Origin of the sequence: Actinoplanes sp. NPDC051470, assembly GCF_040682035.1 — a bacterium.
In the GTDB taxonomy this organism is placed as follows: Bacteria; Actinomycetota; Actinomycetes; order Mycobacteriales; family Micromonosporaceae; genus Actinoplanes.
Genome location: NZ_JBFBAA010000006.1, coordinates 1 through 57,671, shown reverse-complemented (window position 1 = coordinate 57,671; position 57,671 = coordinate 1). Strand labels below are relative to the sequence as shown.

43 protein-coding genes and 2 pseudogenes (1 of these 45 running past the window's edge) are annotated in these 57,671 nt (G+C 72.4%); 29 read left to right on the top strand and 16 right to left on the bottom strand.

Translation table 11 applies throughout. The annotated features are described in order from the left end of the window. Together AB0M54_RS13200 and AB0M54_RS13195 are read right to left on the bottom strand one after the other, a co-directional pair. A protein-coding gene (locus tag AB0M54_RS13200; protein WP_364470900.1) for an ExeM/NucH family extracellular endonuclease crosses the window boundary here: on the bottom strand, positions 1–136 show its start. Its footprint begins 2,660 nt before the window's first position; only the first 136 of its 2,796 coding nucleotides appear in the window; the start codon lies at positions 134–136; its stop codon lies off the left edge, out of view. 114 nt (positions 137–250) lie between these two features. Beyond that, positions 251–472 carry a hypothetical protein gene (locus AB0M54_RS13195; RefSeq protein ID WP_364470898.1) on the bottom strand — a complete coding sequence of 74 codons (222 nt, stop codon included), beginning with the start codon at positions 470–472 and terminating at the stop codon, positions 251–253. Between the two features lie 81 nt (positions 473–553). On the opposite strand from AB0M54_RS13195, the gene AB0M54_RS13190 reads away from it, so the two are divergent. From AB0M54_RS13190 to AB0M54_RS13145, 10 genes are all read left to right on the top strand, one after another. Next, positions 554–892 carry a hypothetical protein gene (locus tag AB0M54_RS13190; protein ID WP_364470896.1) on the top strand — a complete coding sequence of 113 codons (339 nt, stop codon included), beginning with the start codon at positions 554–556 and terminating at the stop codon, positions 890–892. A 1-nt stretch (position 893) separates the two neighbouring features. Beyond that, positions 894–2,297 (top strand): NAD(P)/FAD-dependent oxidoreductase, encoded by a 1,404-nt coding sequence (locus AB0M54_RS13185; RefSeq protein WP_364470894.1) that lies wholly within the window; start codon positions 894–896, stop codon positions 2,295–2,297. 113 nt (positions 2,298–2,410) lie between these two features. After that, positions 2,411–3,886, top strand: coding sequence for a hypothetical protein (locus AB0M54_RS13180; protein ID WP_364470892.1), 1,476 nt, complete (start codon positions 2,411–2,413; stop codon positions 3,884–3,886). A 64-nt stretch (positions 3,887–3,950) separates the two neighbouring features. Continuing rightward, complete coding sequence (locus tag AB0M54_RS13175) at positions 3,951–4,319, top strand: hypothetical protein (protein ID WP_364317571.1); 369 nt, start codon at positions 3,951–3,953, stop codon at positions 4,317–4,319. Continuing rightward, positions 4,319–6,625 (top strand): DUF4132 domain-containing protein, encoded by a 2,307-nt coding sequence (locus AB0M54_RS13170; protein WP_364470890.1) that lies wholly within the window; start codon positions 4,319–4,321, stop codon positions 6,623–6,625. The genes AB0M54_RS13175 and AB0M54_RS13170 overlap by 1 nt, the downstream gene beginning before the upstream one ends. A 38-nt stretch (positions 6,626–6,663) precedes the next feature. Further along, the gene (locus AB0M54_RS13165; protein ID WP_364470888.1) at positions 6,664–6,918 is read left to right on the top strand and encodes a hypothetical protein; all 255 of its coding nucleotides are present in this window, start codon (positions 6,664–6,666) and stop codon (positions 6,916–6,918) included. Between the two features lie 95 nt (positions 6,919–7,013). Next, positions 7,014–7,679 carry a YbaB/EbfC family nucleoid-associated protein gene (locus AB0M54_RS13160; protein WP_364317576.1) on the top strand — a complete coding sequence of 222 codons (666 nt, stop codon included), beginning with the start codon at positions 7,014–7,016 and terminating at the stop codon, positions 7,677–7,679. A 20-nt stretch (positions 7,680–7,699) separates the two neighbouring features. Next, positions 7,700–8,029 carry a hypothetical protein gene (locus tag AB0M54_RS13155; RefSeq protein WP_364317578.1) on the top strand — a complete coding sequence of 110 codons (330 nt, stop codon included), beginning with the start codon at positions 7,700–7,702 and terminating at the stop codon, positions 8,027–8,029. A 14-nt stretch (positions 8,030–8,043) separates the two neighbouring features. Continuing rightward, complete coding sequence (locus AB0M54_RS13150) at positions 8,044–8,829, top strand: hypothetical protein (protein WP_364470886.1); 786 nt, start codon at positions 8,044–8,046, stop codon at positions 8,827–8,829. A 2-nt stretch (positions 8,830–8,831) separates the two neighbouring features. Further along, positions 8,832–9,956 (top strand): S8 family serine peptidase, encoded by a 1,125-nt coding sequence (locus AB0M54_RS13145; protein WP_364317582.1) that lies wholly within the window; start codon positions 8,832–8,834, stop codon positions 9,954–9,956. 74 nt (positions 9,957–10,030) lie between these two features. Here the strand turns inward: AB0M54_RS13145 and AB0M54_RS13140 are convergent, their stop codons facing one another. Continuing rightward, positions 10,031–12,394, bottom strand: a complete 2,364-nt coding sequence (locus AB0M54_RS13140) for a glycosyl hydrolase family 65 protein (protein ID WP_364470884.1) — start codon at positions 12,392–12,394, stop codon at positions 10,031–10,033. Positions 12,395–12,439: 45 nt separating this feature from the next. Continuing rightward, a complete protein-coding gene (locus AB0M54_RS13135) occupies positions 12,440–13,099 on the bottom strand; it encodes a (2Fe-2S)-binding protein (protein ID WP_364317585.1) in 660 nt (219 codons plus the stop codon). Positions 13,100–13,216: 117 nt separating this feature from the next. Between AB0M54_RS13135 and AB0M54_RS13130 the strand changes: the two genes are divergently transcribed. The 3 genes from AB0M54_RS13130 to AB0M54_RS13120 are packed head-to-tail and all read left to right on the top strand — an operon-like array spanning position 13,217 to position 18,229. Beyond that, positions 13,217–14,197 carry a methyltransferase dimerization domain-containing protein gene (locus AB0M54_RS13130; protein WP_364470882.1) on the top strand — a complete coding sequence of 327 codons (981 nt, stop codon included), beginning with the start codon at positions 13,217–13,219 and terminating at the stop codon, positions 14,195–14,197. Continuing rightward, a complete protein-coding gene (locus AB0M54_RS13125; RefSeq protein WP_364470880.1) occupies positions 14,194–16,986 on the top strand; it encodes a BTAD domain-containing putative transcriptional regulator in 2,793 nt (930 codons plus the stop codon). The genes AB0M54_RS13130 and AB0M54_RS13125 overlap by 4 nt, the downstream gene beginning before the upstream one ends. Positions 16,987–17,017: 31 nt before the next feature. Next, on the top strand, positions 17,018–18,229 hold the full coding sequence (locus AB0M54_RS13120) for a hypothetical protein (protein ID WP_364470878.1): 1,212 nt from the start codon (positions 17,018–17,020) through the stop codon (positions 18,227–18,229). 101 nt (positions 18,230–18,330) lie between these two features. Here the strand turns inward: AB0M54_RS13120 and AB0M54_RS13115 are convergent, their stop codons facing one another. Both AB0M54_RS13115 and AB0M54_RS13110 read right to left on the bottom strand, forming a co-directional pair. Beyond that, on the bottom strand, positions 18,331–18,855 hold the full coding sequence (locus AB0M54_RS13115) for a sigma-70 family RNA polymerase sigma factor (protein WP_364317591.1): 525 nt from the start codon (positions 18,853–18,855) through the stop codon (positions 18,331–18,333). 91 nt (positions 18,856–18,946) lie between these two features. Further along, positions 18,947–19,324: a VOC family protein gene (locus tag AB0M54_RS13110; protein ID WP_364470876.1), complete on the bottom strand. Its 378-nt coding sequence runs from the start codon at positions 19,322–19,324 to the stop codon at positions 18,947–18,949. Between the two features lie 117 nt (positions 19,325–19,441). On the opposite strand from AB0M54_RS13110, the gene AB0M54_RS13105 reads away from it, so the two are divergent. From AB0M54_RS13105 to AB0M54_RS13090, 4 genes are read left to right on the top strand one after another with little or no spacing between them, the layout of a single operon-like run. Next, positions 19,442–19,972 carry a SigE family RNA polymerase sigma factor gene (locus AB0M54_RS13105; RefSeq protein WP_364317594.1) on the top strand — a complete coding sequence of 177 codons (531 nt, stop codon included), beginning with the start codon at positions 19,442–19,444 and terminating at the stop codon, positions 19,970–19,972. After that, on the top strand, positions 19,944–21,137 hold the full coding sequence (locus AB0M54_RS13100) for a hypothetical protein (protein ID WP_364470874.1): 1,194 nt from the start codon (positions 19,944–19,946) through the stop codon (positions 21,135–21,137). The genes AB0M54_RS13105 and AB0M54_RS13100 overlap by 29 nt, the downstream gene beginning before the upstream one ends. Positions 21,138–21,147: 10 nt before the next feature. Continuing rightward, on the top strand, positions 21,148–22,185 hold the full coding sequence (locus AB0M54_RS13095) for a beta-eliminating lyase-related protein (protein WP_364470872.1): 1,038 nt from the start codon (positions 21,148–21,150) through the stop codon (positions 22,183–22,185). Between the two features lie 30 nt (positions 22,186–22,215). Then, entirely contained in the window at positions 22,216–22,968 is a 753-nt protein-coding gene (locus AB0M54_RS13090; RefSeq protein ID WP_364470870.1) for an alpha/beta fold hydrolase, read from the top strand. 10 nt (positions 22,969–22,978) lie between these two features. On the opposite strand, the gene AB0M54_RS13085 is transcribed toward AB0M54_RS13090, so the two are convergent. The 5 genes from AB0M54_RS13085 to AB0M54_RS13065 all read right to left on the bottom strand — a co-directional run bounded on the left by AB0M54_RS13085 (position 22,979) and on the right by AB0M54_RS13065 (position 39,593). After that, the gene (locus AB0M54_RS13085; RefSeq protein ID WP_364470868.1) at positions 22,979–26,332 is read right to left on the bottom strand and encodes a family 16 glycoside hydrolase; all 3,354 of its coding nucleotides are present in this window, start codon (positions 26,330–26,332) and stop codon (positions 22,979–22,981) included. Between the two features lie 170 nt (positions 26,333–26,502). Further along, a complete protein-coding gene (locus AB0M54_RS13080; RefSeq protein WP_364470866.1) occupies positions 26,503–27,054 on the bottom strand; it encodes a helix-turn-helix transcriptional regulator in 552 nt (183 codons plus the stop codon). A 98-nt stretch (positions 27,055–27,152) separates the two neighbouring features. Continuing rightward, positions 27,153–29,126 carry a tachylectin-related carbohydrate-binding protein gene (locus AB0M54_RS13075; protein WP_364470864.1) on the bottom strand — a complete coding sequence of 658 codons (1,974 nt, stop codon included), beginning with the start codon at positions 29,124–29,126 and terminating at the stop codon, positions 27,153–27,155. A 166-nt stretch (positions 29,127–29,292) separates the two neighbouring features. Then, a complete protein-coding gene (locus tag AB0M54_RS13070; RefSeq protein WP_364317605.1) occupies positions 29,293–29,712 on the bottom strand; it encodes a hypothetical protein in 420 nt (139 codons plus the stop codon). 23 nt (positions 29,713–29,735) lie between these two features. Beyond that, the gene (locus tag AB0M54_RS13065; RefSeq protein WP_364470862.1) at positions 29,736–39,593 is read right to left on the bottom strand and encodes a polymorphic toxin-type HINT domain-containing protein; all 9,858 of its coding nucleotides are present in this window, start codon (positions 39,591–39,593) and stop codon (positions 29,736–29,738) included. Positions 39,594–39,723: 130 nt separating this feature from the next. On the opposite strand from AB0M54_RS13065, the gene AB0M54_RS13060 reads away from it, so the two are divergent. From AB0M54_RS13060 to AB0M54_RS13025, 8 genes are all read left to right on the top strand, one after another. Continuing rightward, entirely contained in the window at positions 39,724–41,244 is a 1,521-nt protein-coding gene (locus AB0M54_RS13060) for a serine/threonine-protein kinase (protein WP_364470860.1), read from the top strand. A 244-nt stretch (positions 41,245–41,488) separates the two neighbouring features. After that, complete coding sequence (locus AB0M54_RS13055; RefSeq protein WP_364318126.1) at positions 41,489–42,343, top strand: ABC transporter ATP-binding protein; 855 nt, start codon at positions 41,489–41,491, stop codon at positions 42,341–42,343. Positions 42,344–42,366: 23 nt separating this feature from the next. Next, entirely contained in the window at positions 42,367–43,014 is a 648-nt protein-coding gene (locus AB0M54_RS13050; protein WP_364317611.1) for an ABC transporter ATP-binding protein, read from the top strand. Next, positions 43,008–46,148 (top strand): FtsX-like permease family protein, encoded by a 3,141-nt coding sequence (locus AB0M54_RS13045; RefSeq protein WP_364470858.1) that lies wholly within the window; start codon positions 43,008–43,010, stop codon positions 46,146–46,148. Before AB0M54_RS13050 ends, AB0M54_RS13045 begins: the two co-directional genes overlap by 7 nt. Continuing rightward, positions 46,145–48,871: an ABC transporter permease gene (locus tag AB0M54_RS13040; RefSeq protein WP_364470856.1), complete on the top strand. Its 2,727-nt coding sequence runs from the start codon at positions 46,145–46,147 to the stop codon at positions 48,869–48,871. The genes AB0M54_RS13045 and AB0M54_RS13040 overlap by 4 nt, the downstream gene beginning before the upstream one ends. Positions 48,872–49,105: 234 nt before the next feature. Then, a complete protein-coding gene (locus AB0M54_RS13035) occupies positions 49,106–50,227 on the top strand; it encodes an AAA family ATPase (protein ID WP_364470854.1) in 1,122 nt (373 codons plus the stop codon). 193 nt (positions 50,228–50,420) lie between these two features. Continuing rightward, entirely contained in the window at positions 50,421–50,831 is a 411-nt protein-coding gene (locus tag AB0M54_RS13030) for an RpiB/LacA/LacB family sugar-phosphate isomerase (protein ID WP_364317616.1), read from the top strand. 83 nt (positions 50,832–50,914) lie between these two features. Beyond that, a complete protein-coding gene (locus tag AB0M54_RS13025; RefSeq protein ID WP_364470852.1) occupies positions 50,915–51,850 on the top strand; it encodes a phosphotransferase in 936 nt (311 codons plus the stop codon). Between the two features lie 105 nt (positions 51,851–51,955). On the opposite strand, the gene AB0M54_RS13020 is transcribed toward AB0M54_RS13025, so the two are convergent. The 3 genes from AB0M54_RS13020 to AB0M54_RS13010 are packed head-to-tail and all read right to left on the bottom strand — an operon-like array spanning position 51,956 to position 54,192. Next, positions 51,956–53,188, bottom strand: a complete 1,233-nt coding sequence (locus tag AB0M54_RS13020) for an MFS transporter (RefSeq protein WP_364470850.1) — start codon at positions 53,186–53,188, stop codon at positions 51,956–51,958. 6 nt (positions 53,189–53,194) lie between these two features. After that, complete coding sequence (locus tag AB0M54_RS13015; protein ID WP_364470848.1) at positions 53,195–53,782, bottom strand: TetR/AcrR family transcriptional regulator; 588 nt, start codon at positions 53,780–53,782, stop codon at positions 53,195–53,197. Further along, positions 53,779–54,192, bottom strand: coding sequence for a Dabb family protein (locus AB0M54_RS13010; RefSeq protein ID WP_364317621.1), 414 nt, complete (start codon positions 54,190–54,192; stop codon positions 53,779–53,781). The genes AB0M54_RS13015 and AB0M54_RS13010 overlap by 4 nt, the downstream gene beginning before the upstream one ends. Before the next feature lie 119 nt (positions 54,193–54,311). Here AB0M54_RS13010 and AB0M54_RS13005 point away from each other — a divergent pair, with 119 nt between their 5' ends. Genes AB0M54_RS13005 through AB0M54_RS12990 form a run of 4 tightly spaced genes read left to right on the top strand, consistent with a single transcriptional unit; the run spans position 54,312 to position 56,996 of the window. After that, positions 54,312–55,376: an acyl-CoA dehydrogenase gene (locus AB0M54_RS13005; protein ID WP_364471356.1), complete on the top strand. Its 1,065-nt coding sequence runs from the start codon at positions 54,312–54,314 to the stop codon at positions 55,374–55,376. Further along, complete coding sequence (locus AB0M54_RS13000; RefSeq protein WP_364470846.1) at positions 55,370–56,092, top strand: PIG-L family deacetylase; 723 nt, start codon at positions 55,370–55,372, stop codon at positions 56,090–56,092. The genes AB0M54_RS13005 and AB0M54_RS13000 overlap by 7 nt, the downstream gene beginning before the upstream one ends. Then, on the top strand, positions 56,089–56,697 hold the full coding sequence (locus AB0M54_RS12995) for a class I SAM-dependent methyltransferase (protein WP_364470844.1): 609 nt from the start codon (positions 56,089–56,091) through the stop codon (positions 56,695–56,697). Before AB0M54_RS13000 ends, AB0M54_RS12995 begins: the two co-directional genes overlap by 4 nt. Further along, on the top strand, positions 56,694–56,996 hold the full coding sequence (locus AB0M54_RS12990) for a hypothetical protein (protein WP_364470842.1): 303 nt from the start codon (positions 56,694–56,696) through the stop codon (positions 56,994–56,996). The genes AB0M54_RS12995 and AB0M54_RS12990 overlap by 4 nt, the downstream gene beginning before the upstream one ends. Here the strand turns inward: AB0M54_RS12990 and AB0M54_RS12985 are convergent. Beyond that, positions 56,960–57,216: pseudogene (locus tag AB0M54_RS12985) on the bottom strand (transposase); the annotation flags it as partial. The gene AB0M54_RS12990 and the pseudogene AB0M54_RS12985 overlap by 37 nt on opposite strands. 69 nt (positions 57,217–57,285) lie before the next feature. Continuing rightward, a pseudogene (locus AB0M54_RS12980) lies at positions 57,286–57,671 on the bottom strand (NADP oxidoreductase); the annotation flags it as partial.

Here is a 57,671-nt window from a genome sequence, read left to right as displayed (position 1 = left end):
CCGAACCGCCGTTGACGTACGCCTCACTGATGACAAGGCCGGTGCCGCCCGGGTTCGCGGCGGCCGGGGTGGCGGACAGCAGACCGGCGGCACCGGCGAGAGACAGCGACAAGGCCGCGGCGGCTAATCGGGACACGAACCCTCCAGGGGTGGGAGCGAGCAGCTCAGGGCACGATAGGGCGTCCAGCGTGGATCCACGGCGGACGCGAGCTGAACGCTATCTGAAGGCGCCTCGCGTGGCTGTCGTCCTTCAGCCATCCGTCCTGGACGATGCGCCGATGGCATGCGACCGCAGAATGCCCTCGACGGCGGCGAGGAAGGTCTCGCCGACCTCCGCCTTGTCCGAGATGCAACCAGCGGTCATCGCGCCGTCCCGCAGCATGACGAACTGCCGCGCGGTGGGCTCGTCGCCGAACAGACCCGTGAGGACCCCCAGGAACCAGTCACGATGCTGGACGACGATCTGGTGCACGGATGGGCGGGGTCGGGGTACTCGGCCACCGCGTTGAGGAACGCGCAGCCGCGGAACCCCGGCCCGCTGATCTGACCGACGATGGAGGCGGCGATCGCCCGGACCGCGTCGACGGCGGGCAGATCGGCCGGTCGGCCCGTCGACGTGCCCGCGGATCTGCTGGTCTGGGGCGTCTGGGCGGTCGTGGCCGGCGTGATCCAGCTCGCCGTCGGGCTGAGCCGCCGCAGGCTCGGCGGCCAATGGGCGATGATCGTGAGTGGCGCGGGTTCGGTCCTCGCCGGTTCGGGCTTCGCCATCATGTCCGGGCAGAACGGGGCCGGCCTCACCAACCTCGCCGGGTACGCCGTGGTCGGCGGGGTGTTCTTCCTCATCTCCGCCCTGCGTCTCGGCCGGGCGGCCCGCACCGCGAAGGCAGTCTGACATGACAGAGAGCAACACCTATGACGTCGTGGTCATCGGCGCCGGCCCGGTCGGCGAGAACGTCGCCGACCGGGCGGTCAAGGGCGGCCTCACCGCCGTCATCGTCGAGAAGGAGCTGGTCGGCGGCGAATGCTCGTACTGGGCCTGCATGCCGACCAAGGCACTGCTGCGCAGCAACTCGGCTCTGCGCGCGGCCCGGGCGGTGGGCGGCGCGCGCGAGGCGGTGACCGGCCGGCTCGACGTGGCGGCCGTGCTGCGCCGGCGGGACGGGTTCGCGTCCGACTGGAAGGACGACGGGCAGGTCGAGTGGCTCGGCAGCGCCGGCATCGACCTGGTCCGCGGGCACGGGCGGCTCGCCGGGCCACGCCGGGTCGACGTCGGCGGCACCGTGCTCACCGCCCGGCACGCCGTGGTCGTCGCGACCGGCAGCGACGCGCTGCTGCCGGACATCCCGGGGCTGGCCGGCAGCGATCCGTGGACCAGCCGGGACGCCGCGTCGGCCAAGGAGGTGCCGGAGCGGCTGGCGATCATCGGCGGCGGGGTGGTCGCGACCGAGATGGCCACCGCGTACGCCTCGCTCGGGGCGCGGGTCACGCTGCTGGCCCGGAGCGGGCTGCTGGCCGGGAACGAACCCTTCGCCGGCGAGCTGGTGGCCAAGGCCCTGACCGAGGCCGGCGCCGACGTGCGGACGGGCACGAGCGCCACCGAGGTGCGCCGCGACGACGACGGTGTCGTGCACCTGACGATGCCGGGCGGCGAGGAGATCCTGGCCGACGAGGTTCTGGTGGCGGTCGGGCGTACGCCTCGCACCGATGATCTTGGTCTGGAGACCGTGGGGCTGAAGCCGGGTGCGTGGCTGGAGGCCGACGACACGATGCTGGTCCACGAGGACTGGCTGTACGCGGCGGGCGACGTCAACCACCGGGCGCTGCTCACCCACCAGGGCAAGTACCAGGCGCGGGCGTGCGGGGACGTGATCGCGGCCCGGGCCGGCGGCAAGCCCGTCGACGACCAGCCGTGGGGCAAGCATGTCGCGACCGCCGACCATCAGGCCGTACCCCAGGTGACCTTCACCGAGCCGGAGGTCGCCTCGGTCGGCCTGACCGCCGCGGCCGCCGAGAAGGCCGGCTACCGCACCCGCGTGGTCGACTACGAGATCGGCAACGTGGCCGGCGCGAGCCTGTACGCGGACGGCTACCTGGGCAAGGCGCGGATGGTGGTCGACGAGGAGCGCAAGGTGCTGCTCGGGGTGACCTTCGTCGGGCCGGACGTCGCCGAGCTGCTGCACTCGGCCACGATCGCCGTGGTCGGCGAGGTCCCGCTGGACCGCTTGTGGCACGCGGTTCCCTCCTACCCCACCGTCAGCGAGGTCTGGCTGCGCCTGCTCGAAACATACGGGAGGTAGGTGTTTTGTAACTCGCTGCGGGATCTCGGTCCGGCTGCCGATCTTTCCAGCAGACGGACCTGGATCGCGAGCCGACCAGGCATCCATTTATCCCGATCTGCGACACTTGACCAGTGGAACGCAGTGTGTCCGCTCCTCGCCTCACCGTCCGTCCTCGACCGGGCTTCTGGACCCACCGCCTGCGAATCTGGTTCGCGGTGGCCGCCTCGGTCGGCACCCTCGGGCTCGTCGTGCTCCTCGTCACCGGCAACGCGCTGCTCCCGTTCCGCGAGCCGGTCCTGTTGCGCGGCAAGAGCGGCTCCGCGGGCGACCTCTTCCTCGACCCGACGATGCAGCAGATCCTGCTGAAGCGGCACTTCCGGGTGGAGGTCACCCAGACTGGTTCCGGCGAAACCGCGACCGGCTCGTTCGACGGGTACAACTTTCTGTTCCCGTCCGGCCGACCCACGGCGTCCACCATCAGGAGCCGGCTCGCCGAGCGGAACATCTCGCCGAAGGTCACCCATCCGTTCGCCAGCCCGCTGGTGCTCGCGTCCTTCCGGCAGTACGCCGAGACCCTGGTCGCGGCCGGTGTCGCCCGGCCACAGGCCAACCGGCTCGGCGGCCCGCCGATGTATTACACCCTCGACACCGCGAAGTTCCTGGGCCTGACGGAGGCCGGGACGACCTGGGACGACCTCGACCTCGGAAGCCAGAAGGACGCGGACGGAGGGACCGTCACCAACGGGAACCGGGTGCTCGCCCACACCCCGAACATGTGCTTCGCCAACTCGGGTCAGACGTATCTCGCCCTGGCCGCATGGGTGATCGGCGGCCGCAACGAGCCGCCCAGGGAACAGGACGCGCTCCGGATCGCCGCCCGGATCAAGCCGATGCTCACCCTCGAAGGGCTGCAAGACGCCGACCTGTTCAACTCCTACCGATCGCCGGAGGGCAAGGGCAAGGCGCCGATCGTGGTGGTCTACGAACACCAGTACTTCGCCTACCAGTTGGACATCGTGCGGGACCGGGCCGTGCCGGACACTGACCGGGTCCCGCTCTATCCGGCCCAGCAGATGCTCGCCGACCCGGAGTTCATCCCGACCAACGCGAAGCTGGCCGCCGACCTGTACGGCTTCGTCGCGGAGGCGGAACGGGGCGTGAACCAGCAGGTCGCCACCAAGTACGTGGACAACGCCGACCCGGTCGCCGTCATCAAGATCGTGATGGACGTGCTGGAGGACAAGGGCGACGTCATCTACGTCGACCTGCTGGACGGCGTCGTCGAACCGGACCGCACCCTGCGCGAGCGGGTGTCGTCCCGGGGTGGCGGCTCGCTGCCGTTCGCCGAGCTCGCCCGGCCCGGCGCCTACGTCTCGGTCTGGGGCAGCTTCGACCTGTTCGAGCGGACCGGCGAGCACGTGCTCTTCGCGGCCTCCCCACCCGGGGGCGACAAGGCGGCGCGGGTTGTTTTCCGCTGCCCGATCGGCGAGATCAGCACCGAGGACATGCTCGCCGGCCCCTTCATGGCCCGGTGCCTGGGCCGCGTCCGGTCCTGGGACTCCACGGACCGGGAGCTGTCGATCCGCCCGGTCGCCGTCTTCAACTGACCGAGGCGGAATCTGTCGTACCCGTCCGGCATGATCCCGCCGTACACGGAGGACGGGGGTTTTCATGGCCGAGGTGATCGTGCGCGACGAGACGATGGCGGGCCGGGCCATCGACGAGTGGGTGCTGCCAGATCTGCCCGACCAGATCACCGCGCGCGAGCTGGTGCGTCTGCGGGTGCGCGAAGAGGTGGCGCGGTTCAACGCCACGCCGGCGGGGCACGACACGTTCCGGGGGCTGGTCCGACCGGCCGATCCCCGGCGGCCCAAGGTCGACTGGGAGAAGCAGGCCGACGCCGCGTGTGCCGGCTTCGGGCACAACGCGTTCGTGATGATCGCGGGCGACCGGCAGGTGGACGATCTCGACGAGGTCATCGACCTGGGCCGGGCCCACGCGGTGGCCTTCATCCGGCTGATGCCGCTGGTCGGTGGCTGATGGCCGAGGTCTTCCGCGAGTTCATCGGCAGCGGCGATCCCCGTCTGCTGGCGGCGCTGTCCCCGGCCGAGCGTCGCGACGCCGTTCTGCACGCACACGCCTACCTCACCGCCGAGGACAGCACGGCGCGGGCCTGGCTGTCGCCCGCGATGGCCGCGCTCCAGGAGATGCCGACGCCCTACTCCCGCAATGACCTCGAGTGGGCGCTCCAGGTCCTGCTCGACGACCTGCCGAGCCACACCGAGACGCCGTTCTGGGTGCCCGTGCTGATCGCCCTCTCGCTGGACCCGGCCGACCTGTCCGGCCTCGGCGACCGGCTGTCCGCGGCCCTGGCCGCGCTGCACACCGGCTGGGAGTTCTCGACCGAGGGGATGCGCCTGCTCACGCCCCTCTACGGCCGGGCCATCGCCCGCGTGAGTGGCATCCCGGGTGACCTGCTGATGGCCGTCAGCCAGGCGCGGCGGCCCTCGGCCGAGCTCGAGACGCTCCTCACCGACCCACAGGTCCACGAGGCGTTCTGGTTCGCCGCCGAACTGCCCAAGCTCGCACCGACCAAGGCGTGGCTGCGCGAGGCCGACGCCCGGCTGGCCGCGTCACCCCGGGTCAAGGAGGCCGTCGCGGCGATGCTCGGCGCCTACCGCGCCGGGGCCGGTGAGGTGTGGGACTACATCGACGGGTTGCTTCGCGGGCTGGTCTGGTTCCAGTCGCGGACGCCGGGGGAAGAGAGCACCAAGCTGATCAGCGACCTCGCGGTCGTGGCCGGGTCGCCGCAGCGCCGGGGTGGTGCCCGGGTGGTCGCTCCGAAGGCCGCGACGGCGGCGATCGAGGTGCTGGGCGACCGGCCGGGCGACGCGCCGGTGCGCGCCCTCGCGGTGCTGAGCCTGACCACGCGCAGCCGCACGCTGCTGCCCCGCGTGCAGGCCGCGCTGGAACGCATCGGCCGGGCGCGCGGCTGGGCGCCGGGTGAGGCGCTGGAACTGTCGGTCGACGACCACGGGCTCGACGCGTCCGGCCGGCGCACCTGGTCGCTGGGCGACGACGAGGCCGGCGTCGTCGAGATCATCGGCGGCAAGGCGCGGCTGCGGGCCTACCGGGGCGGTGAGGTGCTGCGGGCGGTGCCGCCGGCCTGGAAGGACGCGCTGGCCGAGGCCCGGGCCGCGGTCACCGACCTCAACAAGGCGCTGGGCGTGGAGCGCCGGCGGGTGGAAGACCTGCTGAGCCAGGAACGGGTCTGGGAGTGGGACACCTGGGTCGCCCGCTACCTCGACCATCCGGTGACCGGCGCCTTCGCGCGGCCGCTGATCTGGCAGGCGTCGGCCGACGGCACGAGCTGGGTCTCCGGCCTGCCCGTGCCGACCGGCGACGGGTGGACCCTGTCCGATCAGGACGCCGCGCCCGGTCCCGGCCGGCGGGTGCGGCTCTGGCACCCTGCGCTGGCCGGACCGGCCGAGGTCGCCCGGTGGCGCGACCGGATGGTCGAGGCCGGCCTGCGGCAGCCGATCAAGCAGGCGTTCCGCGAGGTCTATCTGCTGACCCCGGCCGAGGCCGAGACCCGGCTCTACTCCAACCGGTTCGCCGCCCACGTCCTGCACTACCGGCAGGCCAACGCTCTGATGCGCGAGCGCGGGTGGGCCGCCAACTATCTCGGCGGCTGGAGCGACGGCTACCACGGCGAGGCGAAGAAAGAGGTCGCGGCCGGCCAGTGGCAGGCCGTGTTCTACCACGACTGGGTCGACGGCAGCACCTGGGAGCAGGCGTTCTGTACCACCGATCAGGTGCGGTTCGAGCGGCGCGACGGGCGGGGCTGGGAAGCGGCGCCGCTGACCGAGGTGCCGCCGCTGGTCCTCAGCGAGGCGATGCGCGACGTCGACCTCTTCGTCGGCGTGACCTCGATCGCGGCCGACGACACCTGGCGTGACCGCGGCGAGGACCGGTTCCAGGCCTACTGGAGCGGCACGGCGTTCGGCGAGCTGACCCCGCGTGCCGAGATCCGCCGCGACGTGCTGGCGCGCCTGCTCCCCCGGCTCACCGTGGGCAAGCACTGCGAGCTGAGCGAACGGTTCCTGCGGGTGCGGGGCAAGCTCGGGGCGTACCGCATCCACCTGGGCTCCGGGAACATCCGGATGGAGCCCGACGACGCCTACCTCTGCATCGTCCCCAACCGCGCCCCGGCCGGCCGGTTCAGCCTGCCGTTCGACGACGACGTGGTGCTGTCGGTGATCCTCTCCAAGGCGATCATGCTGGCCGCCGACGACCGGATCACCGACGAGACGATCGTCAGCCAGATCCGCCGGGGCCGCCCCTGAACCAGGGGCTGGACCGCCGATGCGATATTGGTGCGATGATGCCGCGCCCGCCTCGCGTCTTCGAGGCCGATGACATTCTCTCCGGCCGCGTCGCGCTGGATCAGTACCCCTTCAACCTGATCTACCTGGTGATCGCGTTCTCATCGTTCTACGCCGACGTGAAGATCCACCCGAGCGACCTGCCCCGGGTCGACGTCCTGCTCTCGGCGGCCGAGATGCTCGAGGACCAGGGCTGGGAGATCGTCGCCGTCGACGCCGGCGGCAAGCTGGTCTGCCTGCGCCGCAAGCGCTGACCCGGCCGCGCTGACCCAGCTGACACCGGGGCAGCGCGGTCCGCCGATACGTCGTATTCTCCGTGTCTGTTGGACACGGGGGCGGGTGACAGATCGTGACATATTCGCTGAACGGGTACGGGTCGGCCACACAGGACGACGACGACCCGCTCGTCCGGTTGCGCCGGATCAGCGCCGAGCTCGACGCCGTAAGCCGGGCCGCCCGGGCGGCGAGCCGGCCCGACGCGCACTACGAGGGCAGCGACCCGACCGGCACGATCACGGTCGTGCTCGACGGCCGCCAACAGGTCCGCGACATCCGGATCGACATGCGGTGGGACCAGCGGCTGGCCCGCACCGAGCTGGGCGAGGCGCTGTCCTCGGCCTACTCGCAGGCGATCATCGAGCTCTTCGACGCCGACAGCGCCGCCTACGACGAGGCCGAGGCCGTGGCCCGCGCCGAGCCGGCCCGGGTGGAACCGCCGGCCCGCCGGCCCGCCGCCGACGACGTGGACATGGACGAGCTGCGCTACCGGCTGTCCCGCCAGCTCGAACAGAACGAGATGCTGCTGCGCTACGCCGACGACCCGCGGGCCACGCCCCGGCCGGCGGGCGAGCACGAGGTGGCCGGCCCGGGCGAGTTCGTGCTGATCACCGTGCGGAACGGACGGATCGCCGACATCCGAGTGATGGCCAGCCGGCTTCCGGCCGACAGCACCAACGGCATGATCGCCCGCGAGGCCATGGCCGCGTTCGACGCGGCCGCCGGCCTGATCGGCTGAGCGAGAACAGGGGAGATTTCGTGGCTGGGAACGACGAGGTCAAGATCGTCAGGGATGCCCTGCTCGACGAGGCCGAGAAGTGGCGCAAGCTGTCGCTGGACATGGCCGAGGTGAAGAACGGCATCAGCGACCTCGCGCTGTACGTGACCGCGTTCTTCTGCGGCCCGATCGCCACCGCGCAGATGGCCAAGAACGCCTACGACCCGACCCTGGCGCTGGTGCAGAAGCACGCGACCGAGGCCGAGCAGGAGTTCCTGCAGATCAACGAGGCCCTGAAGCGCGCACACGACGACTACGACGCCGTGGAGGGCAAGAACGCCACGGACCTGTCCAAGATCTACGGCAACTGACGGGAGGGACTCCGATGCCACCGCCCGACGGTTCCGGCCAGGTCAACGAGTCGGAAGCACAGCTCAAGAAGGCAACCCAGCAGGTCGGCGAGCAGAAGGGCAAGGTGCACGACGAGCTCAACCGGCTCATCGACGCGGTCAACGGCGCGATGAGCAGCCTGAGCGACTGGTCGTGGATCGGCGGCCTGGGCGGCATGTACGCCGCCCACAAGTACGCCGGCAAGGTGCACGACCTGATGGAGAAGATCAAGAAATCGGTCGAGGACATCCTCAAGGTCGTCCAGGAGATCCTGGACAAGGGCGTGCCGGTGATCTCCCTGATCAACAAGGCGTTCGCCTGGCTGAACACGGTGCAGGCGCCGGTCGGCGCGATGTCCGACACCGCGGCCCAGTTCACGTCCAACCTCAACAACTGGGACGGCCCGGCCCAGCGCGCGTACGCGCAGCGGGTGCCGATCCAGGTCAAGGCGATCGACGGGCTGGCCGGCGCGGGCGGTGAGCTGGCGACGTGGCTGTCCGACATGGCCGCGACCAACGCCGCGTACATCGTGTCGCTGTTCAAGCCGCTGTTCGACATGGCCGGCGTGATCGCCGCCGCGGTTGTCGACGCGGGGACGATCGCGGGCGCGCTGGAGGCCCTGGGCAAGTGCGGCGAGCTGGTGCAGACGGCGATCAACTCGATCTACGAGGGTCTGGAGAACGGCGTCAACCAGATGACCGCCACGATCAACAAGATGGTCGACGCCAAGAAGGTCCGCGGCGAGCTGGGCGACGGCTGGCCCCAGATGGTCACGCTGTGACGATGCCGCTCCGCCGCGGGTGGGCCGCCCTGGCGGCGGTCGCCACGGTCACGTCCGCGGCGCTCGCGCCCGCCTCACCGGCCCTGGCCGGACCCCGCGACCAGCAGTGGTACCTGGACGCGATGCACGTGCCCGCCGCCCAGCAGGTCGCCCGCGGCGACGGCGTGACGATCGGCCTGATCACCAACGCCATGCCCACCGAGCATCCGGACATCGCCGGCACCGTGCTGCCGGTCAAGCGGCTCAAGGTCGGTGTCAAGGACAGCGTCGTCGACGCGCCCAAGGACTATCCGCTGGCCGACGAGGTGGCGACCGCCCGCATCGGACTGATGGTGGCCAAGGGCGGCGACGGCCTGCTCGGCGTGGCGCCGGGCGCGAAGGTGCAGCCGATCATCTGCTCCGGGCTGGCCGACTCGACCGCGACCTGCCTGCGCTGGCTGGTCGACCAGGGCGCCAAGGTGATCAACCTGTCGCAGGCGATCTTCACCGACTTCGACCCCGACTTCGACGGCTTCCGGTACGCCCTGTCCAAGAACGTCGTGGTGGTCGTGCCCCTGGAGTACGGCAAGGACCTGCCGCAGGAGCTGCGTACCGGCATCCTCCTGGTCGGCGGCACCAACAAGGATCATCAACCGGCCGGGTACGGCCCGCCGGACAGCCGCGTCACCGTGCGCGCCCCCGGCGGCGACGTCGTCTACAGCAAACCGGCCGACCAGATCATCACCATCGACCCGAAATCCACCAGCGGGTACGGCCACCCGATCATCCTCAACGGCGACAGCTCGGCCACCGCCCTGGTCGCCGGCGTGGTCGCCCTGGTCCAGTCCAAGGACCCGGCCGCCACCGCCCCGACGGTGATCGACCGCGTCCTGAAGGGCGCCACCGACCTGGGCGACCCGGGCCGCGACAACGTCTACGGCTACGGCGAGGTCGACGCCGAGAAGGCGGTCACCGCGACCACTCCCCCGGCCGCCGTGAACCCGCTCGGCGACCCGGGCGAGCCGCGGTCGACCTGGCTCAGCTGGTGGCTGATCGCCCTGGTCGGCGTGATCGTCCTGATCCTGGCGGCCGTCCTGCTGGCCATCGTGATGATCCGCACCCGCCGGCGCCGCTCAGTTCCGGCCTGACTTCTTCGCCGCCGGCCCGTGTCCGGCGGCGAGGAAGGCAGCGAACGCGGTCCGCTTCCCGGCGGTCGTCCCGGTCAGACCTGATGGCCCTTGACCCGGCGGGCCAGCGGCTCGCGGCCGGCCGGCTGGTGGACCGGCTCGACCTCGGGACGGGGCGGGATCGGGTGGGCCGTGGAGCCGTCCTTGGGGACGGTGATCAGCTCGCCGTGATGGCGTAGCTCCAGCTCCTCGCCCTCGACCAGCCGGTAGGTCGCCTCGCGGGGCGCGATCGTCACCTGCAGGCGGCGGCCGCGCCAGCGGAGCCGGAACGCGATCCTGGTCAGCGCCTCGGGCAGCCGCGGCGCGAGGGCCAGCCCGGTGGACAGGTGGCGCAGCCCGCCGAACCCGCCGACCACCCCGCTCCAGGCACCGGCCAGCGCGGCGATGTGCAGGCCGTGCTCAGTGTTGCCGGCCAGGTCGCCCAGGTCGAGCAGGGCGGTCTCGCAGAGATAGTCGTACGCCAGCTCCAGATGTCCGGTCTCGGCCGCGAGCACCGCCTGCGTGGCGGCCGACAGCGACGAGTCCCGCACCGTGATCCGCTCGTAGTAGGCGAAGTTGCGGGCCTTCTGCTCGGCCGTGAACGCCTCGGGGCAGAGCTGCATCGCCAGCACCAGGTCGGCCTGCTTGACCACCTGCTTGCGGTAGATGTCGAAGTACGGGAAGTGCAGCATCAGCGGGTACTTGTCGGCCGCGGTGCCGGCGAAGTCCCACGGCGCGTGGCTGGTGAAACCCTCGGACTGCGCGTGTACGCCGAGCTTCAGGTCGAACGGGATCACCATCTCGTCGGCCGCGTCCCGCCAGTCGGCCAGCTCCTCCTGGTCGACGCCGAGCTCCTCGGCCTGGCCGGGGTGCCGGTCGGCGGCCGCGACGGCGCCGCGCAGGTTCCGCTGGGCCAGCAGGTTGGTGTAGAGGTTGTTGTCGGCGACCGCGCTGTACTCGTCGGGGCCGGTCACGCCGTCGATGCGGAACGAGCCGCCGGGGCCGTGCTGGCCGACCGACATCCACAGCCGGGCCGTCTCGACCAGCAGCTCCAGCCCGACCTCACGCTCGAAGTCGTCGTCGCCGGTGGCCTGGATGTGCCGGATCACCGCGTCGGCGATGTCGGCGTTGATGTGGAACGCGGCCGTGCCGGCCGGCCAGTAGCCGGAACACTCCTGGCCGCGGACCGTACGCCAGGGGAACGCCGCGCCCTTCAGGCCGAGCTGTTCCGCGCGTTCCCGGGCCAGCGGGAGGATGCTCTGCCGCCAGCGCAGCGCGTCGGCCGCGGCGTCCGGGACGGTGTGGCTGAGCATCGGCAGCACGAAGGTCTCGGTGTCCCAGAACGTGTGCCCGTCGTACCCGGGCCCGCTGAGGCCCTTGGCCGCGATCGCGCGCCGTTCCGCCCGGGCGCCGGCCTGGAGCACCTCGAACAGCGCGAACCGGACCGCCTGCTGGAGCTGCGCGTCGCCGTCGATCTCGACGTCGGCGCTGGCCCAGTAGTCGGCCAGGAACCGGCGCTGCTCGTCGAGCAGGCCCTGGAAGCCGTGGTAACGCGCGACCGAGCGGGCGGCCCGGACCTGGTCGTTCAGGGCGGGCATGGAGCGCTGCGAGGACCAGCCGTACGCCAGGTGCTTGACGATGCGCAGCTGCTGGCCGGGCTGGATGCGGCAGATGATCGTGGTCCGGCCGATGTCCTCGTGGGCCGACGAGTGCACCTGGACGCCGTCCGGCCCGTCGATGTCGTGCGCCATCGTGGCCGCCATCCGCAGCCCGGACTGCTCGACGCGGTGCAGCAGCGTGACACCGGAGTCGTCGAGGAAGTGCCCCTCGGGGCGCAGCGGGTTGGCCAGCGCCGCCTCGACGCGCGGGTCGTCGCCGCCGCCCGGCAGGTCCTCGTTGGCCACCAGCTCGGACTGCACCACGACCAGGATCGGCTGGTCGACCGCGCTGACCGTGTACCGGATCGCGGCGACCGCCCGTTGTGCCAGGGAGACCAGACGTTCGCTGCGTACGCGGACCGCCTTGCCGGCCGGCGAGACCCACTCGAACTCCCGGGTCAGCGTGCCGCCCCGGAAGTCGAGCACGCGCTCGTGGTGGCGCAGTTCGCCGTACCGGATGTCCAGCGGCTCGTCGTCGACCATCAGCCGGAAGACCTTGCCGTTGGTGACGTTGAGGATGGCCTGACCGGATTCCGGGTAGCCGTAGCCGCCCTCGGCGTAGGGCAGCGGCCGGTGCTCGAAGAACGAGTTCAGGTACGTGCCGGGCAGGCCGTGCGGCTCACCCTCGTCGAGGTTGCCGCGCAGGCCGATGTGACCGTTCGCCAGCGCGAAGACCGACTCCGCGTGACCCAGGTTGTCGAGGTCGAGGCCGGTTTCCCGGATCGCCCACGGTTCGATACCGAAGTTTCGCTGTTCCAGCACCCACCAAGACTCACCCAACCCGATGAATTCCGCATGGCCGGGGTGTCAACGCCGGTTCAGCACGCAGTCGCCGCAGGTGCCGCCGCCCGGGATGCGGTAGTACAGGCAGCAGTTGTTGCGTACCAAAAACCTCTGGGGCCGGATCAGCTCGGCGTGCCCCTCGAGCGGCGGCGCGGCGAGCTGTTCGTCGAGCAGGGCGTAGGCACGGTCGGCGTGGGCGGGCGCGTGGGTGGCGATCATCTTCGCGGCGCCGCCCAGCGCGGACGCGACGTTGCCCCACAGCACCCGGGTCGACAGCGCGAACCGGAGGCGGTAGACCTCGAGGATCGGCGCGACCAGGTCGGTGGTCAGGGTCGCGGTCACGGCCGGTTCGGCGTACGCGAACGGGATCGGCCCACCCTCGACCGGCCGCCACCAGAGCCGGGCGGTGACCGGGCGACCCGTGAGGGCGGCGGCGGCCAGGGGCGGCGAGAGCAGGCGGGACGCCAGCCCGAGGAAGGTGATCGACGCGGTTTCGCGCTCCCCGATCTGGTCCCGGCCCAGCCCCGACATCCGCATCAACGTCTGCCGGCCGGCCTCGACCCGCCCGGCGACCACGTCCGGGTCGTGCAGATCGTCGAGCGGTCGCCAGGCCGGGTCGCCGTCCCAGCGTTCCCAGCGGAAATAGGGTCCGAGCGCCGCGGCGGCGTCGAGGGCGGCGGACATGCCCCAACCCTACGATGTGGCGCGCCCGTCACTGTCCGCAGTCGTCCGGGCATGCCGTTCGGCAACGATCTGACCCGGCATCTGAACCTGGGGTACCTGCCATGCGTTGGAAACGGCATGACGAGCGAGACCGGCGAGACAGGGCTCGACTCGTTACTTTCCGTAGCGGCGGGCTTCATGGCGGCGCGGACCTTGCTGGCCGCGGTCGAGCTGGGGGTCTTCACCGTGCTCGGGGACGGTGCGCGCAGCGGGGCGCGGATCGCCGCCGAGGCCGGGCTGCACGCGCGGGCCACGCCGGACTTCCTGGACGCGCTGGTGGCGCTGAAGCTGCTGGTCCGGGACGGGGACGCGTACCGGAACAGCGCGGACGCCGACCTCTACCTGGACCGGGGGAAGCCGACCTACGCGGGCGGGGTGCTCGAGCGGATGGGCGGCCACGACTATCCGATGTGGGGGTCGCTGACCGGGGCGCTGCGCAGCGGGGAACCGCAGGTCGCGACGCCGGTCGCGTCGTCGCCGGCCTCGTCGCCGGCCGGGGCGGGCCGCGACTATCAGGACGGCCGGGCGTGGGCGCTCGCCCCGGTCGTCGAGGAGCTGATCGCGCGGGTCGACTGGAGTGGCGTCGAGACGGTGGTCGAGGTGGGCGGGGCCGGGCTGCTGACCGTACGGCTGGCCCAGGCGTACCCGGGGATCAGCGGCGGGGTCGTGCACGCGACGCCGGAGTACGCCGAGAACGTCGAGCGGCTCTTCCTTACCGACCAGTTGGTAACTTACGACGACCTGCCGCCGGCCGACGTGTACGTGCTGAGCGAGGTGCTGGCCCGGCTCGACCCCGCGGCCCGCGACGCCCTGCTGGCCCGCACCCACGGGTCCTTGCCGCCCGGCGGGATGCTGGTCGTGCAGGACCGGATGGTCGACGACGGCCGCCGCCGGAACACCGCGGCGCTGCTCTCCTCGCTCGGCCTGCTGCTGGAGACCCCGGCCGGGCGGCAGAGCACCACGGCCGAGGCCGGGGCCTGGCTGGCCGCGGCCGGCTTCCGGGACGTCGCCACCGAGGAGCTCGGGCACGGCTGGTCGGCGGTGGTGGGACGCCGATGAGCAGCGAACCCACCTTCGCCCTGCTCGGGCCGCTCCGGGCCTGGCGGGACGGCGCCGAGGTCGACCTGGGCGCGCGCCAGCAGCGGCTGATGCTGGCCCTGCTGCTCGCCCACCCGACCGGCCCGGTCGGCGTGCACGACTTCGTCGAGCTGCTCTGGGGTGACGACGCGCCGACCAGCGCCGTGAACAGCGTCCACCGCTACATCGGCGTGCTGCGCCGGGTGCTCGAACCGGACCTGCCGACCCGCTCGGAGGGCCGGTGGCTGGTCCGGTCCCGCTCCGGCTACCGGCTGACCGTGGCGCCGGGCGCCTCCGACCTGCTGGCCTTCCGCGGGCACGCCGCCGACGCCCGGGACGCCGCCCGGCGGGGCGACCACCCGGCCGCCGCCCGGCACTTCGCCGACGCGTTGCGGCTGGTCCACGGGCCGTGCGCGGCCGGCGAGCTGAGCGGCGGACGACGGCCGACGGCGTTCGCCGCGATCGATCACGAGGTGGCCGGCACGGCGCGGGCCGCCGCCGAGGCCGCGCTGCGGGCCGGGCAGGGCGGCGCGATGCTCACCGCGTTGCGGCCGATCGCCGACCTCCATCCCCTCGACGAGGCGCTCCAGGCCCAGCTGATGCTCACCCTGGCGGCGGACGGCCGGCAGAGCGAGGCGTTCGCGCTGTACGAGGAGAAGCGCGAGACCCTGGCCGACGAGCTGGGCGTCGACCCCGGTCCGGAGCTGCAGGCGGCGTACCTCTCGGTGTTGAAGCCGCAGGCCGTGACGACCACGACCGTGCGCCCGGCCCAGCTCCCACCCGACCTGGGCCTGTTCACCGGGCGGGCGCACGAGCTGGACGCCGCCCGCGAGGCGTTGACGGCCGGCGTGCTCGCCATCGACGGGATGCCCGGCGTCGGCAAGACCACGTTCGCCATCCACCTCGCCCACCTGCTCGCCCCGCGCTTCCCGGACGGCCAGCTGCACATCGACCTGAACGGCTTCGACGTGGCCGCCGCCCCGATCGGCACCGGCGAGGCGATCCGCGGGTTCCTCAACGCGCTCGGCGTGCGGGACGACGCGGTGCCGTCCGGGATCGGGCCGCAGACCGGCCTGTTCCGCAGCCTGCTGGCCGGGCGGCGGGTGCTGATCGTGCTGGACAACGCCTACGACGCCGACCAGGTGCGCCCGCTGCTGCCGGGCACCGCGGGCTGTGCCGTCATCGTGACCAGCCGGCGGCGGCTGACCGGGCTGGCCACGACCGGTGGCGCCCGGCTGCTGACGCTGGGCGTGCCCACGGCCGAGGAGGCCGGCGAGTTCCTGGCCCGGCGGCTGGGGGCCGAGCGGGCGGCCGAGGACCGGTCGGCGATGGACGAGATCGTGGCGGCCTGCGCCCGGCTGCCGCTGGCTCTGGCCGTGGTCGCCGCCCGGGCCGCGGCCGAACCGCGCTTCCCGCTGCGGGCGATCGCCGACGAGTTGCGCGACGCCGACACCGACCTGGGCGTGTTCGCCGACGGCGGGGTGGATGTCCGGGCGGCGTTCTCCTGGTCGTACCGGGTGCTCGGCGATCCGGCGGCCGCGTTGTTCCGGCTGCTCGCGATGCACATCGGCCCGGACATCTCGTTGTCCGCGGCGGCCAGCCTGGCCGGGTTGCCCCGGCGCGAGGTCCGGGGGCTGCTCGCCGATCTCACCCAGGCGCATCTGGTCGTCGAGCACCAGCCCCGCCGCTACCGTTTTCACGATCTGGTCCGCGCGTACGCCACGGAGCAGCTCACCGATGACGAACGGGCCGACCGGCAGGCCGCCTTCGCGCGCCTGCTCGCCCACTACCACCATTCGGCGTACCGGATCCACCTCCTGCTCGCCCCGCACCGCGAGCCGATCCCACCGGGCGAGCCCCCACCCGGCGTCGTGCCCGAGGTGGCCGAGGACCGGACCGCGGCGCTGGCCTGGTTCGGGGCCGAGCACGCGGTGCTGAGCGCGGCGGTGCGGCGGGCCACCGACGAGGAGGCGGACACGTCGGCCTGGCAGCTCGCGCTGAACCTGGAGCCGTTCTACCGCAGCCGCGGGCTCTGGCACGACTGGGCCGGCACGATGCGGACGGCCCTGCGCGCGGCGCAGTCCAGCCCGATCCTGACCGGACAGGGTCACGCTCACCGCAGCCTGGCCGCCGCCTACCACCACCTCGGGCACCTGGACCGCGCCCGGGTCCACCTGGAGAACGCCCGGCGCATCTTCACGCTGCTGGAGAATGCCGGCGAGGTCGCCTCGGTGCACTGCGGCCTGGCCTCGATCCTGCGCGACGCCGGCGATTTCAGCCTGGCCGTCGACGAGGAGCGGCAGGCGCTGCGGATGCACGTCCGCACCGGCCACCGCCGCGGCCAGGCCGACGCCCTGCACGGCCTGGCCACCTGCGCCGGCCGGCTGGGGCAGCGGGCCACCGCGGTCCGGCTCTTCGGCGATTCCCTGGCGATCGGCCAGGCCTGCGGCGACCCGGTCATCCAGGCCGACTGCTGGCGGGGCCTGGGCGACCTGTACCACCGGGCGGGCGAGAACGGCCGGGCCGCCGGATGCCTGACCCGGGCCGCCGACCTCTACCGCACCGCCGACAACGACGCCGGCGCCGCGGCCGCGCTGCTCTCGCTGGGCCACGCCCGGCTCGACGAGGGCCGGGCCGAGCAGGCCCGGGACGCCTGGACCGAGAGCCTGCGCATCCACGAGGAGACCCGGTCGGCCACCGCCGCCGAGCTGCGCGAGCGGCTCCGGCGGCTTCCACCGGTCCTCCACGAATTCGGCACTCGTGATGGTTAGCCTCGGGTCGCCGGACCGCCAGGGAGTTGCCGTGACACCACCAGATCGTCCGCTCGGGATGATGGAGCAAGCCCTGAGAGCGCTTGCTCGGCGGGCCCAGCCGCTGCACTTCGCCCTGGCCGCGGTGGTGTCCGGCGCGCCCGGCGAGGCCGGCTGGGGTGCCGCGCTGGCCCAGGTGCAGCGGCGCCACCCGCTGCTGCGCGCCGCCGTGGTGCCCGGTCCGGACGGGCCGTGTTTCGCCGGTCGGCCCGGCACGCCGATCCCGCTCCAGGTCACCGAGGCCGCCGACTGGACCGACTCGTTGGTGACCGAGATGACCGAGCCGTTCCCGGCCGGCCCGGCGCCGCTGCTGCGGGCCCGGCTGCTGCCCGGCCCCCGCCGCACCACGATCATCCTGACCGGGCACACCGCCATCGACGGGCTGTCGCTGGCCGTCGTGCTGCGGGACCTGCTGCGGACGCTGGCCGGCCGGGACCTGTCGGGCGGCACCCGGGCCCTGCCGATGGAGCACTACCTGCTCAACGGCGCGCGGGTCGAGGTGGGGCCGCACCCGTACCCGGTCGGCGCCCCACCGCAGATGATCGACGCCGCGCTGCCGCCGCGGGTCGACCGGATCGCGTTCGGGCGCGAGCTGACCGAGCTGGTCTGCGACCGCGCCCACCAGGAGGGCGTCACCGTGCACACCGTGCTGGCCGCCGCCCTGGCCGCGGCCATGCACCGGCTAGGGCCCGGCGCCGACGGTCGCGACCTGCGGTTCGGCAGCCAGGTGAACCTGCGCCGGACGCTGCCGGAGATCGGCGACAGCGTGGGCTTCTACTCGATCCCGGTGGTCAGGCCGAGCCCGCGGCGTGACGGCGGGCTGTGGGCGTCGGCCCGGCGGTTCAAGGACGACCTGGACATCTTCCGGCAGCCGGGGCGGATCGCCGAGGCGATGGCCCGGCTGGGCGAGATCAGGCGGGCGCTGCCGGACGGCGAGGATCCGGCCGGCTGGGCGCGGGCCATCTCGCAGACCCTGTCGTACGACATCCTGCTGACCAACCTGGGCGCGCTGCCGATCCCGCTGCGCTACGGACCACTGCGGCTGGAGGAGCTCTGGGGGCCGGCCGGGCTGGTCGGTTTCGCCGACGAGCACGTCGTCGGGGCGAGCACGGTCGGCGGCGACCTGACCATGCTCTACACCAGCCGGGACCCGGTGCCCGGGCTGCTGAGCACGGCCCGGGAGATCATCGGGAAAGGCATGTGAGGTGCCCGCCACCCAGCCCCCCAGCGGGTGGCGGGCACCCTGTGCCCGTTCCACCTCCGCCGCCCGGCGAAGCGCCCCGGACGCGCAGGTGGAACGAGTCATCACCCCGCGTCGAGCGCGAGCCGCAGCGAGCGCATCGCGTAGTGGGCGCGGGACTTGACCGTGCCGACCGGGACGCCGAGCCGCTCGGCCACCTCGTCGAGGCCGATGCCGCGCACGTACACCTCGGTCAGCACGGTGCGGTGGGTGGGCGTCAGCGCCCGGAAGGCCCGGCCGATCGCCTCGGCCGCGTCCGCGGTCTCGATCGAGTCGACGCGGTCCGGCACCCAGGTCAGGTCGATCAGTCCGATCTCGACCGGCCGGGTCTGCCGCCGCCGGACCGTGTCGATGGCGATCCGGCGGGCGACGGTGAACAGCCAGCGGCGGGCGTCGTCCCGCTCGGCGGGCAACGAGTCGAGGTGGCGCCAGGCCCGCAGCATCGTCTCTTGCAGCATGTCCTCCGCGGCCGGCCGCTCGCCCCGGTTGAGGCGCAGCAGGAACCGGAGCAGGGCCGGCGCGTGCTCGTCGTGCAGGGCGGTCATCCGCGCCTCCGCGTCGAGCCGACCGTCACACGCTGTGATTGTCATCCGATACCTCAGGTTGGCCCGGCCCCTGAGTGGACCGGCTGAGGATGAGTCAAATGCCCCGCTGTGGCGATCGAGTGGAGGAACTGTGGGCTCAGCCCTGGGGCCGCGCCTCGATCGCCTGCAGTGACCAGCTGTTGCCGTCCGGGTCACGGAAGTACACGAAGGTCCCCCACGGCTGCTGGTCGACGTCGCCGGCCTCGACCCCGGCGTCCAGCAGGTGCTGCCGCGCCTCGTGGGCGTCCGGCACCACGATCTGGATCTCCTGGCTGCCCGGCGTCTTCTCGGTGATGCCGTCGCCGAGCACGATCGAGCAGGCCGACCCGGGCGGCATGAGCTGGACGAACCGCAGCCCGTCGTGCACCTTGTGGTCGTGGTCCGCGGTGAACCCGATCTTCTCGTAGAACGCCTTGGCCCGGTCGACGTCGGTGACCGGCACGGGGATGAGTTCGATCTTCCAGGTCGCTGTCATACGCCCATCCTGGCGGTCATTGCGGCCAGTTTCCGTCCGGTTGACGACTTTCTCGTCATCGATGCAACCCGGGACGCCGAGCACTTCCTCTAGCTCTCGACGAGAGGAGACCGGCGCGTGGATGCCGAGTCAGAAGAGGGGTTCCGGCAGTTTGCCCGGGCCCGGTTCCAGCCGCTGCGGGCGCTCGCCTATGTGACCTGCGGTGACTGGCAGACCGCCGAGGACGCGGTGTCCGGGGCGCTGTCCCGGCTCTACCTCAAGTGGGACCGGGTGACCTCGCCCGAGGCGTACGCCCGGACCGCGGTGGTCCGGGCGGCGATCGGCGAGAAACGGCGCCCCTGGCACCGGGAACACGCGGTCGGCGAGGCGTTCCCGGACGTGCCGGCCCCGGACCGGTCCGGCGACGTCGACGAACGGCTGCGGATGCGCGCCGCCCTGCGCCGCGTGCCGCCCCGCCAGCGGGCCGCCCTGGTCCTGAGGTTCCTGGAGGGCCTGAGCATCGACGAGACGGCCGAGGTGCTCGGCTGCTCGCCGGGCACCGTCAAGAGCCAGACCAGCCGGGGCCTCGACACCCTGCGCGCCGTCCTGGCGACCGAGATCACCGAGAAGGGAGATGACCATGTCGTATCGCATCGAGGACGTGCTTGAGTCCGCGCAGGAAGGCGCCCCGGCGCCCCGGACCGACACCGACGCCATCATCGCGGGCGCGCGCCGGATCCAGGCCCGGCGCCGGTGGGCCGCCGTCGGTGGCGCGGGCGGCGCCGCCGTCGTGGCGGTCGCGGTGGTCGTCGGCCTCACGGGCGGCGTCCCACGCGCCTCGTCGCCGGGCACGCCCACGGCGGCCAGCCCCTCGGCCGCGCCCTCGAAGGCCGCCGAGCCGAAGACCTACACCCAGCCGAAGAAGCTCGAGTTCTCGATCGGCGAGTCGCGGACGGGCCGGTTCCACCTCGGCCCGGTCCGCTCGGTGAGCTACGGCTACCAGGAGGTCCCGGTGTACCGGGACGGCAACACGATGGAGACGGACGGCGTTCCGTACCCGTTCCCGGACGGCATGATCTTCCTGTACCGGCCGGGCGCCTACGACATCAAGCAGTTCGGCGTCCCCGAGCTCGAACGCGACAAGTTCGGCCCGCCGAAGGACATCACGATCAGTGGCCGGCCCGGCATCGAGCGCACGCTCTCCTACACGGTGCCCGACCTCACGGACATGAGGGCCAAGCTCCGGAACAACCCGCGGATGAAGCCGAACGACCCCAGCATCAAGACGCTGTCGCGCACCAAGACTGCCGTCGCCTGGAAGTACGACGGCGAGGCCTGGGCCACCTTCGTGCCGTGGACCACCCGCGAGGAGCTCAGCCGGGACGAGACGCTCAAGATCGTCGAGGCGCTGAACCCTCAGCAGGCCGTCGAGCCGATCCGGGCGCCGTACACGTTCGGCTGGTTGCCGGTCGGCTGGCGGCCGATCGCCGCGGAGCAGAACGCCGCCGGGACCAGCGAGTTCCTCTCCACGGTGAAACTCGACCGGAAGGTGCCGACCGGCGGGGAGCTGAGCCTCTCGTTCGACAACTACCCGTTCGGCGGGGAGCTGAGGATCTTCCACGGCAAGCCCAAGGACGGCAACGCGCCGGCCCAGGGCAAGAACGTGACGTGCACCGACGTCAACGGCTACTGCAGGATGACCATCGACAGCGAGCATTTCGCCGAGTTCCAGAAGGTCGGCCCGGGGCTGTCGATGGACGACGTCCGGCACATCCTGCGCGAGCTGACGTTCACCACGCTCGCCGATCAGAGCACCTGGAAGCCGCTGAGCTAACGTTTTGATCATGCATGACGTGGACTCCCGGGAATTCGCCAGCGACAACTACTCGGGAGTCCACCCGGACATCCTGGCCGCGATCGTCGCGGCCAACGGCGGCCATCAGGTCAGCTACGGCCGAGACGTCTACACCGAGCACCTGCAAGAGGTGTTCCGGTCACACTTCGGCGCCGACGCACGGGCCTACCCGGTGCTCAACGGCACCGGCGCCAACGTGGTCGCGCTCCAGGCCGCGGCCGACCGCTGGGCGTCGGTGATCTGCGCCGACACCGCGCACATCCACGTCGACGAGTGCGGCGCCCCCGAGAGGGTGGCCGGGCTCAAGCTGCTGACGGTGCCGGCCGTGCACGGCAAACTGACGATCGAGGCCATCCGGCGGGAGGCGCGCGGCTTCGACGACGAGCACCGCGCCCAGCCCCAGGTGGTGTCCCTGTCCCAGGCCACCGAGCTGGGCACGGTCTACACGCCGGACGAGGTGCGGGAGATCGCCGACTTCGCCCACGGCCTCGGCATGCGCCTGCACGTGGACGGGGCCCGGCTGGCCAACGCGGCGGCCCGGCTGGGCGTGTCGCTGCGGGCGCTGACCACCGACGCGGGCGTGGACATCGTGTCGTTCGGCGGCACCAAGAACGGGATGCTGCTGGGCGAGGCTGTGGTCGTACTCAACCCCGCTCTTGATCGTGGTCTGGACTACCTGCGCAAGTCGTCGATGCAGCTCGCGTCGAAGATGCGCTTCATCTCGGCGCAGTTCGTGGCGCTGCTGGAGGGCGACCTGTGGCTGCGCAACGCGACGCACGCCAACACGATGGCCACCCTGCTGCACGATCGGGTGCGTGGGCTGCCCGGCCTCGAGGTGAGCCATCCGGTCGAGGCCAACGCGATGTTCGTGTCGCTGCCGGCCGAGGTGCTGGCCGGCCTGCACCGCAAGTTCGCATTCTACGACTGGGACGCGTCGGCCGGCGAGGCCCGCTGGATGACCTCGTTCGACACCCGGCCCGAGGACATCGACCGGATCGCCGAACTGGTTGCGGCCGCAACTCGGTGAACCAGGGGATCCACCGCCGTCGTTGAAGGCATGATTCTGGTTCATGGATTCGGACACGCCAGCTGGTGCTGGAGCCCGGTGACGGAACGACTGGCCGGGCGGGGCGTCGCCTCGGTGGCGGTCGACCTCGACGGGCACGGCCTCAAGAGCACCATGCCGGCCACCTCGGTGACCGCCAGCTCGGCGGCGGCGACGCTGGTCGAGCAGATCCGCCGGATCGGGCAGGGTGAGCCGGCCGTGGTCGTCGCGCACAGCATGGGCGGCATCGTCGCGACCGCGGCCGCCGAACTGGAGCCCGCACTGTTCGCGCGGATCGTCTACGTGGCGGCGTTCGCGCCGGCGGCCGGCCGATCGGCCTTCGCCTACCTGGGCGAGCCGGAGTTCGCCGGCTCGCTGGTCGCCGGCCTGCTGACCGGCGACCCGGCGCAGACCGGCCGGTTGGAGATCGACCTGACCAACCGGCCGGCGATCCGGGAGGCGTTCTACGGCGACGTCGACCCGCAGACCGCGGACGCGGCCATCGACCTGCTCTCCCCCGGTGCCCCGATCGGCATCCCGGCCGAGGCCTTCCCGGTCACCCGGGACCGCTACGGCCGGGTCCCGCACAGCTTCGTGACCTGCGCCAAGGACAACGCCGTCCCGGTCGCGGCGCAGCGCCGCTTCATCGGCGAGATCGACGCGATCGCGACGGCGCCGACCAGGGTCGCCGAGCTGGACACGGCCCATTCGCCGTTCCTGTCCCGGCCCGACGACCTGGTCGGCGCCATCCTCGATCTCTGCTAGGCGTGGTGCGTCAGCTCGGTTCGATCCAGATGTTGCGGTAGCGGACGTTGGCGCCGGCGTCGCCGTGGTCCTGGAGGCGGATGGGCAGGGCGGTCGGGCCCTCGGCGGCGCCGGCGCCGGTCGGACCGTCGATCTCGACGTTGTTGTGCACGGTGACGCCGTTCCACACGACGGTGGCGCGGGCGTTCTCGGTCTTGGTGGACCCGTTGTAGCGGGCCGCCCGGAACGTCACGTCGTAGCTCTGCCAGGTCTCCGGCGCGGTGCCGGCGTTCGAGGACGGCGCCCGTTTCTGATAGATCGCCGCGCTGTCGTCGTTGGCCAGGGCCGCCTTGCCGAACGTGTCGAGCACCTGGAGTTCGTAGCGGTCCTGCAGGTAGACACCGCTGTTGGCGCGTTGCTGGCCGGTCACGTCGCTGGGCAGGTTGGGCAGCCAGAACTCGACGTGCAGCTTGAAGTCGCGGTACGTCTGCTTGGTGCGGATGTCCCCGCCGAGCACCTCGGCCGAGCCGCCGGAGATCGGCCAGGTGACCGCGCTGCCGTCGGCGTTCTGGAAGGCGCCCAGGTTCCCGCCGTCGAACAGGGTGACCCGGCTGGTCCCGTTGTGCGTCCAGCGCTGCTGGGCCACGTCGGCCCAGCCGTAGATCTGCAGCTGGGCACCGTCTGCGGTGGACCCGCCGGCCACGTCGAGCACCTTGCCCGACTGCGGGTTGAGCAACGAGCCGTTGGCCTGCTGGAGCCACACCTGGGCGGCGCTGTTGTTACAGGTGTAGAGCTGCACCTTGGTGCCGTCGGCGGTGCCGCTGTTGTCGATGTCCAGGCACTTGCCGAGCGCCCGGAGCGTGTCGCCGTCCCGGGTCCAGCTCTGCGCCGTCGAGTTGTTGCAGGTATAGAGCTGGATCTTGGTCTTGTCGGCGGTCTTCGCGCCGTCCACGTCGACGCACTTCCCGCCGATCCCGGTCAGGGTCCCGGTCTTCGGCGTGGCCGCGGCGGTGGTGCCGCCGACAGTCAGGCTGTCCAGGTTGACGTGCCCGACGTCGCCACTGTCCACCTTGAAGGCGATCGTGTTGCCGCCGGCCCGCAGGGTGACCGACTCGGCCTTGGCCGCCCAGGTGTCCCAGTTGCCGGTGTCGGCCAGGCTGATCTGCCGCAGCTTGGTCCCGTTGACGTACAGGCTGATCGTCTTGGCCCCCGGCGAGGGGTTCGGGCCGTTGCTGAACCGCAGCGAGATCGGGTACGCGCCGGCCGCCGGCACGTTCGCCGTGAAGGTCGCGGCCGCGCCGGCCGAGCCGAGGCCGGCCACGAAGCCCGAGCCGGTGTACCCGGTGTGGTCGGAGGCGACGCCCGCGCTGCCACTGAGCCCGGAGTTCTCCGCCTCGGCCAGGTCGGTCTTCAGGGTGGTGCCGTTGGCCAGGCTGTTCAGCGTGTACCAGGCCTCGGTGCTCCACAGCGACGCGCCGGAGGTCGAGGTGAACGGCCGCGGCGAGCGGACGTGCACGACCCGGCCCGGCTTGAGCCCGCTCAGTTTCAGCGTCACCTTGAGCCGGTCACTCGACAGCGTGGCCGAGGCGACCGGCAGGTTCTCCTCGTCGACCTTCGGGCCGCCGTAGGCCGGGGTGGAGACGTACCGCCACTGCTCGGCGCGGTAGCGGGCGGCCAGCTGGGTGGCGGTCGCCTCGGACACCGGCTGGGTGTACTCCAGCTCGAAACCGTCGGCGATCGCCCGCATGGCCTTGATGTCGAAGACGCTGGTGCTGTTCGGCGTCAGCTTCTGCAGGCCGTACGTCAGCTTGCCCTCCTGGCCCCAGTTGCCGCCGGCGCCGAGCCCGCCCACGTAGAGCGCGCCGTCCGGGCCTTGGCTGAGCCGCAGCACGCCCACCTCCAGGCCCTGGGTCAGCCGGAAGACCGCGCCCTGGTACTGGCCGTTGACCTTCTCCAGGTACGCGCGCTGGATACCGCCGTACGTGACGTCGCCGAAGAGCATCTGCCCCGAGTACGGCCCGGAGTTGAGCATCAGCGGGGTGCTCGGCGAGTTGGCGATCTCGTTCTGCGGCAGCCACAGCACCGGCTGGGCGACGGGCTGGTTGTCGAACGGGCCGTCCGGGTTGGTGTAGTGGCCGAAGAACCGGTCCTGCTTGATCTGCACCAGCTTGCTCGCCGGGAGCCAGCCGCCCTGGTTGTCGGTGACGAAGATGTCGCCCTCGGGACCCCAGCCGATGCCGTCCGGGGTGCGCAGGCCGCCGGCGACGTACTGCACCGCGCCGGTCGACCGGTTGATCTTCAGGGTGGTGCCGCGGTTGGCCGACCCCTGCGGCTCGGTGGTCGCGCCACCCAGGTTGATCGAGACCGACAGGTTCAGGTAGAAGAACCCGTCCTGGTAGAGCAGGCCGAACGCGAACTCGTGGAAGTTGCCGTCGAACGGCCAGGTGGCGACCCGGCGGAACTGGTCGATCGTGCCGTCGCCGTTGGTGTCGTTCAGCTCGGTCAGCTCGTGCTTCTGCGAGACGTAGATCTTCCCGTCGACGATCTTCAGGCCCATCGGCTCGCGCAGCCCGGTGGCGATCCGGCGGTACGTGACCTGGCTCGGCGAGGTGCTCCCGGTGACGCCGCTGAGGATGTAGACCTCACCGACGGTGGTCTCCTGGCCGCCCCAGGTGGCGATCGCGAGCCGCCCGTCCGGGAACCAGTCCATGGCGCTGACCTGCGGCTGAAAACCGCTGGGACGCAGGTTGGTGAGGGTGAAGCCGGGGTGCACCGAGGTCAGCGGCAGGCCGTCGCCCGGGCTGTCGGCGGCGCCCTCGCACTCCTTCTTGCCCGGCGCGGTCACCCGCACGACACCGGAGTCGGTGCTGAGGACGGTGTTCGGCACGACGGCGTACGCGCTCGCGCCCGGCGGCCGCCATTCCAGGGTGAGCTGCTGGCCGCCGTCCCGCTCGAAGAAGTCGATGCGCAGCGAGTGGTAGCCGGTCGTCAGGTTGGCGGCGCCCTCCACCGCGGTCGCGCCGTGCAGGCCGTCGTTGTTGATCACGAGGGCGTCGTCGATCCGCAGCCGCGAACCGTCGTCGCTGGTCAGCCGGAAGCCGTAGGTGCCGGCCGAGGTGATGTTGATGTTGCCGATCGCCTCGGCCTGGAACCGGTCCTCGAGGCCGAACTCGCCGGCCGTCGTCCAGTTGACCGTCGGCATCAGCTTGTCGATGTTCGGCGTCTGACCGGGCTTCAGCGTGCAGATCGCGTCACGCGCCGCCTGGAGGTCGTAGGTTCGCAGCGTGACACCGGGTTCCTGAGGTGGAACGGCGGCGTGGGCCGGCAGGGCGGGAAGTAGGGCTGCGGCAACGGCCGCCACGGACAGCAGCACCAGTCTCTTCATGGGCGCTCCAGACATCGCGCGAATCGACTTATGTCGATGTCCCGAGACGCTAGGCCGCTTTGGAAACAAAGTAAACAACTTTTCGGTCGGAGATCGAAACTTCGGTATGCTCCGGACGAAAGTTAACCGGCTTTCCTAACGGCGCGGCCGGGCCTGAGGAGTTCCGGCGGTCAGCCCGCCTTCCACTGGGTCGTCAGGTCGGGGGCGATCGTTTGGGCCGCGCCCAGCAGCAGGGCCAGCTGGAAACGGTTCTCGACGCCCAGCCGGTCCATCAGCCCGCGCATCGCGTAGAGCACCGTCCGCCGGCTCAGACCCAGCTCGGCGGCCGCCTCCTCGTCGCTGGCGCCGCCCGCGAGCAGGGTCAGGATGCCCCGCTCGCGTTCGGTCAGCACACTCGGTGGGCCACTGTCGGGCACCGGCGCCACGGCCGGGCGTACCGCCATCGCCACCGGGACGCGGCGGTCGCGCACCAGCGCGTTCACCTCGGCCACGGCGCGGGCCCGCCACAGCGTCCGGCCGCCGGCCCGGCCCAGCCGGCGGACCGCGTCGAGCGCGACCAGCTCGTCCAGCCCCCGGCCGACCCGGGTCGCCTCGACACCCAGCTCACGGCCGAGCCGGGCGCTGCTCGCCGGGCCGACCAGGACCAGCGTTCGATAGATCACTTCCGCCAGCGGGGTCAGACCCCAGCGCCCCACCGGCGCGGCCAACGCTTCAGTTGTCATGTGACCGTTCCCCCGTGCGCGCCCACGGACAGTGCCGTGGGCGCTACCGATCGATCCGGGTCGATTATGGACTGAGCGGGATCAGACGCGCCAGACGATCACCGGCGCGGTTTCGGAAGGGAATGCCCGACCAGGCGCGGCACGGAGCCGGTCGACCTGGCGGCGCCGGTGGGCACCTGCCGGGTGTACACCCTGGTGACCTCGTTCTGGTTGCGGAAGGCCACCATCCAGGACTGGCCGGCCGATCCGGTGTACTCGGCCAGTGTCGGATCGGTGACCGAGGGGTCGGAGACGTCGGGATTCAGCCGCTCCCAGGTGCCCCAGGTGTCCGATCCGGCCTCGGCCTCGAAGATCCGGTAGATCTCGTTGTCCTCGCCCCGGGCCACCACGGCCACCCGGCCGGACGGATCAAGCACCGCGACCGGCGTACCCACCGCGGTGAAGCCGGAACCCACGGCGCTCTCCGGTGTGGTGAAGCGCCCGTCCGCGTCGGTCTGGCGGGTGACGATCTCACCGGTCCGCGTCCGGCCGAAGACCCGGAGCGCCTGGCCCGGCATCACGACCACGGCCGGCGTCGCGTCCACCGCCGCGAAGACCGTGCTCGGCGCCTGCAGACGGCCGTCGACGTACCGGCTCAGCTCGACCCCGGCGCCGGTCCGCCGGGAGAACACGGTCGCCGTACGGTCGGCGCCGGCCACCGCGGTGACCTCCGGGTCGAGGCCGGAGATATCGCCGTCCCGCCAGGCCAGCAGGTCGCCGGACGAACCGTCCTGCGGACGGAGCCACAGGTGGCCGTCCACGTCGACGGCCAGCGCGAGCAGGCTGCCGTCGGAGAGCCGGACCGCGGCCGGACGCGAGGCCATCCGCCCGCCCAGGCTCTGTCCGGCCTGCCAGGAGGTGCTCGGCGCGGCGGCGCGGGTGAACGACCACACCTCGCCGGTGGTGCTCAGCGCCAGCGCCTGCAGGACGGACTGGCCGTTGGGCAGGAGCGCCGTCCGGCCGGTGAGGGCCGCGCCGCTGCTCACGGTCGAGAACTGCACCGTGGTGAAGCTGTCCGGGTTGGGCTGGTAGGCGTGCCGCAGCCGGCCGATGTTGTCGTTGTAGAGGTACTCGATCGGGCCGAGCGCGGTGCCGCTGGCCTGACCCTGCACCACCGACAGCGGCGCCGACCGCTGGATCGGGACCGACGTCAGCGGGGGGACGTGCCGATCGGTCAGGGAGCAGCTGCTGGTCGTCGCGATCACGGTGGTGAAGTTCCAGCCGGTGCCGATCCGCGTACCGCCGATCGGCCAGCTGAGCGTGTCCTCGCGGAAGCGGTAGTGGTTCAGGTCGCCGTTCGTCTTGCGGCCGAGCAGCACGTCGCCGCCCACCGAGAAGACATCCTGGGGAAAGATGCCCCAGCCGTCGCCGACCAGCCGGTTCCGGAGCCCCACCCAACGCTGGCTGGTCGACTCGTAGCGGCTCCGGAACAGGTCGCCGTCCGGCTCCCGGCCGAACAGCACACCCGGGCCGGCGGCCACGATCAGGTTGTAGCGGTTCCAGCCGGTGTCGATCACCCGGCCGTTGATCGGCCAGGTCTTGGTGGCCTCGTCGAACCGCCACTGGCGCAGCTTGCCGGCGCCGTCGACGCCGTAGAAGTCGCCGATCTCGTCCACCGTGATCTTGTTGCGGTTGGCCGGGTTGGCGTAGTCGGCCAGGTTGGTGCCCATCGCGACGCTCTCACTGCCGTCGACGATCTCCCAGGCCGTCCCGGTGTAGCGGTAGCGGAAGGCGCCGCTCGAGTTGATGCCGTAGATCCGGCCGTCGGGGCCGCCGAGCACCCGGTTGAAGCCGTTCCAGCCGATCCCGATGTTGATGCTGGTCGTACCCTGCGCCTGATCGGTGCCCGGCTTGTTGTAGACGTGCTTGTACAACTTGCCGTCCGCGGCCACCCCGAACAGCGTGGTCTGCGGCGCGCATTGGAAGGTGTCGGCGGCCTGCGCCGGGCTCACGGCCACGGCCACACCCACCGGCACGACGGCGGCGGCCGCGAGCACGGCCCCGCCCAGTCGTCGCCGAGTAGTCCTCATCATCGTCGATCTCCCCCGTGAACGTCTGATTGCCGCCCGTGGGACACGGCCGGACAAAGATCCTGATCAGACGGCACACACACGGGCGGCGATGCGGAACCGGTGAGCTGAAACTAGTCAGCGCTCCACACCGGAATCAACGACCTTGCGCAACTGCGCAACGACGCCGCTACCGAACGGGTTCCAGGATGACGTGCTTGACGTCCTCGTCGGGTTCGTCGATGGCCGGGGAGTACAGGCTCATCCCCAGTCCGCCGAACTTCAGCGACTCCGATTCGAACTCGTCCGGCCGGAAACCAGCATCCGCCATCTCTCGCAACACGTCGCCGAGAGGCCGGCCGACCAAGGAGATCCCGTTCCACACCACGTCGAACGAGTCGGACATGTCTATCGACACCAACCTGTCCTCCGCGTCGTACATCAGAACGAGGGTCATGTCGTAGTACGAGTCCAGGACGCCGCCACCGAATCGTTCGAACGGGACGTGATCACCCAGCCGCTCACGATGGACAGCACGTGGTTCGCCGAAGCGCGCCTCACGAATACCCTCGGCGGTGATCACCTCGAAGGGCTCACTCCTGCTGTACACAATTCACCCCGGTCAATCGGTGATCAGCCGAACGTGCCCCCATCTAGGGTCCCCAGCATCTCGAGAATCGCCCCGTCGTACTTCGTTCCGAACCTGCTTCTGACATCGTTGATGTCGTTCCACATCGCGCCCGCCACATCGCCTCGGGCGATGAAGTCCCGCTGCATCTCCCGGTAGGCCGCCTGGACCGAACCGGGCCCGCCGCTCGTACTGTACAACTGGGCATGATCCGCCCTGTCCATCTGGATCGCCGGACCGCGTGGGAACGAGAGACCGGGGCCGGTGGTCGAGTGCGGCGGCATGTGGTTGATCTCGATCCCGGGCGGATTGACCCGCCTGCCGTCGGACGTCGTCATCTTCAGATCACCGTGCCGGCCACCACGGTAGACGTGTCCGGGATCGGCCCGGGGCTGCCGGCTGGAGCAGGAACAGGCCTGCCCGTTGGCGTTGGTGCCACCGCCACAGTTGTGAACCAGGACCGGTTCCGTGCCGGCGAGCACGTAGTACGTATGCAGACCGTCGACGGTCAGGTTGTAGACGCGTTCGTACTGCGTCCGAGAACGCGTCGAGACAACCTCGGCGGAGCGGTGGTCCGCCGTTTCGAACCGGTAGCCCGATTGGAGATCCGCCGCGTTGACCCATCGGCCGACGCTCTCGACCCAGAACGGATGTCCCTCGGTAGCGGTCAGCTCGGCCGTCGACGAACCCTCGGCGGCGTCCACCTCGACCGTGACGTCGACCAGGTTCTTCGATCCCTCGCCGACGATGACGTCCGTGACCATCCGGTCCTCGGTGCGCCCGGTGGTCGGGTCGGTGGCTTTCACGGTGTCGCCGGCCTCGACCTCGGTGATCGGTTTCGCTTCTCCGTCGGCCAGAAGCACCGCGGTGTCGCCCGTGAAGCTGTTCCCTCCGCAGCTCTTGGCACGGCCACCGCTGACCGCGCCGAGGCCGGCGGCCAGGGCAACACCCCCGAGATCGACCCGACCGGTAGTGGCGTACTGCGTCACCGCGTCAGTCACGCCACCGGTCACCGCGCCGGCCGCCGCCCGGCCGATCGCTCCGACTCCCTTCGCCGCCAGCCCTCCGACGACCTTGGCGCCGATCGCGCCCGCGCCGGCACCGAGGAGGCCGGTGACCGCTCCGGTGCCTGCCGAGAAGGCGGCGTCCTTCCAGCTGTGAATGTTGCCCTGCGCGGCGTCCTTGGCCAGGTTGACCAGCGCGGCCGCGCCGACCATGCAGGCGAGCGCCCCGGCCCCGGCAGTGATCGCGGTGCAGGCCAGACCGGCCGCGATACCACCCACGATGGCCAGGCCCTCGATGATCAGGTTCTTGTGTTCGGCGACGAACTCGCCCACCGCCGCCGCGGCTTTCGACACCGTCTCGATGACCGCGCCGACCTTGGCCGCCGCCGCCTGGTAGAGGGTGGTGGCGAACTTCTTCGGGTCGGTGATCGCCGTGACCGCGACCGACACGACGCTCGCCGCCAGCTTGGCCGTCGTGGAGACGACCTTCCCGATGGTCTTCAACAGCGGTTTGGTGACCGCCGCCAGGACCGGCAGCGGCGTGTACTTGACCGCCTGGGCAACCGCCTTCTTCGCCGCGGCGGTGACCGCCTTGGCCGCGGCCTGGGCTCTGGCCGCGGCTGCGGCCGCGGTCTGTTTGGCCCAGTTGACGGCGCTCTTCACACCGTTCTTGACCGCGTTGACAACCGTCGACACGGCGCTGGCGGCCTTGTTGTACAACCACTCCGCACCGCGCATCAGCGCGCTGCCGAGGGCGCTGATCGCCGACGACGCGTAGTTCCAGGCCGTGCTGGCGACGCTCTTGACCGTGTTCCAGGCCGAGCTGGCGGCGTTGGAGACCGCACCGGCGGCCTTCTTGACCCAGTTGGGCCAGTGGCCGTCGGGGTCGTCGAAGTCCAGGGGCGCCCCCGCGCCGTAGGTGTACTTGTTGGCGAGGATCGAGTCGCCGCCGGTGTACATCGCGTTGTCCCGGGAGGTGAACGTGCCGGTGCCGGGTTGGTACCAGCGGGCGCCCATGTCCACCTGGCCGGTGGCCGGGTCGGTCCAGTCACCCTGGAAGCCGATGGCGCTGGTCCGCTGCTCGGTGGCGGTCCGTTCGCCCCACGGGCTGTAGGCGGTGGAGCCGGCCGGCTTGGTCGCGTTCGGGTCGGCGGGGTCGAGCTCGGCCACGATGTCGCCGTGCCCGTCGGCCAGGGTCAGCCGTTTGACCGTGCCGACCTGGGTGGCGACCAGGTCGTCGCCGGGGCCATGGGCATACTTCTCGTTGGCGTAGGCGACCGGGGAAGCGCTCGCGCCGGCATAGGTGAAGGCGATGCTGTTGCGGGCCGAGACACGGTCCAGGCCGTCATAGGTGTAGTTCTGCCCCTGCGACGAGATCAGCCGGTCGAAGGCGTCGAACGAGTACTGCTCGGACAATCCGGAGCTGGTCCTGGTCCTGAGGGTGCCACGAGCGGTGTAGGCGTAGGTGAAGTCTCCGTCCGACAGCAGCCGGTTGCGCTCGTCGTAGGTGGCGGTCTTGGCCCCGGCACGGATCCGGTTGCCGGAGTCGTCCCAGGCGTAGGGGACCCGCCCCGCCGACCCGGTCCAGGCGGTGAGGCGGCCCGCCCAGTCGTACTCGTAGGTATTGGTGCCGCTGCCCGCCGTGCCGGCCGTGGTCTTGCTGGTCACGTGGCCGTTGCGGTCGTATCCGTAGGCGACCGAGGCGACCACCGTGTTGCCGGTCTGACGCAGCGTGTCCGACGCGAGGTGGCCGTAGTCGTCGTAGGCGTAGGTGCGCACCCGACCGGCGCCGTAGTCGATCGTCTTGACCGCACCCGCCGCGTCGTACCCGAAGGTCTGGGTGGTCGAGGTCAGCCCGTCGGTGACCGTCTTGAGGCGGCCGCGGTCGTAGCCGAAGGTGGCCGTACCGGCGGCGTCGGTGCGGGTGGTGAGGTTCCCGTCCGCGTCATAGCCGAACGTCGCCGTGCCGGACGGCCCGGAGGAGCCGAGCAGCGCGCCGCGGTCGTTGTAGCTGAACGTGTCCGTGCCGGTTGGGGCGTTGACGCTGGCGAGCCGCCCGGCCAGGTCGTAGCCGAGGGTGCGGGTGCCGGTGGCCGCCTCGGCACCGGCGCCACTCTCGGTGCGCATTCGTCCGGCCGCGTCGTAGGTGCGGGTGCGGGTGACGTTGCCCGGGGCGGTGAGCGTGGTCGGGAGGCCGTCCCGGTCGTAGGCGACGGTCCAGGTGCGGTCGGCGGGCGTGGTGTGCGCGGCGGTGGCCGGCTCGACCACCGACTCCTTCCGGCCCAGGCTGTTGTACGTGTAGCGGGTGACGTTGCCGCGGCCGTCGGTGTATCGGGTGCGGTTGCCGGCAACGTCGTAGCCGAACGAGGTGGTGATGCTCTTGTCGGCGCTCACCGGCTCGATCTGGCTCGAGAGCTGGCCGGCTCCGTCGAACACGTAGGTCGTGGTGTGGTTGTCCGGGTCGGTCGACGTGGTCAGGTTGCCTCCGGCGTCGTAGCCGTAGGTCTGGGTGCGCAGGACCTCCTCGGTGCCCGGCTTCAAGTCACTCTCTGAGGTCTTGTCGCCGAACTGGTTGTAGACGGCCCGGGTGGCCCGACCCAAGGCGTCCACCTCGCGCACCTGGCGGCCGCGGTAGTCGTACCCGAACTGCTGAACCTCGCCGGTGGGCTCGGTCTTCTTGACGACCTGGCCGAGAGTGTCGAAATCGGCGCGCAGGACGGTGCCACCGGCCCCGGTGATCGAGCGTGCGTTGCCCGCGTCGTCGTAGGCGATTCTGCTGGTGAAGGCGCCGGGCTGCGGGTACCGCTCGATCTGGGTCGTGGTCACGGCCCGGTCGAGGTCGTCGTAGGTGGACTCGGCGCGCGCTCCGGTCGGCCCGGTGGTGGAAAGCAGCTGGCCGGTCCGGGTGTACGTCATCCGGGTCAGCCGTCGCTGTTCCTCGGTGTCCCCCGGCTCGTCCCGCACGACCAGCCGGTTCAGCTGGTCGTAGGTGAATCGGGTGGTGGATCCGCCAGGGGTGGTGACGGCGATGACGTTGCCCAGCGGGTCGTAGGAGGTCAGCGAGACCGGCGTGATCGTCTGGGACGCGCCGGGCGCCACATACGACGGCTGAACGGTTCGCACGGCCCGGCCGAGCTTGTCGTACTCGTTCCTGGTGACGTTGCCGAGCGGATCACGGTCGGTGGTCTGCCCGCCGAAGGTGTCGTAGCCGACGACCGCCACCGGGCGGACCGTGCTGGTCGTGCCGTCCGGGTTCTCCGCCGTGACCGCCGGCGCGGTGGTCCGCACCTGCCGGCCGGCCTCGTCGTAGTCGTAGTTGGTGACCAGGCCGCGCGGGTCGGTCTCGGTGAGTCGCAGGCCGCGCCGGTCATAGGTGTACGAGGTCACGCGCGTCTGCGTCCCTGCGGTGACCGTCTCCTTGAGCGCGTTGCCCGCGTCGTCGTAGTCGAAGGTGACCAGGTCGGTGGGCTGGGTCTCGAAGCCGGGGATGTTGGAGCCCCGGCCGGTCGAGCGGGCCGTCCGGGTGTTGCCGTTCTCGTCGTAGGTGAACGTGGTGGTCCGGGCGATCCCGCCCGGGTCCTGGACGGTGGTCAGCACCTTGCCGACCCGGTCCACCGTGTTCGTGGTGACCCGGGTGCCGTTGCCCTCGGCCTTCCTGGTCAGGTGGCCGGCGCCGTTGTAGGTGTTCTCCTCGATGACGTGCTCGCGGGTGGCGCCGGTCGCCGGGTCGCGGTAGTTGACCAGGGTGACCTTCTGGAGCAGGTCGTCGCCGTAGTAGCGGTACTCGAGGCGGCGGCCCATCGCGTCGGTGTCGCTGGCCAGGCGGCCGGCGAAGTCGTACGAGTACTTGTGCAGCACCAGGTAGTCGCCGGTGCCGGGACTCGGGGTGCCCTCGGGGTCGCTGCGCCAGGCGCGGAGCCGGACCTCGGCCTGCTTGTTGCGCGCGGTGTACGCGTAGTCGTACCGGTTGCCGCAGGCGTCCACCTCGGACACCTTGTTGCCGAACCGGTCGTACGCGTAGGTGGTCTCGCCGCCCTCGGGGTCGGTGACCAGCGTGGCGTGGCCGTGCTCGTCGTACTCGGTGGTGGTCACCCGGGCGGTGTCGCCGCCGAGCAGGTCACCGATGGTGACCTTGGTGACGTTGCCGTCCGCGTCGAACTCGTTGACCACCTGCTGCTGGTGCTTGACGCCGGTGACCGCGTCGGTGGTGACCGGCCGTGTCACCGACTTGATCTTGCTGTTCGTCTCGTAGGTGTACGTGCTGGTCAGCCCGGCCGGGAAGGTGTCCGTGGTCTCCTTCTCGGTGAGCCGGCGGCCGATCGGGTCGTAGGTGTACTCGGTGAACATCCCGGACGGCGTGGTCACCTTGGCCAGGTCGCCGTTCTGGAAGTACGAGTAGCGGGTCTGCTTGCCCCGCGCGTCCTTGGTGCTGGTGATCAGCCCGGGCGGGATCTGGCCGCCGCCGGCCGCCGGTTCGGTGCCGTTGGAGTAGTCGTGGTCGACCCGGCTGCCGTCGGGGTTGGTCTGGACGTCGGGCTGGCCGGTGAAGTCGTAGGTGTACGTGGTCAGGTAGGTGTCGTCGGTCTTGCTCGCCGACCGGCCGTCCCGGGTCTGGATCACCAGGTCGCCGCGCGGGTCGTACGGGTCGGCCGTGGCCGGGTAGACCGACCACGTGGTGAAGCAGTGGTCCTTGTCCTCCCGGCAGGTGGTGCGTGACTCGACGTTGCCGCGGGCGTCGTAGCCCATCGTCACCGTGTCGCCGTTCTCGTTGACGATGCGCTTCTGGTTGCCCTTCTCGTCGTACTCGAAGCTGCGCACCGACAGCCCGTCCAGCGTGTGCCGGACGAAGACCGGGCCGCCCGCGTCGCCCGGGATCACCGTGCAGAACGCCGGGTCCTGCGGGTCGGGCTGCGGGCAGGTGGTGGTGGGCGGCGGGTCCGGCGGGGTCTCGGTGGGCAGACCGGTGTCCTCGGGCCGGGTCTCCAGGCCGACCGGCAGGCCGGTACGCAGCAGGCGGCCGGCCAGCGCGTCGTACTCGAACAGCTGGGGCCGGTTGGCCGGGTCCAGCACCTGCACGCTGCGCCGCAGGTCGGAATCATTGCCGTAGACCAGCGGCGCGCCGATCTTCCAGGTGCCGCCGTTGTCGTCGGTGTACTCCTTGATCCGGTCGATCGCGACGTCGTAGGTGATCTCGGCGCCGATCCGGCCACTGGGCAGGGTGACCCGGGACATCTGCGACGCGGGCGTGGTGGCGGCCCGGTAGTGGGCCAGGACCGCGGCCGGGCCGAGCGGGTGGCTGTAGACCGCGACCTCGTCGATGCCGCCCTGGAAGTGCCGCTGGGCGTTGCCGCCCCAGCCCGTCCAGGTGGCCGGCGAGGTGGCGTAGGCGGCGCCGATCTGGTTGACGGTCAGGTCGGAGTGCTCGATCGCGGCGCCGGCCCGTTCGGCGACCTTCGCGCCGTCCAGGTAGAGCGTCTGGGTGCTGCCCATGACCGACAGGACCGCGTGGTGCCACCGGTCGTCCCAGACCGTGGCGGTGGAGGCGAGCGGCGCGGGCGTGCCGGTGCCGAACTGGCCGCGGAGCCGGCCGTCGGTGCCGGTGTAGAGCACCGGGACGCCGGCGCCGGAGGCCGTGCCCAGCGCCTTGTCCTGGTAGCCGATCAGCGGGCCGCCGGTCTGCGTCGGTCCGACCTTGAACCACACCTCGACGGCCGCGTCCCGGCTCTTCTTGACCGTGCCCTTGGGCAGCTCGACCGCTGAGTTCGTGCCGTTGAAGGTGGCCGCGGTGTCGGTCACCCCGGCGATCGCCCCGGCCGCCTTGACCGTGACGTTGCGGTACGTGCCGGCGTCCTTGCCCAGGTTGACCGCGATCGAGCTGGCCGCCGCGGTGGCCTCGCCGTCACCCAGCCGCCAGTAGCCCTCGGGCTTGCCGTCCAGGACCATGCTGCGGTAGTGCGAGCCGGCGGCGTAGTCGTACACCGTGCAGGCGGTCGCGCCGGCCGGTGGGCAGACCTTGGTGAGCAGATCCCCGGTGTACGTGTACGTCCAGGTCAGCGCGGCGCCGTCGACCTTGTCGGTGCTGACCGTGGCGACGTGGTTGCCGTTCCAGGTGAAGGTCAGCGCCCGGCCGGCCGTGCTGGTCTGGCTGTTCGACGCCTGGACCTTGGTGACCTTCCCGTTGGTGTAGGTCAGGTTCACCGACCGGCCGGCGATGTCGGTGATCTTGCTGAGCGGGCTGGGCACCCCGGCCGCGGCCAGCGCGAACCGGTACACCGCCCCGGACTTGTCCTGCAGCGTCCAGGCCGACGAGTCGACGCTGAGCTTGGCCGTCCGGCCGGGTGGCGCGGCGAAGGTGCCGTCCAGGTTGCGGCCGAAACGCACCGCCTGGCCGTCCGGATAGGTCACCACGACGTTCCCGGAGCCGTCGTCGTCCGGCACGATCTTCATGTCGTAGCGGGAGGACCAGCCGGCGCCGAACGCCGAGTCGGTGCGCGGGTCGAGGCTGTTGTACGTCCGGGTCAGGTTGAGTTCGGGGCCGGCGTTGGTGACGGCCGCGTCCAGGGCGGCGGTGCGGTAGTTGCCGACCTGGGCGTCGTACTCGGTGTCCTGGCTGGCGTAGGGCGCGTTGGCGATCCGCGAGGTGATGTCCGGCTGCGGCACCGCCGCCAGCAACGCCATGTCGGGCGAGGTGACCTCGTTGGCGCCGTCCTTGACGTACGCCCGCCAGACGTAGTTCTTGCTCCAGGCCAACCGGCCGGACGGCACCGGCCACGACGGTTTCGCCTGGTAGCCGGAGTTCTGGCAGTTGGTCGGGGCGCCGGTGTCGGGCTGGTCGCAGAGCTCGAACTTGTACTGCAGGACGCTGCCGGGCGGGGCGTCGGTGTCGATCGCCCGGGCCCACAGCAGCGGGGTCAGGGTCGGCGTCTGGTAGCCGTTGGGCGGGTAGACCTCGGCCACGACCGGCGGCACGTCGAAGACCTGGAGCACGATCCGGCCGGGTGGCACCTGGTGGTCGGTGAAGACGTCGCCGCCGGTCCGGACCATGGTGAAGTCGAGGAAGTAGTTGCCCGGCTCGATCGCCTTGATCGTGGCGTCGAGGGTGATCGACTCGCCGCGGGCCACCGTGCGGGGCAGGTTGGCCGACCGCTGCTGGGTGACCGCCGCGCCCGACTCGGTGTCGTACGCCCGGTAGGCCAGGTAGTAGTCCGACGGCGTCCACGCGTCGGCGCCCAGGTTGGTGACCGCGACCTGGACCTTGCCGTCCTGGTTGCGCAGCACCGCCGGCTCGGGCACCGGCTTCGGGATGGCGTAGGTGGCGTTGTACGGGGTGTGCGTCACGTACAGCTTCGGCGGGTTGGCGCCCGCCGCGCCGAACTTCTTCCAGGCCAGCGAGTCGGAGGTGCTCGCACGCAGGGTCAGGCCGTTGTCCGCCTGCTGGCCGTTGGCCCAGCGCTGGACCAGGGTGGAGCCGGCCACCCCGAGGTCGATCATCTCGGCCGCCATCGGGCACGACGACTGGGACTGGCCGGTGGGGATGTAGCCGTACGCGAACTGCTGGCTCGCGATCGACCCGCCGTACGACGGCCCCGGGTAGCTGAAACCGCCGCCGGCCGTCCAGGCCTGGGTCACCGGGTGCACGGTCAGCGGGCGGGCCCGGCAGGACGGCGCCTCGAAGTTGGTGACCACCAGCGCCGCGCCGAAGATCTGGTGGTTGCGCAGGTCGGACATCCCGCCGAACTTCACGTACGAGGCGGTGTTCTGCCCGTTCACCCGGCCCACCTCGAGGGCCTCCGGGTTGCCCACCGACGAGCTGGTCCGCACGGTCATCAGCTGGGTGGCGCCGGACTCCTTGACCGGCGGCCCGACCGTGGGGTCGACCAGCACCGGGAAGGTGCGGGCCGGGTCCCGCAACCACGCGGAGTCGACGGTGACCTTCAAGTCCTTACCGACTAGTTGGTAACTAACGGCCTCGGACCGGGCCGGTGTGGCGGCGGAGTCCACCATGAAGCCCGGCGGGATGACCGCGCGCGGCCGGCCGGTCGCGTCCGACAGGACCACCGACCGGCCCCGCATCGACGCGGTCAGCCCGGTCAGCCGCAGCGGGAACGTGAAGGTCGCCGGCGCCGAGGCCGACCGCAGCACCAGGGTCTCCTTGAGGGTGCCGGGCCGCGACTCCAGCCGCAGGTCGACGCCCGGCCGGACGCCGGGATAGACAACCGCGTCCCCCTGGGTACGCCCGGCGACCGCGCCCGCCCCGGCCAGCCCGTAGGCGAGCCCGTGGCCGGCGTCGAAGGTCATCCGCACCAGGTCGGCCGCGTCGGCCCGGGCCGCCAGCCGCAGGTCGACGCTGTCCGAGGTGTTCCGCCAGCCGCCGCCGGCCTGCCCGGCCAGGTCGCTGTCGATCGGCGCCCAGGTGCCGTCCGGGCGCTGGTAGTTGGTCGGCTCGGCGGAGAACTCGGTGGTCTGGCTGCCGTCGGTGTTCTGGTAGACGCGCTGGTCGGCGCCGCGCAGCGAGGGGAGCTCACGGCTGGTCGCCCGGTCGAACCCGGTCCGCTTCCCGGCCGGCGCCTTGGCCACCTTGGCCTTGTTGCGCGGCCCGGCCGGCTTCTGCGGCAGTGTCTTCTGTGGATACCGGCCGCGCTCCGACGGCGGCACCACGCGGTTGCCGCCCCTGCCCGCCGCCCGGTTCTTCCCGGCCGCCGTGCCCCACTGCTGGCCCGGGCCCTTGGCCGCGGCGACCCGCTTCTCCCGCTCCTTGGCCGGGGGCGGATCACCGGCCTGGCATCCGGCGGAGAGCGCCATCGTGATCGCGACGAAGATCGCGATCGAGCCCTTCCACGGGCGGTCGCTGCGCGCCATCCGATCCTCCCCCAGGTCGGCTGCGGTGGCGCGACGCTATCCAGGGCGGCCGATGCGAATCAACGAACCTGCACATAAGCGCAACCCGGTGCGCGTGTGCCTTCGGGGTGATCCGGGTACATCAAGGGTCATGACTACCAGCCCTGCCACCGTCCAGGGCCGGTACCACCTCGGTCGCGAGCTGGGCGCCGGCGGCATGGGCCGGGTGTGGCTGGCCCGGGACGACAAGCTCGACCGCGAGGTCGCGATCAAGGAGATCCTGCTGCCCGGCGAGCTGGTCGAGGCCGACCGGGAGGCGCTGAGCCGGCACATGCTGCTCGAGGCGCGGGCCAGCGCCCGGCTGGCCCACCCCAACGTGGTGCGGGTCTACGACGCGTTCGAGCAGGACGGCCGGGCCTGGATCGTGATGGAGTACGTGCCGTCCCGCTCGTTGCAGCAGGTGCTCGACACCGACGGGCCGCTGACGCCGGAGCAGGCCGCGCGGGTCGGCCAGGCGGTGCTCGCGGCGCTGGTCTCGGCCCATCGGGCGGGTGTCCGGCACCGCGACGTCAAGCCGGCGAACGTGCTGCTCGGCGACGACGGCCGGGTGGTGCTCACCGACTTCGGGGTGGCCGCGGTCGACGGTGAGAGCGTCGTGACCAGTTCCGGCCTGGTCGTCGGGTCGCCGCAGTACATGGCGCCCGAGCGGGTCAAGGACGGCGAGGGGCACGAGGCGGGTGACCTGTGGTCGCTCGGCGCCACGCTGTACGCCGCGGTCGAGGGCCGTCCGCCGTACCGCCGGGGCTCGGTCATGGAGACCGTCACCGCGATCGCCGCCGAGGAGCCGGAGCCACCCACCCAGGCCGGGCCGCTCCTGCACACGCTGGCCGGGCTGCTCCGCAAGGACCCGGCCGAGCGGATCGACAGCGCCGAGGCGGCCCGCCGGCTGCGCGAGGCCGCCGCCCCGCCGGCCACACCCCGCCGGGGCTGGATCTGGATCGCCGCGGCGTCGGTCGTGCTGCTGCTCCTGGCCGGCACGGTGGTCTGGGTCGTCTCGCGGCCCGATGAGCCTCGCCGGCCCTCGTCCCCGGTCGCCGCGCCCTCGGCGCCTCCTTCGGCGGCTCCCTCGGCCGAGCCCTCCGCCGTGCCGTCGTCGCCGCCCGCGTCATCGGCCGCCGAGCCGCCCGCGTCGGCCCCGGCGGCGAGCACCCCGCCGACGACGACCATCGCGGCGGCTCCGCCGGCGGGCTGGCGCCGGTACACCGACCCGACCGGCTTCTCGCTGTTCGTGCCCGAGGGCTGGACCCGGTCCAAGGAGGGCACGATCGTCTACTTCCGCTCGAAGGGGCGGGTGCTGGGCATCGACCAGACCAGCACGCCGCAGCCCGACCCGGTGGCCGACTGGCGCGGCAAGGCCGACTACCGGCGCGGCCGGGGCGACTTCCCCGGCTACCGGGAGATCCGGATCAAGGAGGTCGACTACTGGCAGAAGGCAGCCGACTGGGAGTTCACCTTCACCCGCTCGGGCGTCCGCCAGCACGTCAACAACCGTGGCTTCATCACGTCCAGGAAGCAGGCGTACGGCATTTGGTGGCAGACCTCGGACAGCGCCTGGGCCGGCGCCGAGGACGAGCTCGACCTGGTCTTCAAGAGCTTCCGTCCCAAGGCCTGACCCAGCAGCTGGGCACCCGGGTGCTGGTCCGGCTGAGCGGCGAGCGCTCCCTCGAACCGCGCCGCCGGCCCGGAACGCCCTGCTGAAGAGCCTGGTCGTCGTCCGCTCCGCCGCCGGCGCTCTGGCGGCCCCGTTCGAACACCAGCTCCCGATGCCCGGGGTGACTTGACGGGTGCGATCATGAAGGGCCAGGATTCCGGCTCGACGCCAGGGATGGGGAGGGCGCGTGCAGGGTCCAGAGGCCATGATCGTCTGCGAGAGCCTGGTGCGCATCTACCAGACCGGCTCGATCGAGGTCCAGGCGCTCCAGGGGCTCGACCTGGCGGTCGACCGCGGCGAGATGATCGCGGTCGTGGGCGCGTCCGGATCGGGCAAGTCGACCCTGCTCAGCATCCTGGCCGGCATCGACGCGCCGACCGCCGGCAAGGCGCACGTCGGCGACTGGGACCTGCTCGCGATGACCCGCGCCGACCGGGTGCGCTACCGGCGGCACACGGTCGGGTTCGTCCGGCAGCAGACCGCCAGCAACCTGGTGCCGTACCTGACCGCGGCCCAGATGGTCGACCTGCCGATGACCGCGGCCCGGGCGCCGGCCCCGGAACGCCGTGAGCGGGCCGGCGAGCTGCTCGACACGCTGGGCGTGGGCGCCTGCGCCGACCGGCGGCCCGGCCAGCTCTCCGGCGGCCAGCAGATGCGGGTGGCGATCGCGGTCGCGCTGGCCAACCAGCCTCGGGTGCTGCTGGCCGACGAACCGACCGGCGAGCTCGACACGGCCACCTCGGCCGAGGTCTTCGAGGCGTTGCGTACGGTGAACCGCGAGCTCGGCGTCACCATCGTCATCGTCACCCACGACCCCGAGGTCAGCGGCCGGGTCGAGCGGACCGTGGCGATCCGGGACGGCCGCACCAGCTCCGAGGTCCTGCGCCGGACCGCCGCCCACGACAACGGCGAGGAACACGTCATCGCCGAGGAGTACGCGGTGATGGACCGGGCCGGCCGGGTGCAGATCCCGCGCGACTACCGTGAGGCGCTGGCCCTGACCCGCCGAGTGCGGCTGGTGCTGGAGGCCGACCGGGTGGAGATCCGAGGCGACGAGTGACGACCCTGCTGAGTGTTCAAGGCGTGAACCGCAGCTTCGGCGCCGGGCCGTCGGCGGTGCGCGCGCTGCGGGACGTCTCGTTCGAGGTCGAGGCGGGCACCATGGTCGCCCTGGTCGGCCGCTCCGGCTCGGGCAAGACGACGCTGCTCAACGTGGTCGGCGGCCTCGACCGGCCGGACGCCGGGACGGTGCGGGTGGACGGCACCGAGGTGACCACGCTGGACGACGACGGGCTGTCCCGGCTGCGGCGCGAGAAGGCGTCGTACGTGTTCCAGACCTTCGGGCTGATCCCGGTGCTGTCCGCGGCCGAGAACGTCGGGGTGCCGTTGCGGCTGGCCCGCGTACCCCTGAAGGAGCGTGAGCGGCGCGTCGGCCTGCTCCTCGACCTGGTCGGCCTGGCCGGGCACGCCCAGCACCGGCCGGATGAGATGTCCGGCGGGCAGCAGCAGCGGGTGGCGATCGCCCGGGCGCTGGCCGCGTCGCCCAAGCTGCTGATCGCCGACGAGCCGACCGGGCAGCTCGACGCCGAGACCGGCCTGGCCGTGATGGCGCTGCTGCGCGGGGTGGTCGAGTCCGAGGGCGTCACGGTGCTGCTGTCGACGCACGACCCGGTGATGATGGCGCTGGCCGACCGGGTGCTGCGGATGCACGACGGCCAGGTCACGTGCTGAAGCTCCTCGCGCGCCGGGTCCGCTCGCAGTGGGCCCTGCTCGCCGCCCTGGTGGCGCTGCTGGCGATCGGCGCCACGGTGGCCGGCGCCTGCGCGCTGCTGGTGACCCGCACCGGCGAGCAGGCCCTGGAGTCGGTCGCCACCCGCGGCCGGCCCGACGACGTCAAGACCACCGCGTACACCGTCGAGGTCAAAGCGTCGCAGGCAACATCGGTCGCGGCCGACACCCGGGCGGTCCTCGAGGAGGCGTACGCGCCGTTCCCGATCGCCACATCGGTGCGCGCGTCGTCCCGGATGCGGGCGCTGGCGTCCGCGCCCCAGGTGAACGGGCTGCCCGCCGAGACCTACCTGTCCGGGATGGACGGTCTGCAGCAGCGGGCCACGCTGCGGTCCGGACGCTGGCCGCGGGCCGGCGCGGCGCCGATCGAGGCGGTGCTGCTGGAGACCACGGCCCGGCTGCTCGGGATCCGCGTCGGGCAGCGGGTGCGGCTGGGCAACGAACGGGCCTTCGACTCCGCGCCCCCGCTGGACGTCACGGTCGTCGGCATCGTCCGGCCGCTGCCCGGCACCGGCTGGGAGCGGGACACCCTCGGCGGCCTCGGGTACGAGGTGGGCTCCTTCTCCGAGGGCGGCAGCGACGAGCCGGTCCTCGCGTACGGGCCGTTCCTGGTCGACCTCGGCGACCTGTTCGCCACCCCGTCGGTGATGGACCGCCTCGAGGTCGTGGCCGCGCCCGACCTGGCCGGCGCCGATCTGCGCGACCTGAACGCGGCCACCGTCCGGCTCGGCGACGCCGGGCGGGGACTCGCCCGCGCGCTGGGCGACCGGGTGAGCATCCAGCGCGTCGACGCCCGCCTGCCGGTCACCCTCGGGCAGGCCCGGGAGCAGCGCCGGGTCGCCACGTCGGTGGTGCTCGCGGTCGCGGTGCTGGGCGGTGGGCTGACCGCGGCCGCGCTGGTGCTGGCCGGGCGGCTGACCTCGGGCGTACGCGCGGAGGAGACCGCACTGCTCTCGGCGCTGGGTGTCGGCCCCGGGCAGTTCGCGGCGGCCGCGGCCGTGGAGACCGGGACGCTGGCCGTGCTCGCCGCCCTGATCGGCGCGCCGGCCTCGGCCCTGCTGCACGCCGGCCTGACCCACCTGCCACCGCTGTCCGGCGCCGGGCTGACCTCCGCTCCGAGCACCAACGCCACGCATCTGATCGCCGTGGGCGCGGCCGCGCTCGGGCTGGCCGTGGTGCTGGCCGTGCTCACCATCCGACCCGTGGTCGCGCCCGGCGAACGTCGCGGCCGCGCCGAGTTCTACGCCCGCTCCGGGGTCGACCTGCTGCTGGTGGCGTTCGCCGTGATCGGCTGGTGGCAGCTCAACGGGCAGTCGGATGTCGCCTCCACGCGCACCGACGTGGTCCGGGTGGCCGCGCCGGCCCTGGTGCTCACGGCCGGGGCGGCGCTCGCCCTGCGCCTGGTGCCGCCCGCGTTGCGTGGCCTCGACCGGCTGGCCCGCCGGGCCCGGGGGCTGGTGCTGCCACTGGCCGCGTTCGAGGCCGCCCGCCGGCCGAGCGCGGTCGCGGCCGGGCTGCTGGTCAGTCTGGCCTGCGCGGCGGCCACGTTCGGGATCGCGTTCGAGGCCACCTGGGACCGCTCGCAACGCGACCAGGCCGCGCTGTCGGTGGGCACGGACCTCGCCGTCGCGGTCACCGGCACGCCCGAGGCCGGGACGGGCGCGACGATCGCCGACGCGACCGGCGGGACGGTCAGCCCGGCGGCCGATCGGGGGGTCGGGCTGGGCCAGTGGGTCGGTGGGGCCGGCGACCCGCCGCGGCTGGTGGCCCTCGACACCCGGCGGGCGGGCGAGCTGATGCGGGGGCGGCCGGACTCCGCCTGGGCCGGGGTCGGTGCGCTTCTCGCGCCGCGTACCCAGATCGACGGTCTTGACCTGGAACCGGGCGCGGCGCTGACCATGGGTGGGACGGCGACCGGCGACTTCCCGATCGTGGTGACGCCGCGACTGGTGCTCCAGGACCCGGCCGGCGTGCGCACGACCTGCATCGGCGGGCAGGTGCCGCTGGACGGCGCGACCCACCGGCTGCCGGACTGCGGCGTCACCGCCGGGCAGCAGCTGGTCGCGGTCAGCCTGCCGATCTCGGCGGCCACCGAGCCGGACGACCTCGCCACGACGAGCGTCAAGGTCACCCTGAACGTGCCCGGCGGATCCTCCTGGACGGCCACGTCGGCGCCGCCCTCCCCCGGCCAGCTGAGTAAAACCGCGGTGTCGGCGGGCGCGGGCGGGCTCACCATGTCGGCCGACGTCCGGCTGGTGAGCGCCGAGAACTCCGCCCGGACGCTGATCGCCACCGCGTTCGGCTCCCCCGGCCGGGTGCCGGTCGTGGTCGCCGCCCGGGTCGCCGACGAGCTCGGGGTCAAACGAGGCGGCACGCTGAGCATGCCGGTCGGCACCACGCCGGTCGGGGTGACGGTCGCCGACATCGTGCCCCAGATTCCCGGCGCTGCCGGTGCGCCCGCCGTGCTGGCCGACCTCGACACCCTGTCCCGGGCGATGATCCTCGCCGGCGACCTGCGTTACCCGATGGACGGCTGGTGGGTCGGGCACCCCGCCCGGCCGGATGCCGCCGCCCGCGTCGCCGCCCTGCACGTCGGCGAGGTGACCACCCGGGCCGGCGAGACCACCCGCCTGATCGGGAGCCCGCCGCGCGCCGGCGTCCGTCCCGCGCTCGGTCTGCTCGTGCTCGTGGCGACGTTGCTGCTGCTGGCCGGGGTGGTCCTGCACGTGAACAGCGACCTGCGGGTCCGCGCGGTCGAGGTGGCCCGGCTGCGCGGGCTGGGGATGACCCGGCGCGAGGTGCGGGCCATGCTCTTCGGGCAGCACGCCGGGATCCTGGCATTCCTGCTGATCGCCGGGGCGCTGGTCGGCGGGCTCGCCACCGTGATCGTCGCGCCGCCGATGGTCCGCGCCGAGACCGGCGCCGCGCCGATCCCGTTCGCGCACCCGGTCTGGCCCTGGGCGTCCGAGGCGCTGCTGCTGGCCCTGCTGGTGCTGGCCTGTGCCGTGCTGGTGACCGTCGTGGTGCTGGCACAGACCCGCCGGGCCGACGCCGCCCACCTGCGGGTGGCGACGTGAGGCGCCCGGCCGTGCACTGGCCCAGCGTCCGCGGCCGCGCCCGCGCCGACGCCGGGTCGCTGCTGCTGGTCGCGATCGTCGTGGCGGTGGTGTCGCTGCTGGCCGGGGCCACGCCCGCGCTGCTGCGGTCCACCGCCGACGACGCCATCCGCGAGGCGGTCCGCGCCGGCGGCGACGACGCGGCGGTCATCGCCCAGGCCAAATGGGAGTACGACGACGTGCTCGGCGGGCGGCAGCGTTTTCCCGCCCTCGCCCAGGACGTCGACCTCTTCCGCAAACGCGCCGCCGAAGGGCTCGACCCCGGGCTCGCCCGGGCCCTGCGGCCGCCGATCGCCGTGGTCACCGCGCCGTCGTTCGACATCACCGACGGCAGCCTGCTGCGGACCTTCCAGTACAACTACCTGGCCGACGCTCGGCCCTTCGCGTCGTCGCGGGTCACCTGGGTCGGCGGCGTCGCGCCGGGCCCGTCGGCGGCCCCGAACGCCGTCTCACCGAACAGCGGGCCGCCGTGGCCGGTCCAGGTCGGCGTCTCCGAGGCGACCGCGGCCGCCCTGAAGCTCGGGCCGGGTGACCGCATCCCGCTCAAGGACGAGTTCCTGCGGGAAAAGCTGGTCACCATCAGCGGCGTCTTCCGGGCCGACGACCCCGCCGACCCGGCCTGGCGGCTCGCGCCCTGGCTGCTGGCTCCGGTGCCCGGCGTGGACGGGGTCGGCTCCACCCGGCTCGGTGGCCTGCTGTCCGCCGAGTCGCTGCCGGACGCCCGGCTCGCCGTCGAGTCCGAGCTGATGGATCGGATGGTCCACTTCGAGGCCGACCCGGCCCAGGTTTCCTCCGGCACCGCCCGGTCGATCGCCTCCACCCTGGTCACCCTCCAGGCCACGTCGAGCGCGTCGTCGGTGTTCGACACCTCGCTCCAGTGGCGGAGCCAGCTCGACAACGTCCTGCGGATCGTGCAACGGCAGGTCAACGCGGCCACCGCCCAGGCGTCGGTGCTGCTGACCGCCGTACTCACCGGAACCGTCCTGGTCCTGCTGCTCGCCGCGTTCCTGCTGGCCCGGCGGCGGGCCGTCGCTCTGACCGCCGCCCGGCACCGGGGCGCGGGGCTGGCCGACCTGACCCTCGAGCTGCTCATCGAGTCCTCGGCGGTCGCTCTGCTCGCGGCCGCGATCGGCGTGGCCGGCGCCCGCCTGGTCACGCCCGGCGTCGCCTGGTGGTGGGCGGTGCCGGTGGCCGTCGCGGCGGTGGTCGCGGGACCACTGTTCGGCGTCCTGGTCGCCGCCCGGGCCACCAGTGACCGGCGCGCACCCGCCAACCGCGGCGCCCGCCGCCGGCTCCACCGGGCCGCCGCCCTCCGCCGGGTCGCGATCGAGGCGGCCGTCGTGCTCGCCGCGGCCGGGGCGATCATCGCGCTGCGACAACGCGGGATCCTGCCGGACTCGGCCGGGGCGACCGGCGGGGCGCTGGACCCGTTCGACGGTCAGGAGAGCACGTCGGCGCTGGCCGCGAGCGCGCCGGCGCTGGGCGTGGTGGGCGGGGCGCTGGTCCTGCTGCGGCTGCTGCCGGTCCTGCTGCGGTTCGTGCTGCGGCGGGCGTTGCGCTCCTCGCGGCCACTGGCGGTGTTCGGCGCGGCGCAGGCGGCCGCGAACTCCGCCCGTACCCTGCCGATCCTGGTCATGATCGGCGCCACCGCGCTGGCGTCGTTCGCGCTGGTCCTCGGCGCCACGGCCTCGCGCGGGCTCTCCGACGCCGCGTGGCGGGTGGTCGGCGGGGACGTCCGGGTCGAGGCCGGGGCGGCTGCCGGGGTGGACCTCACCGCGCTCGCCCGCCGGGTGGCCGCGGCGCCCGGTGTCGACCACGTCGTCACGGCCCAGGTGACGGAGGGCGCCCGGATCGCCAACTCGCGGAAGCTCGTGGAGGCGCGGCTGGTCGTCGTCGACCTGGCCGCGTACCGGTCGCTGCTCGCCGACACCCCGATGGGTATGTCTTCGGCCACCGGTGCCGGCATCCCAGCCCTGGTCCGGTCCGCGGACGGCAGCCTCGCGCCCGGCATGACACTGTCGTTCCCGCGCAAGGACAAGCCCGCGATCAGCCTGAACGCGGTGGGTCCGGCTCCGGTGATCGGCGACAGCGGCGATGCCGTGTACGTCGACTTCGCGGCGCTGCGGGCCGCCGGCGTCGACGTCGTCCCCGACACCATGTGGGTTACCGGTCCGGGCGCCGCGGCCGCGGTCGAGGGCACCCCCGGCGTCGGGATCACCACGCGCTCGGACGTGGCCCGCTCGCGTCAGGACGCGCCGCTGACCGCCGGTCTGATGGCCCTGACCTGGGTCGTGGCCGGGACGCTGGCGGCGCTCGGGCTGCTCGGCTTCGCCCTCGGCGCGGCGGCCGGCGCGCCGGAGCGCTGGGCCACGCTGGGCCGGTTGCGCACGCTGGGTCTGCGGCTGTCGGAGACGCGTACGGTGGCCGCGGGCGAACTGCTCCCACCGGTGCTGCTCGCCGTCGTGGGCGGTCCACTGCTCGGTGTGCTGCTCGCCTACCTGACCTTCGGTTCCCTGGCGCTGAGGCTGCTGGTCGGCTGGGACACCGACCCCGCGACCACCGTGCCCTGGCTGCCCCTGGGCGTGCTGGCGCTGGTGTTCGTGGCCGCGGTGCCGGTGGCCGGCTTCGTCGAGGCGACCCTGCGTCGCCGCCAGGGCCTCGGCGAGCTCCTCCGGGTAGAATGACCGATCAGGGCTCGTCTACGCGGCGCTGACCCGCCCCCCTCGGGGGCCCGCGCCGCGATCCGGCTCTCCGGGCCACGTTCGCGCTGGTCCTGCTGCTCGTGCACGCTGGTCCTGCTGCTCGTGCGCGCCGGACTGGCCACCAAGGTCCGCCGCGATCCTTTGTCACGCCGCCGGGGTTCCGGGCGGCCTGAAACCCGGTTGCTCCGGGCCGGTGCTTCGCGCGAAGGTGCGGGCGTGCTTCCGGTGCTGTGGTTGTGCGGGCCGCCCGGGGTCGGCAAGTCGACCGTGGCGTGGGAACTGTTCCAGGAACGGGCCGGCGCGGGCTATGTCGACACCGATCAGCTGGGCATGTGCTATCCGGCGACGGCCGCCGACCCCGGCCGGCTGGAGCTTCAGGCGCGCATCCTCGGCCGGGTCGCGGCGGGCTTCGCGGCGACGGGCGCCGGTTCCCTGATCGTGTCCGGTTGCGTGGACGCTCGCCGGGGCATCCACACGTCGTACCTTGGTGGGGTCTCCCTGACCGCGCTGCGGCTGCGGTGCGACCGGGTGGAGCTGCGCCGTCGCCTCGCCGCCCGCGCCCGCCCCGGTGACGACTGGCAGGCGGCGCTCGCCTCGGCGGACGAGCTTGACCACAGCGGCCTGCCCTATCCCCACATCGACACAACAAGCCTTTCCCCTGCCGAGGTCCTCGCCATCCTCCGCGACAGTTGGCGGCCCTCTGCTTCGCCTTGGCCGATGCCCGCTCCCGCCCTTACTCCATGCCCCGCTCCCGGCACCGCGCCCGGGGCCGGTTTTGGCTCCGGCTCTGCTCGCGGCACCGCTCCGGGCCCCGCTTCCGGCGAGATCGTGTTTCTGTGCGGCACGACGGCGGTCGGCAAGTCGACGGCCGGATGGGAGCTGGCGCGGCTGTCGCAGCAGGCTGGGCACATGACCGGCTTCGTCGACCTCCAGCAGATCGGCTTCCTCGACGGCGGCGACCACCGGCTCAAGGCGGCCAATCTCGCCGGCGCGTGGGCGGAGTTCCGCGCCAACGGCGCCCGACGTCTCGTGGTCAACGGTCACCTCGACGACGACGCGCAGTTCCGGCACTACACCGAAGTGCTGCCGGCCGCGCCGATCACCATCCACCGTCTGCACGCCGGGCCCGACGCACTGTGGACGCGGTTCCACCAGCGTGGCCTCGGCCGTGGCCCGCTCATCGCCGGCGACGAGCTGCGCGGCCGTCCGGCGGACGTGCTCGAGGCAGCCTACGAGGCAGCGGTCGGCCGCACCGGCATCGGCGACCGCGTCGACACCGATGGCCACACCCCCGCCGAGACGGCCCAGGCGATAGCCCACCGGATCGGCTGGCCTTGAGCCGGCAGCCCGGCTGTTCGCCGTCGCGATGCCTCGCTGATCCCAGCCAGGCAACCCGGCCGTCGGCCGTCGCGACCTCTCGGCTGATCCCAGCCCCGGCGACCCGGCTATGGACGGGCGCGATGGCTCGGCGGATCCCATTTCGGCCGTACTCGGTGGGCCTTCGGAGTGGGGCTGGTTCTAGGCTGGCGGGATGCGGGTGGCGTTCGCGACTGATGACGACAACGAGACGACCAAGGCGGTGGCGCGGGCGCTGATCGACGGCGGGCATGAGATCGTCCGTCCGGCGGCCGCGCAGAGCTGGCCCGACCTGGGTCACTTCGTCGGGCAGGCGGTCGTCGACGGGCGGGCCGACTACGGCGTGGTGCTGTGCTGGACCGGCACCGGGACGGCCATTGCGGCCAACAAGATCCCGGGGGTACGCGCGGCCGTGGCCTGGGACCCGTGGATCGCCCGGGGCGCCCGCCTCTGGAACGACGCCAACGTCCTCGCGATGAGCCTCAAGCGCCTCGCCCCCGACGTGGCCGTCGAGGTCCTCCAGGCGTTCCTCGACACCAGCGACCCCGACCCCGACGAGGCGGACAACATCGCCGCCCTCGGCTGAGGCCCACTTCCGGCCGCGCATGGCCTCGGTGGCCCCAGGGAAACTCCGGTGCGTCGGCGACGCGCCGGCCCTAGATTCGTGCGGTGACCGCGCACCACGACCTTTCCCATCTCGGCACGCCGATCGGACCGATGGTCCGCGTCCACGGCGGGTTCGCCAACCGGATGTACCGGCTCGACACCGACCAGGGATCGTTCGCGGTCAAGGAGATGAACCCGATCGACCGCCGCTCGACCTACCAGGTCGACGACGTGTTCAGGTTCGAGCGGGCGGCCTTCGCGGCCGGCGTCCCGATGCCGGAGCCGATCTCGGCCGGCCACCACACGCTCGTCCACCGGTGGGTCGAGGGCGAGAAGATCCCCGAGGCGCCGGTGTCGGCGGCGTACGCGTTCGAGATCGGTGAGATCCTCGCGCGCGTCCACGCGCTCGACGTCAGATGGCCGCACGCGTCGACCGACGACCCGCCGGCACAGGACTGGCCCGAGCTGGCCGACCGGGCGGCGTCGACCGGACAGCCGTGGGCCGGGGAACTCGCCTCCCACGTCGAGACGTTCGTCGCGATCGCACGCTTCGTCGACACCTGCGAACGGCCCGGCCCGGTCGTGCTGACCCACCGGGACATCCAACCGTGGAACCTGCTCGCCCGGGCTGGCCGGCCGGTGGTGCTCGACTGGGAGCTTTCGGGGTTGCTCGACCTGTCCGGTGAGCTCGGCTCGACCGCGCTGAGCCTGGCCAAGGGACCCGGCTTCGACACCATCGAGCCCACCATCTTCCGTTCGGTCCTGGACGGCTACGTCGCCGCGGGCGGAACGCTGCCGCCGCCGGGGCCGAGCTGGTTCGTGTTCATGATCGGCGGCTGGCTGAGCTTCACCAGGTGGAACATCCTCCGCTGCCTGGCCGGCACCGAGGCCGGCACCGGCCCCGAGCTCGCGCTGTCGCACGAGTCGGCGCGGAACGGCGTGCGCGGCCTCCCCGACATGTTCCGCCGGCTTCCCCAGCTCGAGGCATTGCTCGGGTGACCCGCTCGGTCAGGCGCCCGCGATGGGCTTCGGCGTCGACCGACTTTCCAGGGGCGCGTCGATCAGGGCGGTGTGTTCCAAGACGATCGAGCGCCACGGTCGACGTCACTGGTCATCGGATGATCCTCTGCTCGATGGGGCGACGGACGACTCTGACGGGTCGGCGGTCGACGACAACCCCGCGGGGCCGGCGGCGGGACGGCGGCGGCGCAGGGACGCGGCCGCTGTGGTCGCCACGGTCAGGACGACGCAGGCGACGCCCGCGACGACGAAGGACCGGGCAATCCCCAAGGCGCCGACCAGCGGCGCCAGCACCAGCGGGGACAGGAACTGGCCCAGGAAGATGGCGGTCACCAGGCCGCCCAGCACGCGGCCGCGGCGGGCCGGCGGGGCCAGTTCGCTGAGCCAGGTGTTGAGGTTGGGCACGGCGAACCCGACGCCGGCGCCGCCGATCAGCACGCCGGCCAGGATCACCGGCAGGGCGGTGGTCAGGCCGACGATCGCCCAGCCGGCGCCGAGCAGCGCGACGCTGAGCGTGGTGATCGCGGCGAAGCCCAGCCGTCGTCGTAGGGCCGCGTACCCGACGGCGGCCACCGCGCTCGATGCGGTCGACGCGGCCACCGCCACGCCCACCACGACGGTCGACGCGGTCAGGTCGGCCAGCAGGAACGGCAACTGGGTCGGCACCATGAAGAAGACCAGGGTGGCCAGCAGGGCGACCGCGTAGATGCCGAGGTAGGGCGCGGACCGGCCGGGCGGTGGTGCCGCCGCGGGGGCGGCCTCGGCGGGGCGGTCGGTCACGGCCACGACGACGATGGGTACGACGAGCAGCGAAGCCGCGTACAGCCAGAAGGGAGCGCGCCAGCCCACGGCCGCGAGGGCACCGGCCAGCGGGAGGAAGACGACGCCGCCGAGGCTGGCGAAAGCCTGCTGAAGGCCGAGGAAACGGGCGCGCGCCGGACCGGTGAAGAGGTCGGCGATCAGCGCGCTGATGGCGGTCATGATGCCGCCGACGGCGAGACCCAGCACGGCCCGGGAGAAGATCAGCGCGCCGAGTCCGGGTGCGTAGAGCCCGGCGGTCCCGGCCACGGCGTAGAGAACGAGCGAGCCGGTCAGCAGCGGCTTGCGGCCGAAGCGGTCGGCGACGACGCCGGCGATCGGCGCGGACACGGCGATGGCCAGGCAGGTCACGGTCAGCGCGAGACGGACCAGCACGTCGCTACGAAAGTCGGCCCGCATCGACGGAAGGCTCGGCGACATGATCGCCGCGGCCATGATGGTCAGGGTGGCGCTGCCCAGGAGGGCCACGCGGGTGGCCGGGGCGGGCGGTGCGGTCATGGTGGGTCACTCCTTGGTCGCCCAGCTGAGCGTGAGGGCGTGCAGGGCCTGGTCGGCGAGCAGGCGGGCGCGGTCGAAGCCGATGTCGTCGAGCTGGCCGAGGCCGGTCATGCCGTGCACGACGCCCCAGACCAGGTCGCAGGCGAGGGCCATGTCGGGCAGCGGGACGCCGGTCGCCCGGGCCCAGGCCTCGATCGCGCCGTTGGTCACCGCGATCACCGGGCCGGCCGCCGCGTGCCGCGCGCCCGGGTCGAGGGTCACCCCGGCCAGGCCGTTCATCAGCCGGTAGAGGTGGGGGTTGCGCTCGGCGAAGCCGAGGTACGCCCGCCCGATCGCATAGATCGCCCCGGCCGGGCCCGAGGCGGCCGCGGCGGCGTCCAGGTGGGCGTGCAGGTGGGCGTACCCCTCGCGCATCACCTCGCCGAGCAGCGCCTCCTTGTTGGCGAAGTGCTGATAGACGACCGGCGCGGAGTAGCCGACGTCGGTGGCGACCTGGCGGATCGTCACCGACGCCGCGCCGTCCCGCTCGACGGTCTGCCAGGCGGCCTCGAAGATGCGCCGGCGGTTCGCCTCGCGGCGTTCCTCACGGGTCACGCGCGGGGCTCGGGGGCGCCGCTGCCGGTGTACGAGGGCAGGTTCTGCACGAGCTTGGTCAGCTCGGGACGTTCGGCGTACCGGCGCTGGTGCAGCGCGGCGATCTTCGCGCCGATCTCGGGGTCGGGGTCGTCGGTGGTGTCGTACGAGATGAACTTCTCGACCAGCGGCAGTCCGATCTCATCGGTGTGGGCGTGCGCCGGGTGCATCAGGTATTCCCAGTAGCCGTCGAGGTCGTCGAGCACGAAGGTGGCGCCCCACTCGAAGTCGCCGCCGACGTCCCGGCCGACCACGAACTGCTTAACGGCGTCGATCTCACGGCCCTGTGTACGCAGGCTCTCCAGCGCCTCGTCACGCTGCTCGTCAGTGACGCCGGCCTTCAGGACGAGCCGGTTGTGGTGGTAGATCATGGCAACCCCTAACGTGGTTAGGTTTCCTAACGCCGTTAGACATTAACTCCGCCGCCTGCGAGCGTCAACAGATCACCCACATAAACGTCCGCGCCCCCGGGTATCTCCTGGCCGTGCTCATGATCGATCTACCCGACCTGCCGCTCCCCGGTCACGGCCGAACACTCGAACGCTTCCGTCACTTCGCCGCGGTGGGCCGGCGCGACCCCGTCGCGGTCCGCTTGTTCGAGGGCCACGCGGACGCGGCGGCGATCCTCGCCGAGCTGGGCGCCGACCCACCCGGTGGTGGGGAGCGCTGGGGCGTCTGGGCGGCGGCTCCTTCGTCGGTACGCGCTTCGCCCACCGCCCCGGCCCCTTCGTCGGCTCTTTCGTCCGGCGAACCCGCCCTCTCGACCGGCGCGGCCGGCGGCTGGCGGTTGAACGGCGACCGGCCGTGGTGCTCCGGAGCCGCCTGGTGCACTCACGCCTTGGTCACAGCCGCGGCCGACGACGGCATCCGACTCTTCGCGGTGGCCAACACCGCCCCGCACGCGGTCCCGATCGACGGGACCTGGCCCGCCGTGGGCATGGCGGCCAGCGACAGCCGCACGATCCGCTTCACCGACGCCCCGGCGATCCCGATCGGCGGGCCGGGCGACTACGTGGGCCGCCCAGGCTTCTGGCACGGCGGCGTAGGTGTGGCCGCCTGCTGGTTCGGCGGCGCCCTCGGCGTGGCCGACGCCCTGCGCGTGGCGGCGTCGGGCCCGAAAGACATCGGACCGCACGCCTTCGCGCACCTGGGCGCGGTCGACGTCGCCCTGGGCGCGGCCGCCGCCGTGCTGGAGTCGGCGGCCGCGGCGATCGACGCCGACCCGCGAGCCGACGCACACCGCTTGGCGCTGCGCGCCCGGGCAACCGTCGAGAAGGCCGCCACCGAGGTCATCGACCGGGTCGGCCGAGCGCTGGGCGCGGGCCCGCTGTGCCGCGACGCCGAGCATGCCCGCCGCGTCGCCGACCTGACCGTCTACCTGCGCCAGAGTCACGCCGAGGGCGACCTGGAACAGCTCGGCCGGCTGCTGGCCGACTCCACGCCGGACACCGGCGCGGTCCAGCTGTCAGCCAGTTCGCCACCAGGCGCCGAGCCCACTCGGTCCGGAGCTCAGTCCGACGGTCGGCTCAGCCGAGAAGGGGGACTCGCATGGTGAGGCCGATCGTCGTGGCCACCGGCACCGACGAGAGCGAATGGGCGTCCTGGCCGGCGATGAAGGGGTGGCCGGCGTTCCCGCTCGACCCGCCCGGCCCGCCGTTGGTGGTGGCACCGCATCCGGACGACGAGATCCTCGGTGTGGCCGGGCTGATGGCCATGCTGGGCGAGGCCGAGGTGGTGGCGGTCACCGACGGCGAGGCGTCGCATCCCGGGTCGACCGTCCACACGCGGGCCGAGCTGGCGGCGATCCGCCGCGCCGAGACGGACGAGGCGCTGGCCCGCCTTCAGGTCGATGGACCCGTACACCGGCTTGGTCAGGCCGACGGCGGGATCGACGAGGACGCGGTCGTGGCGGCGCTGGTGCCGCTGCTGACGCCGGGACGGTGGTGTCTGGCGACGTGGCGCGAGGACGGCCACCCGGATCACGAGCGGGTCGGCCGGGCCGCCGCGCGAGCGTGTGCGGCGACCGGGGCGCGGCTGCTCGAATATCCGATCTGGACCTGGCACTGGGCCCGCCCCGACGACCCGGACGTTCCGTGGCACCGCGCTCGCGTCATCGACCTGACGCCCGCCGCGATCGCCGCCAAGTCGGCCGCCATCGCCGCCTTCCCCAGCCAGATCGCCCCGCTGGGCCCGGACCCGGCCGACGCCGCGATCCTTCCGCCGCACGTGCTGGCCCGGTTCGCCCGCCCGTTCGAGGTGGTGTTCGGATGACCACACCCGCCGGCTACTTCGAGCAGATGTACGCCGGGAGCGCCGACCCGTGGAGCTTCGAGTCCCGCTGGTACGACGCCCGCAAACACGACCTGACCGTGGCGGCGCTCCCCCGCCGGCGCTACCGTTCCGCGTTCGAGCCGGGCTGCTCGACCGGCCGGCTGACCGCCCGCCTGGCCGGCCGCGCCGACCGCCTCCTGGCCGTGGACGTGGTCGACGCCGCGGTCCGCACCGCCGCCGACCGGGTGGCCGCCACGCCGCATGTCCGCGTACACCAGGCCGCGGTCCCCCACGACTGGCCGGACGAGACCTTCGACCTGATCGTGCTCTCCGAGATCGGCTACTACTTCGACGACGCCGACCTGGCCACGCTGCTGGCGAACACCCACCGGTCGCTGGAGCCGGGCGGTGACCTGGTCGCGGTCCACTGGCGGTGGCCGGTCGACGAGCACGCCCGCCGCGGCGACGAGGTGCACGCCGCGCTGGCCGGGGTGGAGGGCCTGACCCGCACGGCTCGCCACGAGGAGGACGACTTTCTGCTGGAGGTCTTCGCGCGTACGCCACCTTCGGCCCGTTCCGTGGCCCAGCGGGAGGGCCTCGCGTGAACCGGGCGGACACCGCCGCCCTGGCCCGCCTCATCGCGTACGCGCCGGTCCTCGCCGACGGCAGCCGTTCGCGCGACAACCGGTTGGCTGGCGAGCCGGGCTCGTCAATACCGGCGCTGCACGCGCTGGCAGAATGCTCGTCCATGACTGGTCCACGCGAGGCGAGGCTCCGGGAACTCGGCGACGTGCTGCGGCGCCGGCGGGAGTCGTTGTCGCCCGAGGCGATGGGATCGTCGCCCATGGGCGCCGGCGCACCCCCGGACTGCTGCGTAGTTCCGTCCTTCTCCCACTTGGCGTAGTAGTCGTACACCGTCTTCGCCGGCGGAATTCATGCGGCAAGTACTCCCACGCGATCCCAGTCCGAGTGACGTAGAAGATCGCGTTCACGATCTCCCTCAGATTGTGCACCGGACGGTTGATCCCGAGCCCTGGACGGGCAGCCCGCCACCGCGTCAGAACCGGTTCGATCACCGCCCACCGAGCATCCGACAGGTCCGATCGATATGGACGTCGCTCCATCCCCATGTACTGCCAACGAACCAGCACGCCCGCTGACAGCCGGCAAACGCGAATCAACCTGATCGAGGATCAGATGCCCTCTAAAGAGCGAATGGCCGCCTCGACCGCCGCGCGCACCTTCGCCACACTCGCGGGCGTGCCGGCCGGCTGCTCGGCCGTCCCGTAGGGCGGTCCGTAGGCCGGCTGCCCCGGCTGGACCCGCCACGAGTCGGCGAGCGAGCCGACGTCGACCGCGTTGTAGCCGAGCTCGTCCAGGAACGTCGCCGCGACCTGCTTGGCCTCGGCGTCGTCCCCGGCGATGGTCAGCGCCGTGCGGTCCGCTGCCCCGGCCGGCCGGGGCAGCGCCGCCAGGTGCTGCCAGGAGATGTTGTTGTAGTCCTTGACCAGCCGGGCGCCGCTCAGATGCTTCTGCTCCAGCACGGCGCTGGTCAGCGTGCCGGCCGCCAGCTCGGGGC

Excerpts from the sequence above, each read along its gene's own strand:
- AB0M54_RS13130 (WP_364470882.1), top strand. The coding sequence starts at position 13,217 with ATGACGAGCGAGACCGGCGAGACAGGGCTCGACTCGTTACTTTCCGTA.
- AB0M54_RS13135 (WP_364317585.1), bottom strand. The coding sequence starts at position 13,099 with ATGTCCGCCGCCCTCGACGCCGCCGCGGCGCTCGGACCCTATTTCCGC.
- AB0M54_RS13020 (WP_364470850.1), bottom strand. The coding sequence starts at position 53,188 with ATGACCGCACCGCCCGCCCCGGCCACCCGCGTGGCCCTCCTGGGCAGC.
- AB0M54_RS13075 (WP_364470864.1), bottom strand. The coding sequence starts at position 29,126 with ATGATGAGGACTACTCGGCGACGACTGGGCGGGGCCGTGCTCGCGGCC.
- AB0M54_RS13190 (WP_364470896.1), top strand. The coding sequence starts at position 554 with ATGGAGGCGGCGATCGCCCGGACCGCGTCGACGGCGGGCAGATCGGCC.
- AB0M54_RS13100 (WP_364470874.1), top strand. The coding sequence starts at position 19,944 with ATGTCGTATCGCATCGAGGACGTGCTTGAGTCCGCGCAGGAAGGCGCC.
- AB0M54_RS13175 (WP_364317571.1), top strand. The coding sequence starts at position 3,951 with ATGGCCGAGGTGATCGTGCGCGACGAGACGATGGCGGGCCGGGCCATC.
- AB0M54_RS13125 (WP_364470880.1), top strand. The coding sequence starts at position 14,194 with ATGAGCAGCGAACCCACCTTCGCCCTGCTCGGGCCGCTCCGGGCCTGG.
- AB0M54_RS13085 (WP_364470868.1), bottom strand. The coding sequence starts at position 26,332 with ATGAAGAGACTGGTGCTGCTGTCCGTGGCGGCCGTTGCCGCAGCCCTA.
- AB0M54_RS12995 (WP_364470844.1), top strand. The coding sequence starts at position 56,089 with ATGACCACACCCGCCGGCTACTTCGAGCAGATGTACGCCGGGAGCGCC.
- AB0M54_RS13185 (WP_364470894.1), top strand. The coding sequence starts at position 894 with ATGACAGAGAGCAACACCTATGACGTCGTGGTCATCGGCGCCGGCCCG.
- AB0M54_RS13065 (WP_364470862.1), bottom strand. The coding sequence starts at position 39,593 with ATGGCGCGCAGCGACCGCCCGTGGAAGGGCTCGATCGCGATCTTCGTC.
- AB0M54_RS13060 (WP_364470860.1), top strand. The coding sequence starts at position 39,724 with ATGACTACCAGCCCTGCCACCGTCCAGGGCCGGTACCACCTCGGTCGC.
- AB0M54_RS13095 (WP_364470872.1), top strand. The coding sequence starts at position 21,148 with ATGCATGACGTGGACTCCCGGGAATTCGCCAGCGACAACTACTCGGGA.
- AB0M54_RS13000 (WP_364470846.1), top strand. The coding sequence starts at position 55,370 with ATGGTGAGGCCGATCGTCGTGGCCACCGGCACCGACGAGAGCGAATGG.
- AB0M54_RS13090 (WP_364470870.1), top strand. The coding sequence starts at position 22,216 with ATGATTCTGGTTCATGGATTCGGACACGCCAGCTGGTGCTGGAGCCCG.
- AB0M54_RS13145 (WP_364317582.1), top strand. The coding sequence starts at position 8,832 with ATGCCGCTCCGCCGCGGGTGGGCCGCCCTGGCGGCGGTCGCCACGGTC.
- AB0M54_RS13010 (WP_364317621.1), bottom strand. The coding sequence starts at position 54,192 with ATGATCTACCACCACAACCGGCTCGTCCTGAAGGCCGGCGTCACTGAC.
- AB0M54_RS13030 (WP_364317616.1), top strand. The coding sequence starts at position 50,421 with ATGCGGGTGGCGTTCGCGACTGATGACGACAACGAGACGACCAAGGCG.
- AB0M54_RS13165 (WP_364470888.1), top strand. The coding sequence starts at position 6,664 with ATGCCGCGCCCGCCTCGCGTCTTCGAGGCCGATGACATTCTCTCCGGC.
- AB0M54_RS13080 (WP_364470866.1), bottom strand. The coding sequence starts at position 27,054 with ATGACAACTGAAGCGTTGGCCGCGCCGGTGGGGCGCTGGGGTCTGACC.
- AB0M54_RS13005 (WP_364471356.1), top strand. The coding sequence starts at position 54,312 with ATGATCGATCTACCCGACCTGCCGCTCCCCGGTCACGGCCGAACACTC.
- AB0M54_RS13170 (WP_364470890.1), top strand. The coding sequence starts at position 4,319 with ATGGCCGAGGTCTTCCGCGAGTTCATCGGCAGCGGCGATCCCCGTCTG.
- AB0M54_RS13110 (WP_364470876.1), bottom strand. The coding sequence starts at position 19,324 with ATGACAGCGACCTGGAAGATCGAACTCATCCCCGTGCCGGTCACCGAC.
- AB0M54_RS13115 (WP_364317591.1), bottom strand. The coding sequence starts at position 18,855 with ATGACAATCACAGCGTGTGACGGTCGGCTCGACGCGGAGGCGCGGATG.
- AB0M54_RS13150 (WP_364470886.1), top strand. The coding sequence starts at position 8,044 with ATGCCACCGCCCGACGGTTCCGGCCAGGTCAACGAGTCGGAAGCACAG.
- AB0M54_RS13055 (WP_364318126.1), top strand. The coding sequence starts at position 41,489 with ATGATCGTCTGCGAGAGCCTGGTGCGCATCTACCAGACCGGCTCGATC.